Source organism: Nocardia noduli (assembly GCF_019038455.1).
In the GTDB taxonomy this organism is placed as follows: domain Bacteria; phylum Actinomycetota; class Actinomycetes; order Mycobacteriales; family Mycobacteriaceae; genus Nocardia; species Nocardia noduli.
Genome location: NZ_JAFMPL010000052.1, coordinates 1 through 50,046, shown reverse-complemented (window position 1 = coordinate 50,046; position 50,046 = coordinate 1). Strand labels below are relative to the sequence as shown.

Sequence of the window (50,046 nt, the reverse complement as noted above, 5' to 3'; positions counted from 1 at the left end):
TGCTCGAAGAGCACGGGAACCGAGGCGGCGGGCGCGGTCAGCGGCGACGGCCCCGTCGGCGCGGCGATCACGTTCGCGATCGGCGAATTGGCGGCATCGGGCTGAATGGTGGTCTGCAACGGGGTCGCTACCACCGGGGCGGCGACCGCGGCGGGTGCGGCGACAGCGAGCGGCGCGGGCGCGGGGGCCGACATCGCGACCGGCGCGGGTGCGACCGGAGCCGGGGCGGGCGCGACGGCCGCGGCGGGGGCCGCCGGGGCGGACAGCGGCGCCGGACCGGTCGAACCGGCGAGTCCATTGGTGCTGCCGCCGATTCCGTGCTGATCCTGCCCGGTCCGACTCGTGCCGGGCGTCGACTTGCTGTCGAGCCAATCGGACAGATTGTCGATCTGCTCACCGACATTGGTGCCCGCGGCGGTCTTGATCGACAGTTCGGCCGAGGCCTCGACCTTCATCTCGGTGGTCAGATACGCGCCGTTGGGTCCGATACCGAAATCGATCTCGAGTTCGGTGTACAGCGACATCCCCGCGTCGACACCCACGTAGACGCCGAAATCGCCGATGCCGTCGAACAGTTCGGCCGCGTCGACGGCGTCGACCGGTGTGGTGCTCGCCCACGGATTGAACGACGAATGGCCGAAACCGTACGGATTCGCGTTGTCGTCGACCGTATCGGTCAGTTCGCCGACCCGATCCGGCGCGGACGCGTGATGCCTGGCGAAGTCGAACAGATCCGAACCGGGGTTCAGGAATCCGCCGGTGTCGGGCAGGCCGAATCCCAGGCCGGGTCCGGCCGAGCCGCCCGCTCCGCCGCCGTCGCCCTGGCCCGCCATCCAGTCCGGCACCGTCGCTTCGGAGCCGTCGGACGACCAGGACCGCTGGTCGCTGTCGTACCCACTGGCATCGGCGTCGAGGAAACTCGGCGCGCCGGGAAAGTTGTCGGTCCCGTACCCGACGACCGTGTCCTCTTCCGGCGACCCGAACAGCGCCGCCTGCCTGTCACCACTCGCCGCACCGGGCGACGGTGCGGCGAGGACGGTTTCGTCGTGGGAGACGATCGATGGTCGGTGCGGGGCGACCGGCACCGAATTCGGTTCCGGGTCCGGGAAGGTCACCACCGGACTCGGCAGATCCGGTTCGGGGTCGTGGTTTCCGGACCAGCCGGTGCTCCAACTGTCCAGCCGCTGGCCACCGGGTGTTTCGGAGGTACCGCCACTGGAGGCGATCAGTGCGCCGCCCGTGACGTAGGCGCCTGCGCGCGCCACCCGGGCGGCGCCGGTCGCGACGCGATACGCGGTATCTCCGGACGGGTCGGCAGCCTCGGCTTCGTCGCCGTCGAAGGGCAGGTCACGCGTCATGCAAGCTCCACATCTCGGTTCCAGCATCCTCACCGTGCCGGACCGACCGAGTGAAGATCACCTTACGATATTTCCGGAATTCCCAGCTGTCACATTCTCGGGCAAACCTTGCCACGGCGGAAAGACGAACGGTAGCCCCATTTCCGTGGGCGTCACCATCCGGCCACCCCTGCGAATAGTGGCTCTCACCAGCCACTATTAGACGATCGGCCGGGGCCGCGCCGCCAGGGATCCTGCCCGGTGAGGCTGAGAGAATTCTGATGATCGGCCGAGAACCGGCTGAAGATCGTCATGTTCGAAGGTCGTTTCAGCCGGTCTCGCGACGCGGAGACGTGCTACTTCTTGTCTTTCGGCTTATCCGAATCGGAGGACAGCGCGGCGACGAACGCCTCCTGCGGAACCTCGACGCGACCGATGGTCTTCATCCGCTTCTTGCCCTCCTTCTGCTTCTCCAGCAGTTTGCGCTTACGGCTGATATCGCCGCCGTAGCACTTGGCGAGCACGTCCTTGCGAATGGCGCGGATATTCTCGCGGGCAATGATTTTCGAACCGATGGCCGCCTGGATCGGAACCTCGAACTGCTGGCGCGGGATGAGTTCGCGCAGTTTGGTGGTCATCTTGTGGCCGTAGGCCTGCGCGGCGTCGCGGTGCACGATCGCGCTGAACGCGTCGACGGCCTCACCCTGCAACAGGATGTCGACCTTGACCAGCTGCGATTCCTGTTCGCCCGACTCCTCGTAATCGAGGGAAGCGTAACCGCGGGTACGCGATTTGAGCAGGTCGAAGAAGTCGAAGATGATCTCCGCCATCGGCATCGTGTAGCGCATCTCGACGCGGGTCTCGGACAGGTAGTCCATACCGCCGAGTTCGCCGCGCCTGCCCTGACACAACTCCATGATCGAACCGATGAACTCGCTCGGCGAGATGACGGTGCATTTCACCACCGGCTCGAAGACCTTGCGGATCTTGCCCTCCGGCCAGTACGACGGATTGGTGACGACATGTTCGGCACCGTCCTCCATCTCCACCCGGTAGACCACGTTGGGCGCGGTGGAGATCAGGTCGAGGTCGAATTCGCGTTGCAACCGCTCGCGGGTGATCTCCATGTGCAGCAGTCCGAGGAAGCCACAGCGGAAACCGAAGCCGAGCGCCACCGACGTTTCCGGGGCGTAGGTCAGCGCGGCATCGTTGAGCTGCAACTTCTCCAGCGCGTCGCGCAGATCCGGGTAATCCGAACCGTCGACGGGGTAGAGCCCGGAGTAGACCATCGGCCGCGGTTCGCGGTACCCGGTGAGCGCCTCGGTCGCACCGCCGCGCGCGGCTGTCACGGTGTCACCGACCTTCGACTGGCGCACGTCCTTCACGCCGGTGATCAGGTAGCCGACCTCGCCGACACCCAGACCCTGGGTCGGCTTCGGCTCCGGCGACACGATGCCGATCTCGAGCAACTCGTGGGTCGCGCCGGTGGACATCATCTTGATCTTCTCGCGCGGGGTGAGCTTGCCGTCCACCACGCGGACGTAGGTGACGACGCCGCGATAGGTGTCGTAGACGGAGTCGAAGATCATCGCGCGCGCCGGTGCGTCGGCGTCGCCGACCGGCGCGGGCACCTGCGTGATCACATGATCCAGCAGAGCGGACACGCCGACACCGGTCTTGCCGGAGACCCGGAGGACCTCATCGGGCTCACAGCCGACCAACCGCGCCAGCTCGGCCGCGTAGCGGTCCGGGTCGGCGGCAGGCAGATCGATCTTGTTCAGCACCGGGATGATCGTCAGTTCCTTCTCCATGGCCAGATACAGATTGGCCAGGGTCTGCGCCTCGATCCCCTGCGCGGCGTCCACCAGCAGCACCGCGCCCTCACACGCCTCCAGCGCGCGCGACACCTCGTAGGTGAAGTCGACGTGCCCGGGGGTGTCGATCAGGTGCAGCACGTAGTCGGTGCCGTCCACCTGCCACGGCAGCCGCACGTTCTGCGCCTTGATGGTGATACCGCGCTCACGCTCGATATCCATCCGGTCCAGATACTGGGCGCGCATCGCGCGTTCCTCGACCACACCGGTGAGTTGCAGCATCCGGTCGGCCAACGTCGACTTGCCGTGATCGATATGCGCGATGATGCAGAAGTTCCGGATCCGCGACGGATCGGTGAACGTGGTGTCGGCGAAGCTGGCGGGCACTCCACTCCTCATGGGTATCGGCAAACTGCCGTCCATCGTCCCATGGGCACCCGGTCGCGCCCGTCGGCGGTATCGCCGTCGCGCAGGTCACCCTCGTCGCGGAGTGCGCCGCGAACCCGGGGCCTCGGCCCTCGGCCGGGCCGGAGTCCGTCCCGAATCCCGATCCCCACCAGGCGAATCACGTCTCGGATGAGAAGTCGTGACTACGCCGTTATCCTCCTTGGATGGCCCGTACCTGGAACACGATCGGCAAGCAGCTCGGCATCATCGCCAAGGAGCAGGGGCCGAAGATCGTCAAGCAGCAGGGACCCAAGCTCGTCGACAAGCTGGTCGGTAGCCTGACCTCCCGCCGCGGCCCGGCCGTCAAGGTGCGGCCCGCCGCGTCACGGCCCGTCCCCACCCGCGAACGGGCCAGGCAGATCGTCTACTGCCCGCAGATCGACGGCCGCGCGGATCCCGGTGAGATCGTCTGGACCTGGGTCCCCTACGAGGAGGATCCGAACAACGGCAAGGACCGCCCGGTCCTGGTCGTCGGACGTGATCGCCGGACCCTGCTCGGCCTCATGCTGTCCTCGAAGGAGGATCGCGCCCACGACCCGAACTGGGTCGGCATCGGCAGCGGTAGCTGGGATCACGAGGGCAGGCCGAGCTGGGTGCGCCTGGACCGGGTGCTCGACGTGCCGGAGGCGGGTATCCGCCGCGAAGGCGCGATCCTGGCGCGCAAGACCTTCGACGTCGTCGCGCACCGCCTGGTCGCCGAGTACCACTGGAGCTGACACCGGAGACGACAGGAGGCCACCCGCGCACGGATGGCCTCCTCGGACGTTCGGTTCAGCTGACGATGTCGCGGGTGCGGCCGAACAGCAGACCGTAGACGAGCGCGCCGAGGACGCCGCCGATCAGCGGGAAGATGATGAAGGCCCAGACCTGACCGGGCGCTCCCTCCTGGTAGAAGGCGACGCCGAGGCTGCGCGCTGGATTGACCGAGGTGCCGTCCACCGGAATCGAGATCAGGTGGATGACCCCGAGCGTGAAACCGATCGACAGACCGGCCAGCGGGACGTCGGAGATCTGATCGGTCGAGGCGAGCACCACGAAGACCAGCAGCGCGGTCAACATCACCTCGACGATGATCATCGAGGCCATGCCGTACCCGTTCTGCACGACCACCTCGCCGAGCGGTCCGCGTTGGGCCGACGGGCTGTGCGCGCCCCAGCCGTTGGCTCCGAGCCCGTCGACCTTGCGGTTGTAGGACGGCAGATTCTTGGCGAGGGCGAACAGCACCAGACCGGACAGGAAAGCGCCGACCAGCTGTGCCACCACGTAGCCCGCCGCCGTGACGACCGAGATCCGCCCGAGCAGCAGCTGGCCGAGCGTCACCGCCGGATTGACGTGGCAGCCCGAGATCGGGCCGATCGCGTACACCAGGAAAAGCAGTGTGAGACCGAAGGCGAGGGCGACGCCGAGCGCGCCGACCCGATCACCGGCGAGCACCGCCGTGCCGACGCCGCCCATCACCAGAACGAAGGTGCCGAACGCCTCGGCGCCCCATTTCCTGGCATCGGCAATGGGGCCGTCTTCCGCGATTTCCTCGACGAATTCCTGAGCCGTAGGAGACATACCCAGAGGCTATTGGTTTCCCGTGCGAACACGGGCGCACAACACGCTAGGCCAGACGGGTGATTTCGACGAGGACTTCGAGGTCGGTGGACCCCCCGCCGGAGAACACTCCTTTGAGCGGTGTGACGTCCGCGTAGTCGCGCCCGACACCCACCGACACGTGCTGTTCGTTGATGCCGATGTTGTTGGTCGGGTCGTAACCCCACCAGGCACCCGTCCACGCCTCGATCCAGGCGTGCGACTGCCCCGCCACCGTCTCGCCGATCTCGGCGGCCGGATTCGGATGGACATAGCCGGAGACATAGCGACTCGGAATTCCCATGCTGCGCAACAGCACCAGGGTCAGATGCGCGTAGTCCTGGCAGACGCCCTTGTGCTCGGCGAAGGCCTGCACCGCCGAGGTGTGGACCGAGGTGGTTCCGGAGATGTACTCCATGTTCTCGTGCACCCATTCGGCCGCGCGGATCACGGCCTTCGCGGGTGGCACGCCCTTGGCGAGTTGCCTGGCGACGCCGTCGAGTTTGCGATCACGCGGCACATATTCGGTGGGCGAGAGCATTTCGTCGAAACGGTCGACGAGTTGTTCGTCGTGTATTTCCTCCCAGGACAGTTCCTCGGCGGGCCCGGCGAACGGCTCGGTTTCCACGACCGAGGAACCGGTGACCTCCAATTCGATATGCGGGGCGTGCAGATCGAACGCCGTCACCGCGGTGCCCCAGTAATCGGTGTAGCGGTAGGAACGGGTCGACGGCACCGTCTCGACCCGATTCAGGATGACGTTCTGTCTGCTGTCCGCGCGCGGGGTGAGCCTGGCCTCGTTGAAAGACCGGGTGACCGGGGCGTCGTACACATATCCGGTGGTGTGAACCACACGCATCCGCCAACTCATAGCTCGCCTTCCACCTGCACTCGGCTGTCCTGGCTGCTGCGCAGGTCGGTCCACGCGACCCACGGGGCCGCGTGGAAATACTGCAACGCGATCGCCTCGCTCACCTCGCGGCAGGTCTTCTGCAACGACAGCAGGCGATTCTGCAGATCTTCCAACAGAACTCCCGGCGGCAGGAACTCGAGTTCGCTACGGGCCCGGCCCAGGAGTCGTTGCGCCTCGTGCCGAGCGCCCACCCGACTGCTCGGACGCTGATCCAATTCGGCGAGGCAATTCTCGGCGACCCGCACCGAATGGAAGACCGAGCGCGGGAAAAGCCGGTCGAGCAGGATGAATTCGGCGACCAGATTCGCGTCCAGCGCACCGCGGTGGGTGCGCAGATACGTGTCGTGCGCGCCCGCCGAACGCAGCACGGTCACCCAGGCGGGCGAGGAGGTCCGGTCACCCGCGCGCGAGAGCAGCAGGCGCACGGTCATATCCACGCGTTCGATGGAACGGCCGAGCAGCAGGAAGCGGTAGCCGTCGTCGCGGCTGAGCGTCGAATCGGAGAGTCCGGCGAACATGGCCGCGCGGTCCTTGATGTAGTGGAAGAACTCGTGCGGGCCGAGACTGCGCGCGGCCTTCTCGGTGACCGCGAGGCCGATATAGGTCGCGTTCAGGCATTCCCACATCTCGCTCGAGGTGACCTCGCGCGCGCCCCTGGCGTTCTCGCGGGCGTTGGCGATCGAGTCGATGATCGAACCGCCGTGCTCGTGACTGAAGGCGACCAGATCGGTGACCGACCACACATCGAGGACACCCTCGGGCGGTTCGATGCCGAGCACCCGCAACAGCACCCGGGAGGTGCGGTCGGGATCGACGGTGGCGTCCTCGAGCAGTTGGTGCACCGCGACGTCGAGGATGCGGGCGGTGTCGTCGGCGCGCTCGACGTAGCGGCCGATCCAGTACAGGGATTCGGCGTTGCGAGCCAGCATCAGCGCACCTCGTCGTTCGTCTCGTGCCGCTGTCCGCGCGACTGCCGCTGGGTCTGTGTCTGCGTCTGGCTCTGTGTCTGCGTGGCCGACAGCCGGTCGGCCTGCTGTTGCTGCTGCTGTTGCTGATTGGCCTGGTGCGCGGTGAGGTCACGGCCGAGTTCGAACGCGTCGGACTGCGGCGGATCGCTCACCAACTCCTCACCCGCGAGTTCCCGTTCCTCGGGCGAGGTGCGCCCGGTCAGTACCCAGGTGTCCTTGCTGCCGCCGCCCTGGCTGGAATTGACCACCAGCGAACCTTCCGGCAGCGCGACCCGGGTCAGGCCGCCGGGCAGCACCCAGATGTCCTCACCGTCGTTCACCGCGAACGGGCGCAGGTCCACGTGGCGGGGTACCAGCTCGTTGCCGATCTTCGTCGGCACCGTCGACAACTGCACCACCGGCTGCGCGATCCAACCGCGCGGATCGGCCCGCACCTTGCGGCGGACCGCGTCCAGTTCCCGCTGGGTCGCGTCGGGGCCGATGACGATGCCGTATCCGCCGGAACCCTCGACCGGTTTGACCACCAATTCCTCGACGCGATCGAGCACTTCGGCGCGTTCGTCGTCCAGCCAGCACCGGTAGGTGTCGACATTCGGCAGTACCGGTTTCTCGTTGAGGTAGTACTGGATGATCGTCGGAACGTAGGCGTAGATGAGTTTGTCGTCGCCGACGCCGTTGCCGACCGCGCTGGAGATCACCACGTTGCCCGCGCGGGCCGCGTTGAGCACGCCCGCGACGCCGAGTACCGAATCCGGCCGGAAATGCATCGGATCGAGATAGATGTCATCGATGCGGCGGTAGATCACGTCGACCTGGCGTTCGCCCTCGGTGGTGCGCATGTAGACGAAATTGTCCCGGCAGAACAGGTCGCGGCCCTCGACCAACTCCACACCCATCTGCCTGGCCAGCAGCGAGTGTTCGAAGTAGGCGGCGTTGTAGACGCCAGGGGTCAGCACGACCACGGTCGGATCGGCCTCGTTCGGGGCCGCCGACGCCCGCAGCGCCCGCAGCAGGTACGCGGGGTAGTCGCCGACCGCGCGCACCCGGTGCGAGAAGAACAGGTCGGGGAACACCCTCGCCATGGTGCGACGGTTCTCCATGACGTAGGAGACACCCGACGGCGAGCGCAGATTGTCCTCGAGGACACGGAAGTCGCCGCGTTCGTCGCGGATCAGGTCGATACCGGCCACGTGGATGCGCACCCCGTTGGGCGGCACGAGCCCGGCGGCTTCCCGGTGGAAGTGCTGGCACGAGGTGACGAGTCGTTTGGGGATCACGCCGTCACGCAGGATGTTCTGCTCGCCGTAGACGTCGGCGAGGAACAGTTCCAGTGCCACCACGCGCTGCTTGATGCCGCGCTCGAGCTTGTTCCATTCGGCCGCCGCGATCACCCTCGGCACCAGATCGAGCGGGAACGGGCGTTCCTGCCCGGACAGCGAGAAAGTGATGCCCTGATCGATGAACGCACGGTCCAACGCGTCCGAACGGCGCTCCAGATCGCCGACATCGAGCGGCGCGAGAGCTTGGAAAATGCCGCGGTAGGGCTGGCGGACGCGTCCGGAACCATCGAACATCTCGTCGAAAGCACCTGCGAAACGCCCCGGTTTATAGCCTTCGAACAGGCCTGACGTCTGGGGTCTACCGTTTCCGTTCACACTCCCATTGGACCCGTTCGGGTTCGGTGGGGCGGATCGGACCGAACGTGTTGGGGAAGCGGGAGTCATGCAAAAATCGTGCAACACCCAGCTGCAATGCTGTGTGTGACACAGGTAAATTTCTTGCATCACCTGTGCGGCGCACACTGAAAGTCCGGTTAACAGACCTGTTGGTCAGTAGCCGCGGGCATATCGCCGACACCGCCGCGACCTGGTCGGCGGACCGCCGATTTCTTCTGCCGGTCCCCGTGCTGGTACCCTCGATCTTCGGCGTTGCGTTACTCGATTACTCCGGGTGTGTCGCACGCGAAAGCTTAGTCGGAAACAATTCTGCCCAGCACACCACTCAGCGACAGGAACACGAGGAAACAGGCGTGGCCAACATCAAGTCCCAGATGAAGCGGATCCGTACCAACGAGGAGGCGCGCAAGCGCAACCAGTCGGTCAAGTCCGCGCTGCGCACCGCGATCCGTAGCTTCCGCGAAGCCGCCGATTCCGGCGACAAGGAAGCTGCCGCCGCGCGCCTGCAGTTCGCCAGCCGCAAGCTGGACAAGGCCGCCTCCAAGGGCGTCATCCACGCCAACCAGGCCGCCAACAAGAAGTCGGCCCTCGCGCTGGCCCTCAACAAGATCTGATCACCCCGGTATCGCTCGATACCGATCGCAGTGGCGTAGCCGCCGTGGCCTCGATGACCACGGCGGTTTTTGTCGTGCCTCGCACCATCTACCGGGACATATGCGCCCCACCCCGGACGAGTTCACCCGGTAGTAGCCAGGATGTCGGTGCGGACCGCTACGATTCCGCGCATGGTAACCGTGTACGCGAATCAGACTGTGGTCAGAGCCGAGGATCTGCCGGATGTCATCCGGGCCGCCGAGGTGTTGGGGTTCGGGCTGAAAATCGAGAATGTCTTGGTCCCGGACGAGGACGGCGGCTACTCGCTGGAGTGGATCGTCACCCGGGACGAGGATGTGCCCGCGTACGAGGAGTGGGAAGGCCGCTACGAGGACGTGGAAGACGACGAGGAGTTAGTGCTCACCGCCGCCGAATGAACCACGCCTACGGTGCCGGGTCGGTTCCGATCCGACCCAGCGCCACCCGGAATCCGGATCGGCCGCGCGGCAGACGATGATCCGCTGATCGGGGTCCTGTACGGCATCGAGACCGAGGGCCCCGCAATCGGGTGGGCCGCGCGATGTGCGGCACGACGAATTTCTGTCGGAGGCCGTGAAGATCGACGGCGCACGCCGACTACTCAGTTCACACAGGGCACGCTGTCGCCGCTGATCGTCGCGACGGGTTTACCGGCATTCGGTGTCGGAAGGGCGGATTCGGTGCTCGGTGTCGGCGTTGTGGCTACCGACGTGGTGGTCGTCAGCTCCGCGGGCAGGGTGAAATCCCCGCCGATGACGACTTCGAGTCGATCCGCCGACACGGCCGAGGACTCGGCGATCGCGAGCCCGCCGAGGGTATCGGCGAGTTGTCGCGCCTCCGCCTCGGCCGCGGCGCCGGAGTAGTAGACGGTCGTCGCCGAACCCGCCCCGGCACCCGCGTTGCCGACCGTGCCCGGTGGATAGCCGCGCGTCTCGAGCGCGGCGGACACCGTGGCCGCCATACCTTTCGAACCGCCCGCGTTGACGACGTCGACGGCGCGGGTCGGTCGGACCGGCGGGGTCGTCGGCTCCGGCTCACCGAAAGCGGCACGCACCTCGCGGCGGATGGCGGCCGCGTCGATGATGTTCACATCCTGGCCGTCGACCACGTCGTAGCGCAGCACCGGCAGGGTGCGGAATTCGACGGCGGGGCTCCGGGCCGAACCCACCGTCCGGAGGAAATCGCTGACATTCCAGCCGTCGGAGAGCACGACATTGCGATGCGCGACGTCCATCAGCGACGAGAATTTGCCCATGTCGGTGAAGGTGCCGGATTTGCGCAAGTCGAGAGCCACCGAGGTGAGGAAGGCCTGCTGTCGGTGGGTGCGATCCAGATCGCCGTTCTCCAGGCCGTGCCGCTGCCGGACGAAGGCCAACGACTGCGCGGGATCGAGGCGCTGGCGACCCGCGGGAAAGTCCGCGCCGGAATACGCGGCGTCGCGCACCGGCCGGTTCAGGCAGACCTCGACGCCGTCCAGCGCCTTCGCCAAGTCGTAGAACCCGGACAGGGTCACTTCGGCGAACCGGTCGATCGGCACCCCGGTCAGATTGCGGACCGCCTGGATGACCGAGGCGCGGCCCGCCTCCCGCCCGGCGCGCTCGAGTTTCACCCGGTCCGTTTCACCCGCCGCCGACAACTGCTCCTGCACCACGGCCTTCTTCAGCCCGTAGGTCTCCTTGATCTTGGCGTGCGTATAGCCGGGTATTCCGGTCACGGCGACGTAGTCGTCGCGGGGGATGGATACCGCGGTGATCTTCGACATGTCCGCCGGAATATGTACCAGGATCAGGGTATTGGCGTTGTAGCCGCCCTGGTCGCCGTCACCCGCGTGAAGTTGATCGAGGATCTCCTTCGGCAGATCCCTGCCGCTCTGGTCCTTCCTGCTGTCGAGCCCGATGAGCAGAATATTCATATCGCCGTCGAGCGAGCGTGGCGTGTCCTCGCCGAGCGCGTCCGACCGCAGGAACCCGTCGTCGAAACTGCTCTCGGTCGCCCATCCCACCGCCGTCCCCGCCAACACGACCGCCGACAACGTCCCCGCCACGAATCTGACGGCCGTCGTGGCGATCCGACGCGCGGACCATCGCCGCGACGGCCTCGGTTCACGCGCACGACGCACTCGACCGTGCCGCACGGCACGGTCGGAGGTATCGATTCCCGGAATCGGAGTGGTCGGCTCATCCATGGTCGTTTTCCAGTCTGGCACAACACATGTTGCCGATCATTTGCCATATAGCGCCCCGTTACGCCGCTAGCGATCACGACGCACGTGCGCGCGGCCGCCGACGATTACCCGAGGGCGGGTCTTTCGGGAATGTCCTCGCGGCATAGCGATTCGCGGCGATCTCGGAACGAGCCCGGATCAGCTCGCCCCGCGCAGTTCGAGAATTCTGGCCAGGGCCGACTCCACGGCATAGCTCGCGTCGGCGGCGCCGCCTTTGACGTCGGCGTTCAGTGTCGCGACCACTTGGAGGGCCGCGCCGATGGTGGCCGGTGTCCAGCCACGTGCCTGGGCTTGGGCCTTCTTCACCTTCCACGGGGGCATGCCGAGTTGCTGTGCGAGAGCGAACGGGTCGCCGCGGCCTGCCGATCCGACCCTCGCGATGGTGTGCACCGAATCGGCGAGCGCGTCCGCGAGCAGCACATGCGCGACACCTCGGTCGTTGGCCCACCGCAGGGCTTCCATCGCGGCGGACCGCTCCCCCGCGACAGCGAGTTCGGCGACGTCGAATCCGGAGACCTCGGCTTTGCCCGAGTAGTACCGCCGCACGGCCGCGATGTCGACCTTGCCCCCGGTATCGGAGGCCAGCTGGGAACAGGCGGCCGCCAGTTCACGCAGCTCCGAACCGACCGATTCCAGTATCACCTGCACCACTTCGCCGGACGCCCGCACGCCCGCCGCGCGGAATTCCGCACGCACGAACTCGGTGCGCTCGGCGGCTTTGGTGAGTTTCGCGCAGTCGTGGGTCACCGCGCCTGCCTTCTGTAACGCGGGCGCCATCGCCTTGGCGCGCCCGCCCCCGGAATGCACGACGACCAGCACCACACCGTCCGGCGGATCCGATGCCGCCGCGGTGATGACCGCGACCGCGTCCTTCCCCGCCTCGGCCGCCGATTCCAGCACGATCACGCGGTCCTCGGCGAACAGCGACGGGCTCAGCAGTTCGGCCAGCTCCGCGGAATTCGCGTCACCGGCGCGTAGCCGGTCGACCGGCACCGCGTCACCGTCCGGCGCCACCGCCCGGACCTGCGCGACAATTCCCGCGATCGCGCGTTCGATCAACAGTTCTTCATCACCGAGCACCAGTTGGACCGCCGAGGGACGTTCGCTCACGGCAGCGATCCTACGGTCTCGTGCCGACAATTCCCCGACCCGACTCGTTCCGTGTCCCTCCCGGCTCGAACTCGGCGGGTGACCACGGCCCACCGATTGCCGACACATAGCCGACCTGCGGCGCGGGCAACCCGTTCGGCGGAAGATCACCGCATTGTGGGCTTTACGGCGAGGGAATCGGGCATCGCCGCGCTCGCTGACGCCGGAATCGACTACTCGGCCGCAGGGCCGCCTCGGCGCTTTCGGTCGATTGTTCGGCGAGCCGACAGCATGACGAACACCCGGCCCGCCCGGTCGGCGGGAAGTCACGACCTGCGGGCCAGTGGCCGATCCGACGACAAGGATGTCGCCGTCGCGGTCGGTTCGGGACACGATGGCACCGAGGTTCCGGAGTTCGGCGAGGATCTCCGGGTGCGGATGGCCGAAGGTGTTTCCGGTTCCCGCCGAGACGACGGCCAGTCGCGGGCGGACCGCCGCGAGAAATGCCGCGGTGGTGGTGCGCGATCCGTGGTGCGGGACCTTGAGGATATCGGCCCGCAACGCGTCGGCGTCACGCCCGAGCAGCCGTTGCTGCGCCGTGTCCTCGATATCGCCGGTCAGCAGAATTCGGCCGACCGGCGTGGTCGCGGCGATGACGAGAGACCGGTTGTTGGCGTCGTCCGCGCCCAGTGCCCGCGGTCGCGCCGAGGCGGCCGGGGCCAGCACATCCAGGCGTAGGTCACCGAATTCCAGCAGGTGGCCCGCCGAGAGCTCGAGAACGGTGATCGACTCGCACGTCGCGATCGCACGCACGTCGGCCGCGTTCCCGACAACACCGCGCGTATCGGCGCCCGCTGCCGAGCCGTCGCCCGGCGACGCGGTGGACCGTGCGACGGAATCCGCTGCCTGCCCGTCCAATTCGTGCGGGGCCACCGCGATGGCCGCGATCGAGCGGCCGTGCAGGGCTCCGTTGAGGCCCGCGATGTGGTCGGCGTGCGGGTGGGTGAGGACGAGCAATACGATGTGCTCGATTCGTAGGCGGTCCAGGCACGCGTCCACCGCGCGCGGATCGGGGCCGACGTCGATCACTATCGCCGTATGGTCACCGAGAGATAGGACGAGCGCGTCCCCCTGTCCCACATCACAGGCTGCCAGGACCCAGTCACGCGGCGGCCAGCCCGGATGCCAGGTGCGGATCGGGACGAGAACCACCGCGCCGCCGAGAACAGCGGCGCCGATGAGTTTTCGTATTCTCGCCGAACGCAATCCGCATATCAGGGCGACGACGACCGCGGCGGTGAGGAAACCGCCGACGGAACCGCCCGGCACCTCGACGGTGGCCCCGGGAAACGCGGCCGCGTGTTCGGCGACCGTGAGCATCCACCACAGGGCGGGCCCGGCGACGCGCAGGACGATCTCGGCCACCGGCGGCCAGACCGACGCTGTCACGGCACCGAGCGCGCCGATCACCGTGACCGGCGCGACCGCCGGTGCCACAAGGATATTCGCGACGACCGCGACGAGACTCAGCTGTCCGGACAGCGCGACGGTGATCGGCATGGTGACCACGAAGGCTCCCGCCGAGACCGCGACGATCTCGGCGGGCAGCCGCCACCAGCCACGCGCGCACAGCCAATCCGCCCACCCCGGGGCCAACAGGATCAGCGCCCCCGTCGCGAGCACCGACAGTGCGAACCCGGCGCTCACCGCGAGTTCCGGCCACAGGGCCAGCAGCCCGATGACCGCCGCGCACAGGGCGGGCAGCGCTTGCTTCCTGCGCCCGGTGACCAAGGCCAGCACGGTGATCGCGCCCATCGCCCCGGCGCGCAGCACGCTCGGATCAGGGCGGGCGATCACGACGAACATCATCAGTGTCAGCGCCGCGAACGCCGCCGTCGTGCGTGGACCGGCGGTCAGCAGTCCGACTACGAAGAGGACCACCGTGAGCACGATCGTGAAATTCGCGCCGCTCACCACCGTCAGATGCTGCATACCCGCGAGCCGGAAATCCTCGCGCACCGATTCGTGCAGTGCCGACGTATCACCGACGACCAGCGCGGGCAATAGTCCCGCCGAGTCCGCGGGCAATGCCTCCCCGGCCGCGTCGACCAGATCCGCACGCGCGTGAACCGCCGCCCGCTGCCACCACGGCAGGGCGCCGACCGTGCGCGGCGCGCCTGTCGCGTGCAGGGTCACCACGGTCAGGTCATGGTGGCGCGGCTCCTCCACACGTGCCCGGAATTCGATCCGCTGCCCGGGCAGCACCCGCTTCCAATCGTCTCCCCCGCCCAGGATCACCACCGAACCACCCGCCCGATACGCCACTTCCCCTCTTCGGAATTCCTCCAGGTCCGCCCGCACCACCCAGCGCCGTTCACCACCGAACGAGCTGCCGCGCACCGCCTTCGGATCATCGGTCGGCGTCACCACCACCAGCACCGAACTGCCCACGGTCGCCCGCAACGGATGCACCTGCACCCGGTGCTCATGCCATGCTGCCGCCACCGCGAACCCAGTCCCGAGAACCACCGCCGCCAACAGCACCACCGCGATCGAGCGGCGCCGATCCACATCCGTCCACAGTGCCCGTCCCCTCGACCACAACGTCTCGTCCGTTCGCCCTCTCGACCGAGCGCCACTGTCGATCCGACCTACCGGGTGACCGCCACCTACCCCCGCGGTGCCGGGACGATCCGGACCCCGGGTCGCCGAACGTCCCTCTCCTGGCCCAGCGATTCCGGGCCGATCCGATGGATGCTCATCGACCACCTCGGGACCTGCTCTCCGGTCCACCGAGCGACCTCCGACGGCCTCGGGACGCATACCTCGTCCCATCCAGTACTCTCCGCTTACTCCAGCAGCATTGCCCGGCCGATCCCCCGAGCGAGCATCGACCACCTGGGGATCTGAACCCCGGCCCGCCGAACGATCACTGCCTGCCGCTCCGTCAGTTCCGGGCCGGTCCGCCGAGTGGTCCACTCCCGTCCGCGGTTCGATGACCCCTTCGTCGTAATGCCGAGCCGATCCAGCCAGGTGCCCACTCGCCGGTGGTTCGGACGGCGCGCGGCGATCCGCGACCGGAACCAGCTCACGGCCCGCTACCACCACGACGAGGAGGCCGATCGCGATGGTGACGGCCAGAACCCAGCCGCCGAGCAGTGCCGCGATGGTCGCTGCCCAGCAGCACACCGCGGCGGGGAGCAACCTGGCGTCCAGTGGGTCGGTCGGATCCGCATCTTCGTTGTCGGTGTTCGCGGCAGGCGATCCGAGGCCGCGGGTGCGGAGTCGGGCGGCAATCCAGGTACGCGTGCGGTGCCAGCGGGCTTTCGCCGTTGTCGCGCTGCGGTTTCGGGTGAGGTGGCCTCCTTCCTCGCCGCAGACTCCGATCGGGTCGGTCGGACTCATATCGTGACCAGGTCACGCAGGCGGGCGAGGCGGGTGGGGCCGATGCCGTCGATGTCGCCGAGTTGTTCGATATCGCTGAACCGGCCGTTGGTGGCGCGCCAGGCGATGATGGCGCGGGCGGTGACCGGGCCTACGCCTGGGAGTGCGTCGAGGTCCGTTTCGGTGGCGGTGTTGAGGTTCACACGGCCGGTGGTGCCCGTCGTGCCAGATTGGGGCTTCGGGACGTTCGTCGGCCGTCCACCGGCGTTGATGGTCGTGCTGCCCAGCTGGGGTTGCCCCGGGTCGGTCGACATCTGTCCGACCAGCACCTGGTCGCCGTCACCGAGGCGCTGGGCCAGGTTCAGCGTGGTCAGGTCCGCGCCCGGACGGGCGCCGCCCGCCGCGGCGATCGCGTCCGCGACACGTGAGCCCGCAGGCAGGCGGATCAGGCCCGTGGTCTGGACGAGGCCCACCACACTGACGACCAACTCGCCCGTCGCCGGATCGGAGCCGGGTGCGACAACGGCGTCCGACCCCGTCGCACTCGCGGGCGCGGTGGGGCTCGGCGGTGGCGTTCCGCCTGCCGCGACGGCGGTCGTGGTCGCGCGCAGCGCCGGAACCGGTGGCACGGCCTGTGCGACCGGACGGTCCCTGATCACCACGACCGTCGCGATCACCACGGCGAACAAGCCGACCAATGCCAGGGTCACCACACCGCGACGGCCCGGGTCCATCCTCGCGCCTCGAAAACGATCCGGCACCATCCGTTCCCACCGTCCCTTTCCCCGCTCGGGTTCGTCCAGCCAATGGGGTGCGCGCACCGATTCCAGACCTTCATCCGCCGCTGTGAGGTGGTCACCGACCGGGGCGAGCAGTCCCTGCTCCGTGGCGGAAACCCATGCGCTCGAGGATGTTTCCTCCGGTGCGGAATCGCCGAACACGCCGCTCGGGCCGCTCCCGGACCGCCGAGGCCCATCGACCGCGAAACCGGTTTCCGGCTCACCTGACCCCACACTCTCTCGTGGAACCCCTCCGCCTTCGGTGATATCGACACCTGAACCGACGGCAGCCCGTGCACCAACCGGTGCCCCGACCTGGCGAGCAATACACGCGACTTCGGCACCGGCACCGGCACCGGCACCGGCACCGAGTACAGCCTGTACACCACCCGATGTCCGAGTTCGGCGAGCACTAGCCCCAACTTCGGCGACATCGACACCGTCACGGTCGCCGAGAACAGCCGGTGCCCCACCCGAGGCCGTGGCTCGGCTAGCACTACCCGAAACTTCGGCAAGATCGAATACATCCCGGACGTGGTCGTGCCCATCAGGTCCGGTGATCGACAGCGGAACCTGCACGGCTTCGGCGATATCCGCCTCGCCGCGGACCGAGCCCCCCGGTGCGCCCATGTCCGCTTCGCCCGCCGGGTCGTCCTGAGCTGAGCATCGTGCCCGCCGGTTGTTCGATCCGTCGTCCCACGGCACGCCGACATCGGCGGTGGCGGCGGGCGGCGCTGCGGCATTCGCGCTGGATGAAGCGGGTAACCGGTCGAGATCCCAGTTGCCCGAACTCGATTCGGACCGGCCGGGGGCGAACGAGCGCCGAGGAGACACGTCCTCCGGAGAACTCCGATCGGGGAGTTCGGTCCACTTCGTGAATTCGCCTACGGCCGAATCACTCCGGGAAACCCCGGGGGGCGGTGAACCACCGCCCCCGAGCGCGGGGGTCGGTAGTCCGACAGCGGTGGTTCGGCCCGCTCCGACGCGGGCGGTGAGTGCGCCCAGTCGGCGGCGGATGCGCTCGCGCTCGTCATGTCGTGGCATAGGGCGAACGTAGGCGCGCGGCAATCCGGATCGTGGTCGCCGACCTGGGCTTCAGGAAAGTCTGTGGACAACTTTCGGGCTGTGGAGAACCCGGTCAGACGCGCCGCATCACCGAGACGACCTTGCCGAGGACGACCGCGCGGTCACCGTCGATGACCTCGTAGGCGGGGTTGCGCGGTTCGAGGTAGACGTGGCCGTTGCGCCGTCGATAGACCTTGACGGTGGCCTCGTCGTCGATCATGGCGGCGACGATCTCACCGGAATGCGCTTCGTGCTGTCTGCGCACGACCACGATGTCACCGTCACAGATCGCGGCGTCGACCATGGAATCGCCACGTACGCGCAACCCGAAAACCGTGCCGCGGCCGACGAGTTCGCGGGGCAGCGTCAGGCTGTCGTCCGAGTGTTGCTCCGCCAGGATCGGCGTGCCCGCCGCGATATCGCCGAGAACGGGCACGGCCACCGTCGACTCGTCGGATTCCACGCGCGGCTCCCGCAGGAACATGCGGACGTCGATCGGCCGCGACACGGTCGCACTGCGACGCAGAAAACCGCGCTCCTCCAGGCTTTTCAGATGTTTCGACACCGACGACGCGGAACGCAGCCCGACCGCGTCGCCGATCTCACGCGTGTTCGGCGCGTATCCGTACCGTCGCACCCAGTCGCGGATCGTCGCGAGGATGTGCTGCTGGCGCGGGGGGAGCGTCGAGGTGTCGAGATGCTCGAAGTCGTGGTCGTATCCGGTCACCCGCAAAGATTAGAGGGGCCCGGTCGCGCGGGCTTGCGCGCCACACCCGGAACGAACCCTCAGCGCAACCGCTTGGCGAAGCAGTTCGACCGCGGCAGCACCTCGTACGGCGGGAAGATGGGGATGCGCTGGTATCCGCTGCGCTCGTAGAAGCGCACGGCGGCGGGCTGGAGATGGCCGGTCTGCAGGATCAGTCGCGGCAGTTCGAGTTCGCGCGCGGCGTCCTCGGCCGCGGCGAGCAGCAGTGACGCCGCCCCCGATCCCCGGTGTTCGGGGCGGACGAACATCCGTTTGAGTTCGAGTTCGCCCGCGTTCCAGCGCACCGCCGCGTGCCCGGCCGGGCCGTCCGAGTAGACGACGAATGTCCGGTGCACCGTCGCCGGATCGACGGCGTTCGGCTTCGTCGGCAGGGTGCGCGCCAACGCGGCGTAGCGCGGGCCGACCTCGGCGGCCATCTCCTCGCGCAGGGTCATCGCGTCCGGGTGGTCCCACTCGACCGTGGACAGGGTCAGCGCGGGACGGATCGGCGGCGTCGCGGAACTCGTCATACGCGCGACGTTAAACCGTGCCGCCGCCCCGGACACCGGTTGCGCTCAGCGAGATTTCGGGCCCGCACTACGCGCATCCGCCCGGCACGACGACCACGCCGATCGCCCCCACGCCGAGATGCACCGCCAGGGCCGGTCCGAATTCGGCCACGATGAGTTCACCGATCCCCGGCGACAGGTCGCGCAACTGCCCGGAAATGGTCTCGGCCGCGTCGGGTGCGCCGAGGTGCTGTACCGCCACGGCCGCACCCTCGGCTCCGGCCGCCTCCACCGCGGCCGCGACGAGTCGCGCGTACGCCTTGGACCTGGTGCGCACCTTCTCGCGCAGTTCCAGACGTCCCTCCACGATCTGGAGCAGCGGCTTGGTCACCAGCTCACTGCCGAAGAAGGACGCCGCGGTACTGAGACGACCACCGCGACGCAATTGCTCGGTGCGGTTGACCAGCACGAAGGTCCGCGCCCGCGTCGCCGCGGCGACCGCGGCCTCGAAGACGGTGTCGAGGACCGAACCCGCGCGGGCGCGTCGGGCGGCGGCCAGCGTCGGCAATCCGGTGGCCAGCCCGGCTCCCAGGGAATCGACCAGCAGTACCTTGTCCGAGGCGTCCATATCGCGGACGGCCTGCCTGCCCGCCTCCCACGTCCCCGAGAGCTGACGGGAGATGTGCACGGCGACGACGCCGTCGCCGCCGCTGCGTTCCAACGCCCGCTCGTAGACCTCGCGCAACTCCCCCGGTGACGCGGCGGAGGTGGTGACGGAGTCGGCGGCGTAGTCGATATCGATCGGATCGATACCTTCACGCACGGTCCGGTCACCGACCAGGACGTGCAGCGGGACGACGGCGATGGCCAGCTCGTCGGTGAGTTCGGCAGGGAGACTGGCGGACGAATCGGTGACGACCACGACGGCCACGGACTACCGAACCTCCTGCAAGGTCTTCACCATCGCGTTGGCCACCGCGCTGTGCCCGGCCCAGCCCCAGTGGATGCCGTCCGGGTTCGCGTCACCGGAGAAGATGTTGTCGCGCACCGCTTCTCCGAGGTCGACCAACGGCACCGAGGTGCGTTCCGACCACGCCTGCAATGCCTTCACCGCGCGCGGGCGACCACGATGCACCCGCCCGTAGGCGTCACAATTGTGTACCGACGGAAGCACCGCCACGAACGGGAGTTCCGGTCGCAGCTGGGCCAGCGCCTCGCGTGATTGATCCAGGTAGTCGACGCTGATCCGGGGCGGCAGCGCCACCGGCCTGCCGAGTTTGGCCAGTTTCGGTTGCAGCCAGTTGTACGTGCCGCGCACGACCCGGCGCAGCCACGTGGGCCGCACGTAACGGATCAGTTCGCGCAGCGCGGTCGGCAGCGGAGAGGGCAGCGTGTCCATGCCGCCGACCGCGAAGACCACCGCGCCGGCTTTCGGCACGCTGGCCCAGATCCTCGGATCACCGATCAGTGCCCAGTACGCGTCACGGCAGGTCCAGCCGATCCGTCCGACCAGTTCGACATCCCAATCCAACTCGGCCGCCACCAGATTCGGCCAGATCTTCGGATGATCGGCGGGCAGTCCGCCTTTGGGGCCGAAGTAGGCCAGGGAGTCGGCGACGACCAGCAGCACCAGTCGGCGGGCGGGCTCATCGGCGGACGCGGTCTGTTCGTCCTCGGCCGGGACGGCGGTCGCGGAATCGGCCGGGCTCGCTGGGGCGACGGTATCGACGGACGGCTCCGCCGTACTTGCCGCGACATCGGCGGATACCGGGACGGATTGCCCCGGCGCGCCCGGATCGACCGTGGCCGTGGCATCGTCGGCCGTGGCCGTCGCGCTGCCTTCCGGAGGTGCGAGCGAGGCGTTCGCTTCGGCAGGTGCCGACGGCGCGGCAGTATCGGTCCCGCCCTTCGACGCATCCGACTCGGGGAACGACGACACGGCCGGGGCGATCGACTGCCCTGCCTCCGGTCCATCCACGGCGGAGGTCTCTACCGGTGCCGAATCCCCCTCGGACCCGAGATTCTCAGCAGCCGAGTCCTGCTCGGACACCGCGAGTTCCGCGTCCGCCGAGGCGACTTCGGGCGACGACACGGACTCGTCGGAGCTATCGGCCGTCGTATCGGACGCCCCCTCGGATCCCCGCGAGGACTCGTCGGCCGCTTCCGCATCGGAATCCGAACGTCCGGCATCCTCGGCCGCGACCGGCTTCGGCGCCACCGGACCACCGAACAGCGCGTCCGGAAGCTGCCGTTGCGCTTTGGCGGTGACCTGTTTGAACAGTTCGTCGGGGACCGACCTGATCGGCTCCTCGGAGCGTGACGAGGACGCCGACCGCTTCGGTTCCTCGGCCCGTGGCGTGGGCGCGGGGCCGAACAGGGCGTCGGGAAGTTGTCGTTCGGGCTTGGCCGTGGCCTGCCGGAACAGTTCGTCGGGCACCGACCGGATCGGCTCTTCAGAGGACATCGGGAGCTACCTTCGCCGCTGCGTTCCACACATCGAGACGCCACCCGGGCTGGTCGATACCTGGACCGTGGCTGCTCAATTGCACCCAGCTGGTGTTGGCGAGCCCTCCGAGGGCGGGCCAATTCTGCGGCGGCAGGTCGAGCAGCGCAGCCGTCAAGGCGGCGATCAGCCCACCGTGCGCAACCAGGATGATAGTCCGGCCCGGCCAATCCTGCCGCTCGGCGAACAATTCCCGCACCAGCGGCAACGCGCGCGCGCCGACTTCGAGTTTGCTCTCCCCGTTCGGCGGTCGATAGTGCGCGTCGAGCCGCCAGGCCACGCGCGCGCCGGGGTAGTCGGAATCGACCTCGAGGTGGGTCAGACCCTCCCAGTCACCGAGCGCCGTTTCGCGCAGCCTCGGGTCGAGCACGACCGGTATCTCGGCGTGCTCGGCCAGGGCGAGCGCGGTATCGTGCGCTCGCTTCAGATCCGAGGCGATCAGGGCGATGGCATTGCGCGAAACCAGCTCGCGCGCGGCCTCTTTCGCCTGCCGTCGGCCGAGTTCGGTGAGTTCGGTGTCGATCTGCCCCTGCATCCGGTCGACCGCGTTCCATTCGGTCTGCCCGTGGCGCAACAGGATGAGCGTGCGCACGCTCGCGTACTTACTCACCGCTGTTCCTCCGTGATGAACGAGCTGGTCGATCTGTCGGCTCGCACACTCACTCCGCGCTGTCCTCCGTCGATCCGTCGACATTCACAGCTCCGTCGACATTCGCGGCCGCGTCGCCGTCGACTCGCGGATCGCCGAGGCCGTCCACCGGGACCACGGGGCAGTCCTTCCAGAGGCGCTCGAGCGCGTAGAAGTTGCGTTCGTCGTGGTGCTGGATGTGCACGACGACGTCGACATAGTCGAGCAGCGCCCAGCGCCCCTCGCGGGTGCCCTCGCGGCGCACCGGCTTGTGCCCGGCCTCGCGCAACCGCTCCTCGACATTGTCGACGATGGCGTTGACCTGGCGTTCGTTCGGCGCGGACGCGATCACGAAACAATCGGTGATGACCAGTTGCTCGGAGACGTCGAGCACCACCACATCGGAGGCCAGCTTCTCGTCCGCCGCTCGCGCGGCGACCTGCGCGATCTCGACCGCCTCGACAGTTGCCGTCATACAGCTACACCTTCCGCTCTGCCGGCACGTACAGGTGCCGCTTCGATATGTACTGCACCACGCCGTCGGGGACGAGGTACCACACCGGCCGGTTCTCGGCGGCGCGGCGTCGGCATTCGCTCGACGAGATCGCCAACGCCGGGATCTCGATCATCGTCACCGCGTCGCCGGGAAGATCACGTAGATGTTCCCGCAGATGATCGGTGTTCAGCTCATACCCCGGTCGGCTCACCCCGACGAACTTGGCCAGTTCGAACAGTTCGGCCCAATCCTGCCACGTGAGGATGTTGGCCAGTGCGTCCGCTCCGGTGATGAAGTACAGCTCGGCGTCGGGATGCTGGGTGCGCATCTCCCGCAGGGTGTCGACGGTGTAGGTGACCTTGCCCCGGTCGACGTCGGCCCGGCTGACCGAGAAACGCGGGTTGGAGGCGGTCGCTATGACCGTCATCAGGTAGCGATCCTCGGCCGGGCTGACCTGTTTGTCCGCCTTCTGCCACGGTTGACCGGTGGGGACGAAGATCACCTCGTCCAGGTCGAACCGATTGGCGACCTCGCTGGCGGCGACCAGGTGACCGTGGTGGATCGGGTCGAAGGTGCCGCCCATGACGCCCAGCTTGCGGCCGGACCGCCCTGTCTCTTGCATGAGTGTCGAGCTTAACCGGTGCCCCGGTCGGCGGCCGGGGCGCCGCCGTCCGGCCCGGCTCAGCCGCCGACGATCTCGCGCATGCCGGGCTTCAGGGCGGAATCGAGCTTGGACCAGGGGACGGTGATGACGATATCGCCCGCGGCATGGCTGGAGATCTCGCCGAAATGGATTTCCATTCCGCCGGGGGTGGCCAGCCAGAGCCGGTAGTTGTACTCGTCGGCCTCGATACCGCTCTTGGAGTAGGAATCGCCCGCCCGGGTCTTGGGCACCTCGATCGCGGCCTGGTCGGCCAGCAGGCTCAGGCCGTGGTCCACATCGGCGAACAGATCGTCCAGGGTGATCTCGTCGCCGGTGCGGGCATCGATGACGTAGCTCTCGTAGGCGTTGTTCGGGTGGGCCGCACCTTCGCTGTAGGTGCTGATCACGAACAGCGAGCTGATGGCCCGGCTGCCGAGATAGGTGACCTGGCCGCTGCCGGGCTTCAGGGTGAAGGTTTGCTCGACCTGGTCGATCCACTGTCGCGCCAGCCCGCGCATCGCGGTGTTGAACGCGTCCCGCGCGACCTCGGTCCCACCCGAGACCTGCGGCACGTCGAGTTCGTATCCGGGGCCGGTGAGTCGCAGTGTGGTGGCGCAATAGCCGCCCGGCGCGGTGGCCGTCGGCACGCCTGCGGGCGGTGCCGCGGCGGCACCGGATTCCAGCCCGGCCGCGCACGCGGTCATCGTCGCGGTCAGTACGGCCGCGACAGCGAGCGCGGCAGCCAATTTCTTCATGTCCGGACTCCGGATTCTCGATGTGCCGAGTCGGTCTCGGCGACAGGTCGAGAATGCGGCGCACCGCCAACGACTCCCTTACGAAAACCCAACGGTGCTGGTCGATCAGTCGCGACCCGCTTCCATATCGGCGAGTTGACGGCGGGTGTTGGTGAGTTCGACCGCCACTTCGGGGGTCGGATCGAGTTCCTCGAGTTCGGCGAGGATCCCGTACATGGCGTTCAGGCCCGACCCGGAGTGCGTGGATTCGCCGCAGTGTCGCAGCCAGGCGGCCGCGCGCAGACAGCGGAAGCGGGGGCCGACGCGATCGAGCTCGCCCCAGAGTTCGGCGGCGTGCAGGTAGGCCGAATACGCCCGGTCGTCCTCGCCGCAGGTGTCCAGGGCCGAGGCCGCCGACCAGGCGAGTTCGGCACGGAATTCCGAACGCCCCGCGGCGTCGCGGACCAGGCGCGCGGCTTCGACGAATTGGTCCGCGGCCGCACGGTACCTGCCGAGCAGTTTCAGCGATTTGCCGTATTGCCCTCGCAGAACGGCCATTTCGATATCCGGATACGGCGCCGATCCCGCCGCGAGCGACCGCTCGAACTGTGCCGCGGCCTGTTCGTGCCTGCCCGCGCGGTGATAGGCGCGCGCGGCGACGAAACTCAGGTGCGACGCGTCGGCGGCGGAGATCCCCTCCCATCGCGCCGCCGCGCGCAACGCCACGTCGGCGAGTTCCCGTTCGCGTCCCGACTGCCCCGCGACCACCATCACCAGCTGTGATCCCAGCCTCGCCAGATGTTCGGCCGGGAGCGTCCCGTCGCCGATCAGCAACGCGCGGCGCAGATGCCGCTCCGCCGGACCCGGATCGTCGAGCAGATGCGTGGCGGCGAGATCGGCGAGCGCCAGTGCGTCACATGATTCCTCGGCCGTCCAAGCGCCCCGCACGTCGGCGGCGTCACCCGGGCCTTCCCCGTCGGCAGCGCTCTCATCGGCAGCGGATTCACCGTGAGTGTGGTCTCCGGCAGCATTGCCCCCGGCAGCCGTTGTCTGCGCCATGGGTGGATCGTGGTGAGACCACCCAACGGTTTCCTTAACGAATGCTTATAGACCGAGCGTCGGACGACCTCGGTGCGTGACGGCCGGGCAGCCGAGCGGGGAAACGGCGCGGACCTCGTACTGTTATCGCCGCTCACCGCGCGAACGCAACGATTCACGGACGTTTGGATTTGGGGAGTTTGCGCACGATCGCCTCGTAGGACTGGTCGACGAGTTCGCGGATCTCGTCGTCGGGCACCTTCCCGGCCAGGGCGATCCGATTCCAGCCGTACCGGCCGATATAGGCCGAGGCCGTGACGTCGTCGGGATACACGAAGACCAGTTCGTCGGCCTCGGCTCGCGACGCGCCGCATTTGAGGCCGACCGAGTCGGTGCCGAGAAAGGCGAAGATCTTGTCGCCGACCTTCGCGACGACATCGCCTTCCCACGGCTCGTCCTTCCGGGCGCCGGGTTTGCCCAGGCAGTACGTCAGCAGTTGTCTCTCGTTCACACCCGCCTCCTCTATACCGGCAGCAGCCGGGACACCACCTCTGTCAACTGTCTCGCCGAACGGCATTCGTGCATCTCGATGACCTGCCGGTACTTGTCGGCGGCCGAATCGCCCGAACCCCACTGGTTCACCGGTTCCGGATTGAGCCAGTGCGCGTGTTTGGCGACGTCGACCATGTCCTGTAGGACGAGCAGTTCCGGATCGCGGTAGTTGGTCCTGGCGTCGCCGAGGATCAGCAGCGCGGACCGACTGGTGACCGCCTCGGGGAATTCGGTGGCGAAACTGCGCAGCGCGCTGCCGTAATCGGAATGCCCGTCGTATCCGACGACCTCCGATTCGGTGAAGATCCTCGCCATCGCCTTGTCCAGCTGGGTGTGCGGATCGAAGAACCGGGTCACCTCATCGGTGTTGTCGACGAAGGCGAAGATGCGCACCCGCGAGAACTGTTCACGCAGCGCGCTCACCAGCAGCAGGGTGAAATTGCTGAATCCGGCGACCGATCCCGAGACATCGCACAGCAGAACCAGTTCCGGACGTCCCGGACGCGGTTTGCGGTTGACCAGGTCGATCGGCACCCCGCCGGTCGACATCGATTTGCGCAGCGTCTTGCGCAGGTCGATCTCACCGCGCCGGGAATGCCTGCGCCGCACCGCGAGCCGGGAGGCCAGGATGCGGGCGAGCCGCTGACTGCTGCGGCGCAGTTCGATCAGTTCCCGTTCCGAGGCGCGCAGGAAATCGACGTCCTCGGCCTGGCGCGCGACACCGTATCCGGCGACCCGCTCGCGACCGATCCGTTCCGCCACCCGTCTGCGGGTCTCCGCCTCGACCTTCGTGCGGAAACCCTCGATGCGGCCGCGCGCGACGCGACGGGCGACCTCGGTGTCGAATTCACTGAGATCGGAGCCCGCGGCCAGACCGGCCAGGATCTTGGCGAGCAGCGTCTGCGGCTGCACTTCCCGCAACGCCTGGTACGACGAGAAGGACGAGCCGCGCGAGGACTGGTACTGGCCGAGCTGGTCGACCAGCAGGGCGGCCATCTGATCGAGTTGCTGCTCCGCGTCGTCCATGGCGAGCAGTTCGGCGAGCATTTCGCGCAGTGCCGCGATATCGATGTCACCGCTGTTGGTGTGCGGCATCTCGATATCGTCGACGTCGGCGCTGCGCTCCCCGATCGCCACCGGGAACCACAGGTCGAACATGCCGTCGAAGGTCGCGCGGTGCGTGGTGCGACGCAGCAGCGCGCAGGCCAAACCCTCGCGCAGCACCTCACGGTCCATGAGGTCGAGGACGGTCAGCACCCGGCCCGCGTCCACCGTCTCCGACGGCCCGACCGGGATACCCCGGGTCCGCAGCGCCTCCACGAATCCGACGAGATGACCGGGCAGCCCGTGCGGCGGCGCCTCCGCCGTGAGCGCCTCCAGGCCGGAACGGTCGACCATCGCTCAGGCCAGCTTCAGCTCGGCCAGCGCGCGCTGGTGGTCGCTGCGGTGCTTGAGGACGACGCCGAGGGTGGCCCGCACCGTGGTGTCGTCGAGATCGTGCAGGCCGAGGGCGAGCAGCGTCCGGCCCCAGTCGATGGATTCGGCGACCGAGGGCAGTTTCTTGAGCTGCATACCGCGCAGCACGTGCACGATCCGCACCAGCTGCGCCGAGACGGCCGCCGACAGCTCGGGCACCCGGCTCGCCAGGATGCGGCGTTCCAGTTCCTCGTCGGGGAAATCCAGGTGCAGGTACAGGCAGCGGCGCTTGAGCGCTTCGGACAACTCGCGGGTCGCGTTGGAGGTGAGCACGACGAACGGTTTACGGCTCGCGACGATGGTGCCCAGCTCGGGGACGGTGACCGCGAAATCGCTGAGCACCTCCAGCAGCAGACCCTCGATCTCGACGTCGGCCTTGTCGGTCTCGTCGATGAGCAGCACGGTGGGATCGTCACGGCGGATCGCGGTCAGCAGCGGCCGCGAGAGCAGGAACTCCTCGGTGAACACATCGGCTTTGGTCTCCTCCCAGTCGTTCTCGCTGGAAGCCTGGATGCGCAGAATCTGCTTGGCGTGGTTCCACTCGTAGAGCGCGCGCGCCTCGTCGACACCCTCGTAGCACTGCAACCGCACCAGTTCCGCGTTCGCGGTCTGGGCCACCGCGCGCGCCAGTTCCGTCTTGCCGACCCCGGCCGGTCCCTCGATCAGCAGCGGTTTACCGAGCCGGTCGGCGAGGAACACCGAGGTGGCGGTGCCCTTGTCTGCCAGGTAGCCGGTGCTCGCCAGCCGCTCGATCACATCGTCGACCGAGCTGAAGATCGGCTCCTGGGTCACGCTCTCCTGCGAAGCCACGTGCTGTCCTTCCGTTCAAAGCAAGCGGGAGGACCGACCTCCCGGTTTTCGGAGGCCGGAAACACCCGGAACCTCCGCCTCATCCGGCGGTCGCCGGATGGATCCGCTCATACCGGCCGGATCTGGCCGTCGCCCCACACGATCCACTTGGTCGAGGTCAGTTCCGGTAGCGCCATGGGGCCGCGGGCGTGCAGCTTCTGGGTCGAGATGCCGATCTCGGCGCCGAAGCCGAACTGCTCACCGTCGGTGAAGGCGGTGGAGGCGTTCACCATGACCGCGGCCGCGTCGACCCGGTTGGTGAACTCGCGCGCCGCGGCGAGTTCGCCGGTCACGATGGCCTCGGTATGCCCGGTCCCCCACCTGTTGATGTGCTCGACGGCGGCGTCGAGATCAGCGACGACCCGCAGCGCGATATCGAGCGAGAGGTATTCCTCGCCCCAGTCCGCGTCGTCGGCGGGCACCAGTCCCGGCAGGTCACCGTGCACGGTGACGCCGTACCGTTCCAGCGCCTCGATCAGACGCGGCACCGCGACGGTGGCGATGGCGTCGTCGATCAGCACCGTCTCGGCGGCGTTGCAGACGCTGGGCCTGCGGGTCTTGGCGTTGATCAGGATCTGCTCGGCCATCTCGAGATCGGCCGCGGAGTGCACGTAGACGTGGCAGTTGCCGGTGCCGGTCTCGATGGTCGGCACCTGCGCGTCGCGCACGACGGCGTTGATCAGGCCCGCACCGCCTCGCGGGATGACTACGTCGACCAGGCCGCGGGCCTGGATCAGGTGCGTGACGCTGGAGCGATCGGCGCTCGGCAGCAGTTGCACCGCGTCGGCGGGGATGCCCTGCGCGGTCAGCGCCGCGCGCAGCACCTCGACCAGCGCGGCATTGGAATGCGCGGCCGAGGAGGAGCCGCGAAGCAGGGCCGCGTTCCCGGATTTGAGGGCGAGACCGAAGGCGTCGACCGTGACGTTCGGTCTGGCCTCGTAGACCATGCCGATCACCCCGAGCGGCACCCTGACCTGTTTGATCTCGAGTCCGTTCGGCAGCGTCGAACCGCGCACCACGGTCCCGATCGGATCGGGCAGCGAGGCGACCTGACGCAGACCGGAGGCGATGCCGTCGACGCGGGCGCTGGTGAGGCGGAGCCGGTCCAGCAGTGACTCTTCGGTGCCCGCGGCCTGGGCAACGACGATATCCTCGGCGTTGGCGGCCAGGACGGTATCGGCCTCGGCCAGCAGGGCGTCGGCTGCCGCGTGCAGCGCGTCGTTCTTCTGCGCGGTGGTGAGCTGGGCGAGCACCCTGGACGCGACGCGAGCCTTTCGCGCGGCATCGTGCACTACCTCGCGGGTATCGAGCTCGGTCGTCGTTCCTGCCGTCATGGGTTACAGCCTACTGTTGCGGCCCGTCATCGATTCCACCGCTGCACCATCGACCGGGGTCCGGTCCGGTTCGTGTTCGGCGCCACCGGACCGCCGTCCGCGACTAGCGTCGGCGTTCATGACCACCGCAGACCGCGTGCCCGCGATTGCCGTGCTCGGCAGTATCAATATGGATCTGGTGACCACGACCGGCCGCGTGCCGGAGCCGGGCGAGACCGTCCTCGGGACCGGATTCGCCATGGTGCCGGGCGGTAAGGGCGCCAACCAGGCCATCGCGGCGCGACGGGCCGGTGCGACGGTGGAATTCCTCGGCGCGGTGGGCGAGGACGTCTTCGCCGCCGAACTTCGCTCGACGCTGACCGATTCCGGTGTCGGTGTCGAGCGACTGCGGACCGTGCCGGGTCCGAGCGGGGTCGCCGCCATCGTGGTCGACGCGGACGGAGAGAACAGCATCATCGTGGTCGGCGGGGCGAACGCGGAGTTGACCACACTCGACGCCGACGACCTCGCGGCGATCGCGAACGCCGATATCCTGCTGTGCCAGTTGGAGATTCCGATATCGACCGTCGCCGCGGCGGCCGCGCACGCGCAGGCGCACCAGACCACCGTCGTGCTCAATCCGTCGCCGGTGGCCGAACTGCCCGCCGAACTGTGGGCCCATATCGATGTGGCCGTGGTCAATTCGGGTGAGGCCGCGCGTCTGGCGCCCGTATTGGGTTCGGTGCCGCATGTCGTCGTCACCCGCGGCGCGGACGGCGCCGAATACCGAGGACCCGACGGCGGCTCGCATTCGAGCGCGAGTCCGGTGGTCGATGTGGTCGATACCACGGGGGCGGGGGACAGTTTCACCGGCGCGCTCGCCGCCGCGTGGCATCGCGGACCGCGCGCGGCACTCGCCTTCGCGTGCGCGGCGGGTGCGCTGGCGACCACGCGACTCGGTGCCAGCGTCTCCATTCCCACCGCGGCCGCGATCGACGCCGCACTCGCCGGTCGACACCGATCGGGCGCGCGATAACCCTTTCGCGAATGCGGCACGCGGTGTCGAAATCGACGATATCCGCGATACTTCCGCGGAAGCGGCCGCACGAATCGGCCCGCGGTGGTTGAATCACACCGAATGTGTGCTCTCGGGTAGCTATATCCAGTGAAGGGAGTTCAGCGTGATTCCCACTGTCGCGGAGCAGGTGCAGTTTCGCGTCGATCGTTTCCAATACGGCCGGGTGGTCGGAGAATGGGGTGGTCGCCACATCGCACACGGCCGTCAGCCGGGGCCGGACGACATCCTGCTGAACAGAGCCGATTATCTCGCCATCGCCGACGACGTCCGAATCGCCGAGGCGATCCGCGAATCCACCGCGGCGCCACCGCGCGCGGACGCGCAACAGGCGCTGGAGGTGTCATTAGCTGAACATATGCGAGCACCCGCCGGTGTGCTGTGCCAATCAGGCTGGGAAGCGAATATCGGCCTGTTGCAGACAATCGCGACGCCGCGCACGCCGGTCTATATCGACAGCCTCGCGCATATGTCGCTGTGGCACGGCGCGAAAGCCGCAGGGGCGCCGCTGCATCCGTTCCGTCACAACTTCCCCGGCCATCTGCGCGAGGAGATCCGCACCTACGGACCCGGCATCATCGCGGTGGACGCGATGTACAGCACCACCGGCAGTCGCAGTCCGCTGGCCCAGCTGTGCGACGTCGCCGAGCAGACCGGAAGCCTGCTGGTCGTGGACGAATCCCGCACCCTCGGCACCGACGGGCCACTCGGCGCGGGCGCGGTGGTGGCGCTCGGTCTCGCCGAACGGGTGCCGTTCCGCACCGCGAGCCTGGCGGCCGCCTTCGCGGGCCGCGCCGGATTCGTCTGCGTGAACGGCCTGGACTTCGTCGACTATTTCAAGATGGAGTCCTATCCCGCGGTGTTCTCGGCCGGGCTGCTTCCGCACGAGATCGCCGGTCTGGCCGCGGCGCTGGAGGTGGTGCGCACCGACGACTGGCGTCGTGAGCGATTGCGCCAGATCTCCACGCGCGTACGTGACGCGTTGCACGCCTTCGGATTCGATGTCGGCGGTGTCGGTTCGCATATCGTCGCGCTGCCAGGCGGCCCGGATCTGCGCGCCATCGCGATTCGCGACTTCCTCGAGGAGCGTGGCGTATTCGGCGCGGTTCTCTGCCCGCCCGTCACCCCGCGCAATCGCACGCTGATCCGCTTGGCCATGCACGCCGATCTCACCGACGCCCAGGTCGACCGGATCATCCAGGTGTGCGGCGAGGCGCGCGACACCTTCGGCCCGCTGCCCGCCGCGCCCAAACACGCGCGGGTGACCGGACCGGTCCCGGTGCAGGTCACCGAAGCGACCCGCTGAGTGTTCGGATCGCTCGACTATCCGTGCCGCGCTGCGGAAATACCCGCCGACGCCGTCGGGGCCCCTTATCGTTGACGATCATGCCCACCATGCCGGAGCGCATACCCGCGGACGGTGATCCGACCGCGTCCGTCGAGAAGATCGATGCCGAAATGGTCGCCGTGTCCTTTGTCGACAACGCGGGCATCACCCGGGTCAAATCGGTGCCGATCGGGCGACTCGCCCGCGCCGCCCGATTCGGGATCGGGGTGTCTCCGTGCTTCGAGACCTTCGCCTTCGACGATCTGATGACGGTGGGCAGCTACCTCGGCGGTCCCGACGGCGATCTGCGCCTGATCCCGGATGTGGGAGCGCTCACCGAGATCGCCTGTCAACCGGGCTGGGCATGGGCGCCCGCCGAGAAATACACCCAGGACGGTACTCGTTTCGCCGCCTGTCAGCGCGGATTCGCGGCGCGTCAGGTCGAGGCGGCGCGGGCGGCGGGGCTGCGGCTGTCGATGGCGTTCGAGACCGAATGGGCGCTCGGCATGGCCGACGAGGCCGGTTTCGTCCCCGCGTTCGACGGCCCCGCCTACGGGATGGTCCGGCTCGGCCGGGTCGGCGAGTACGCGCGCACGCTGGTCGCGACGGTCGAGCGGCAGGGTATGTCGGTCGAGCAGTTCCATCCGGAATACGCTCTGGCGCAAGTCGAATTATCGATCGCGCCGAACGATCCGGTCGCCGCGGCCGACGACGCGGTACTGCTGCGCCACACCATCCGGCAGGTGAGCGCGGATTTCGGGTGGCGGGCGACATTGGCTCCCTCGATCGACCCCGACGGCGCGGGTTCCGGTGCGCACCTGCATTTCTCACTGCACTCCGAGGACGGCCCGTTGTTCGCGGGCGGGCCCGGCCCCTACGGTATGCACCCGACCGGCACTGCCTTCCTGGCCGGGGTTCTGCGGGAGTTGCCCGCCCTCGTCGCGATCGGCGCGGGCAATCCGGCGAGTTTCCTGCGGCTGCGTCCCTCGCGCTGGGCGGGGATCTGGCACTGCTGGGGTCGTGAGGCGCGCGAGGCGGCATTGCGTTTCGTCACCGGTGTGCGCGGCACCGAGGAATGGGCGGCCAACGCCGAGGTCAAATGTTTCGACGCGACCGGCAATCCGTATCTGATCGTCGGCTCGGTGATCGCGGCCGGACTCGCGGGCGTCGCCGAGGAATTGACACTGCCCGGCGAGGTCACCGGCGATCCCGCGACGTTCGGGCCCGAGAGCGAGGTCAGCCGGCTGCCCGTCGACTCGGCCGAGGCGGCGGGCAGACTCGCGGATTCGACGGTGCTCGCCGCCGCGATGGGGCCGGAACTGCACGACGCGTTGCTCACCGTGCGACGCGCGGAGGCCGAACGCTATCGCGGCGCCACCCCGCGTGAACTCGTCGAGTTGACCCGCTGGCGGTTCTGACATGATCACCGACACGATCGCGCTCACCGACCACCACTGCCACGGTGTCGTCGACGCCGACCTGGACCGTCCGCGTTTCGAGCGTCTGCTCGGCGAGGGCCCGCGCGGCACCTTCGATTCGGCGTTGGGCCTCGCGGTGCGCCGATTCTGCGCGCCGGTGCTCGATCTGCCCGCCCACGCCGAGCCCGACGAATATTTGAACCGCCGCGCCGAACTCGGCTGGCGCGAGGTGACGACACGGCTGCTGCGTGGCGCGGGGGTCACCCGATGGCTCGTGGACACCGGATGCTGCCCCGAACCCGACGGCGACCCGGGAGCGTCGTCGTTCACGGTGCCGGTGCATCCGGGCGCGCGGCACCGTATCGGGGTCGACAGCCCCGCCATCGATCCCGGGTCGCCGTTCGTCGCGCGCCGCGACGCCCAGCTGGCACGATTCCGTGAACTGTCCGGTGGCGCCGTCGACGAAGTGGTGCGGCTCGAGCAGGTCGCGGAATACGTCATCGCGCAGCGGCGACATTCGCCCACGCTGTTCGCCGAGGTCGAGAACGCGTTGCGTGAGCGCGCCGCGCACGCGGTCGCCTTCAAGACCGTCGCCGCCTATCGCTGCGGACTCGATTTCCCGCTGGTCGATTCGCCACCGGCCGCCCTCACCCCCGAACACCGCATCGCCGATCCTCATCTGATCGGATGGCTGATCGGCCTCGGGGTACGGCTCGGCGCGGAATTGGGGCTGCCGCTGCAATTCCACACCGGTTTCGGTGATCGCGATCTGCGACTCGACCACGCCGATCCGCTGCTGCTCACCGATTTCCTGCGCGCCACCTCCGAGGGCGGACCGACCGTCGTGCTGCTGCACTGCTGGCCGTTCCATCGTCAGGCGAGTTATCTCGCGCATGTCTTCGACCATGTCCGCATCGATCTGGGGCTGACGATTCCGTATATCGGCGCACGCGCGGGATCGGTGCTGGCCGAAACTCTCGAACTCGTGCCGTTCCGGTCCCTGTGCTATTCCTCGGACGGTTTCGGTCTGCCCGAACTGCACTATCTCGGCGCGATGTTGTGGCGGCGCGGAATCGGTCGGCTGGTCGACGAATGGATCGCCGACGACGCGATCACCGTCGCCGATGCCGAGACTCTCGTCTCGGCCGTCGCCTCGGAGAACGCGCGACGGATATATCCGTCCGCGGGCGGCACCGCGAATCGGCCCTGAATTCGTCTCGAAGATCCTTTTCCCGCAATACCGTTCACCACGGTCGGCATCCGGTCGCACCGGAAATTCGGATGCTTTTCCGGCGTCGGCTCTCTACCGTGGAAATCGTTGTTGAACGAGAGGACCGAGACGATGTTTCCCGTCGAGCTGCCCGGTGCACGGGCGCAGACGCTGATGTGGGCCCAGGAGCACGAGATCGATCAGGCCGCGCTGCGGCAACTGCGAAATATCGCGCAACTGCGCTGGGTCCACGGCGTGCGCGTGATGCCGGACGTGCACCTCGGCAAGGGAGCCACCGTCGGGTCTGTCATCGCCATGCGGGACGCGGTCTGCCCGGCGGCGGTCGGCGTCGATATCGGGTGCGGGATGGAGAGCGTGAAAACCGATCTCACCGCCGCCGATCTGCCCGACGATCTTGGTTCGCTGCGCAGCCGCATCGAGGCCGCGGTGCCGGTCGGTTTCCAGTCGCACCGCGATCCGGTCGACGTCACCAAGGCGGGCGCTCGATTCGCCGCGTCGCACGGCGAGCTCGCCCGCGGCAACAACGCCTGGCGGCGTTTCTGGGACGCGTTCGACACGCTCGATCCGGGGGTGAGCGCGCTGGAGAGCAGGGCGCGCAAGCAGCTGGGCTCACTCGGTGGCGGCAACCATTTCATCGAGGTGTGCCTGGACGAGACCGACGCGGTGTGGATCCTGTTGCACTCCGGGAGCCGCAATATCGGCAAGGAACTCGCCGAGCGGCATATGGCGGTGGCACGCGCACTCCCGCACAACACCGACCTGCCCGATCGCGACCTGGCGGTCTTCGTGTCCGGAACCCCGGAAATGGACGCCTACCGCCGCGATCTGACCTGGGCGCAGGAGTACGCGGCGCGCAACCGCGCGGTGATGCTCGCCCTGGTCTGCGGCGCGGTCAGCGACGAATTCAGCGGGCGGACAGTGCGTTTCGACGATCCCATCTCCTGCCACCACAACTATGTGGCAGAGGAGGAGATCGACGGCGTGCCGATGCTGGTGACGCGCAAGGGTGCGGTCAGGGCGGGCGCGGGCGATCTCGCGTTGATCCCGGGCTCCATGGGAACCCGCTCCTACGTCGTGCGCGGTAAGGGGAATCCGGCTTCCTACCGGTCCGCGTCGCACGGTGCGGGCCGCCGGATGAGCCGCAACGCCGCCAAGCGCCAGTACACCGTCGCGGACCTGATCGCCCAGACCGAGGGGGTCGAGTCGCGCAAGGACGCGGGCGTGGTCGATGAGATCCCGGCCGCGTACAAGGATATCGACGCCGTGATCGAGGCACAGCGCGATCTGGTCGACGTCGTCGCCACCCTGCGCCAGGTGGTCTGCGTCAAGGGCTGACCGCCATCGGCCCCCGCCGCGCGACGCCTGGTCGCGCGGCGGGGGTCCATCCGCCTGATCGTCGTCGTGGAAGCCGGGTCCTTCCTCTCGTACGGCCATCGGTCACACGGCCGCCGCATGGTCGTCGGAACCGGTCGGGTGCGGACACCGGCCGTTCGAGGCGAACCACGCCGCCCGGTACCCGTGTCGGTGGGGTGGGGCACGATGGAGGCCATGACTTCGGCGAGCGAGACCACCGTGATCGACACCGCCGCGCCCGACCTGCGGGAACGGGCGGAAGAACTGCTGCGCGAACTGGCCGGGCCGGACGCTCGGCTGCGTGAGGACCAGTGGACCGCGATCGAGGCGCTGGTGGTGCAGCGGCGGCGGGCACTGGTCGTGCAGCGGACCGGGTGGGGTAAATCGGCTGTGTACTTCATCGCGGCCAAGTTGCTGCGCGGTGCGGGTCGCGGACCGACGGTGATCGTCTCCCCGCTGCTGGCATTGATGCGCAACCAGGTGGCGGCGGCCGAACGGGCCGGGGTCGTCGCGGCGACGATCAATTCGGGCAATGTCACCGAATGGGACGATATTCACGCGCGGGTCGCGAGCGGCGAGATCGACGTACTGCTGGTCAGCCCGGAACGGCTCAACAACCCCGATTTCCGGGATCAGGTGCTGCCGAGGCTGGCCGCCGACGCCGGACTGGTCGTCATCGACGAGGCGCACTGTGTGTCGGACTGGGGCCACGATTTCCGTCCCGACTACCGCAGGATCCGCACCCTCATCGCCGACCTCGGCTCGGATGTGCCGGTGCTGGCAACCACCGCGACCGCCAACGACCGGGTCGTCACCGATGTCGCCACCCAGATCGGCGCCGAATTCGATCCGGCCTACGCCGGGTCCACCGGGCCGAGCGACCGGACGCTGGTCCTGCGCGGCACGCTCGACCGGGAATCACTGCACCTGTCGGTGGTCCGTTTCGGCGACGCGGTGGAGCGCACCGCCTGGCTCGCTGGTCACCTGCACACTCTCGACGGTTCCGGAATCGTCTACACCCTCACCGTCGCCGCAGCGCACGATCTGGCCGACGTGCTGAACGAGCACGGTCACACCGTCGCCGCCTACACGGGGCAGACCGATCCGGCCGAACGGGAGGCGCTGGAATCGGCCCTGCTGAACAACGAGGTCAAAGCGCTCATCGCGACCTCGGCGCTCGGCATGGGCTTCGACAAACCCGACCTGGGATTCGTGGTGCACGTCGGTGCGCCGTCCTCGCCGATCGCCTACTACCAGCAGGTGGGGCGCGCCGGACGCGGTACCGACCGGGCCGAGGTGGTGCTGCTGCCCGGCCCCGAGGACGCGCGGATCTGGAGTTATTTCGCCTCGGTCGCCTTCCCGCGCGAGCACATCGTGCGCTCGGTGCTCGACGCCCTCGAATTCGATCGCCCGCTGTCGACCGCCGCGCTGGAACCGCTGGTCGAATTGAACCGCTCCCGCCTGGAGATGGTGCTCAAGGTGCTCGACGTGGACGGCGCGGTGCGCCGGGTGCGCGGCGGCTGGATCTCGACCGGGCAGCAGTGGACCTACGACGCCGACCGCTACGAACGCCTGGCCGCCGCCCGCGAGGTCGAGCAGCAGGCGATGATCGATTATCAGGCCACCACCGGCTGCCGGATGAATTTCCTGCGCCGCCAACTCGACGATCCCGGGCTGCCCGCCCTCGACGCCGAGACGCCCGGCTGTGGCCGTTGCGACAACTGCACCGGCACCCACCCCGACGCCACGGTCGACGCCGCCTCGCTCGCCTCGACCCGGGCCCGGCTGGATCGTCCCGGCCTCGACCTCGCGCCGCGCAAGCAGTGGCCGACCGGTCTCGGCAAACTCGGTATCCCGCTGTCGGGCAAGATCACCGGTGGCGCCGACACCGGCCGCGCACTGGGCAGACTCACCGATCTCGGCTGGGGCCAGCGGCTGCGCGCCCTGCTCGACGCACCGGACGACCCGATACCCGATTCCGTCTTCGACGCCTGCGTCACGGTGCTGCGCGAATGGAAGTGGGCCGCCCGACCCATCGCGGTCATGGCCCTGGAGTCCTCCACCCATCCGGTGCTCACCGCGACGCTGGCCGCGCGCCTGGCCGAGGTCGGCCGCCTGCGTGACCTCGGCACCCTCCCGACCCGTCCCGGCCGCCCGCCGGTGTCGGCCGCCAATTCCGCCCACCGCGTCGCCGCGCTGCACGACTCGTGGGAGGTCCCCGACCTGTCCTCGATCGAGGGACCGATCCTGCTGGTCGACGCCCTCACCGACACCGGCTGGACCCTGACCCTCGCCGCGCACGCCCTGCGTGCCGCGGGCGCCGACGGCGTCCTCCCCTTCGCCCTCGCCACCGTGACATAGCCCCAGCGGCACAGCCCCCAGTGACACAGCCCCCAGTGACACAGCCCGCGGCGATATCCGGTTCGGCGGGGCCGGAACGACTATCGTCGGTCGGGTGGCAGGCAAGTCGGCGACGCCCGCGATCGAGCTGGATATCGGCGATCGGACGGTGCGGATCTCGAATCCGGATCGGGTGTATTTCCCCGAGAGCGGGGCGACCAAACTCGACCTGGTGCAGTACTACCTGAGCGTGGGTGACGGGATCGTCAACGCGCTGCGGGAGCGCCCGTGCATGCTGCACCGGTTCCCCAAGGGCCTGGCCGGCGCCAAGGTGCATCAGAAGCGGCTGCCCGCCGGTGCGCCGGAGTGGGTTCCGACCGTGCGCGTGTACTTTCCGCGCTACGGCAGGCACGCCGACGAACTGTGCGTCGGCGGACTGGCCGAGGTGATCTGGGCCGTGCAGATGTCGACGGTGGAGTTCCATCCCTGGAATTCACGGCGTGCCGACACCGAGCGGCCCGACGAGTGGCGTATCGACCTCGACCCGATGCCGGACTGTCCGTGGTCGCGGGTGCAACGGGTGGCCGGGGTCGTCCACGAGGTGCTCGACGATCTCGGCGCGGTCGGCTGGCCGAAGACCTCCGGCGGTAGAGGTCTGCACATCTACGTCCGGATCGCGCCGGAGTGGGGTTTCGCCGAAGTGCGAAGGGCCGCTCTGGCTTTCGCGCACGAGGTGGAGCGGCGCGCACCCGATGACGTCACCACGACCTGGTGGCGCAAGGATCGCGATCCGAAACTGCTGTTCGTCGACTACAACCAGAACGCGCGTGATCACACCATCGCCGCCGCCTATTCGGTGCGCGGCGTCCCCGAGGCGACGGTCTCGACCCCGGTGAACTGGGACGAGATCCCGAATATCGATCCGCGTGATTTCACGATGAAAACCGTTCCGGCGCGCTACGCGGAACTGGGTGATCCGCACGCGGGCATGGACGACGCGGTATTCGCGATCGACGCACTGCTGGCCTGGGCCGATCGTGATCGGCTCGAGGATCCGCCCGACGATCAGGGGTGATCGATCACCGGTTCGAGTGCCCCTCGCACGGCGGCGACGAACCCCGCGGACCAGCGACGCGACCGCGTTCGCACGCCGGGTTGGTGCTAGATTTTCGATGGCGGGCATCGGCCCGTCCAGGCCGGCCCGGGGGTGCGCTGACCGGCCGCGATCGGTGTTCCGCGAGGAGGTCCGCAGTATGAGCGAGCCAGTTGTCCCGGTGGCGATCGGCCCCGACCGACCCGCGCCGACCCTGGTGGAGAAGGCCGTGGTCGAGGGGGGTGCCGTCGTCTCCGATCTCGACGAGGCCAGGGGGCTGATCTGGGTGGGCAAACCGGCCGATTTCCCGCCGCTGCCCGAATCGGTCGAATGGGTGCAACTTCCGGCGGCCGGGGTCGAGGACTGGTTCACCGCCGGCGTCTTCGACCGCTACCCGAAGGTTCGATTCACCTCCGCCGCAGGCGCTTTCGCGGCGAGTGTGGCGGAGCACGCGTTGATGCTGCTGCTCGCCGGAGTGCGGTATCTGCCCGAGCATCTGCGGGCGGACAGCTGGCGGCAACAGGATTTCTTCCCGCATGTCGGATCGCTGCGCGGCAAGACCGTCACCATCGTCGGGGCGGGCGGTATCGGCCGCGCGCTCATCCCCATGCTGACACCGTTGGGCGCGCACGTGATCGCGGTGACCCGTTCCGGCCATCCGATCACCGGTCCCGATATCCCCGACTCCGTCGAGACGGTCTCCACGGATCAGCTCGGCAAGGTCTGGTCCCGCACCGATCACGTCGTGGTCGCCGCACCGGCCACACCCGAGACCAGGCATCTGATCGACGCCGACGCGCTGTCACGGCTCAAGCCGTCGTCCTGGGTGATCAATATCGCGCGCGGTCCGCTGATCGACACCGACGCGCTGGTGGCCGCGCTGTCCTCGGGCATCATCGGCGGCGCGGGTCTGGACGTCACCGACCCCGAACCGCTTCCCGACGGTCATCCGCTCTGGGCATTGCCGAATGTGATCATCACGCCCCATGATTCGAATCCGCCGCAGTTGCGTCTCGCCGCTTTCGCCGACCACGTCGCCGCGAATGTGAGCCGTTTCGTCGCGGGTCGGGAATTGCTGGCTCCGATCGATCCGAGGCGCGGCTACTAAACCTCTTTTCAATGTGCCATTGACAACTGGCACATTCATCGCTGATTCTTGAAGCATGACAAGGTCAACGAGGACCTCGGTCCCCGCCATCCCCGCGGCGCCCTCGCTGCGCGCCGTCGTCGCGGCCAGGGCGGCCGAGTACGGGCTGCGGCCGCTGAACTGCGCGATTCCGCTCAACACCCCCGGCATCTGGTTCGCCCGCACCCTGATCGCCACGATCATGGCCGCCGCGGGCCCGACCCTGCCGGGAACCACGGTCACCCGGGTCAGAACCGGAGCGGTGCGCGGCGAATGGGTGCGTGCGCCGGGCGTACCGTTCGGCACGAAAGTCGTCTACTACATCCACGGCAGCGGTTACGTGCTGTGCTCGGCCCGCACCCACCGCGGACTCGCCGCGCGGCTGTCGAAACGGATGGGCCTTCCGGTATTCCTCACCGACTACCGACTCGCGCCGGAACATCCCTTCCCCGCCGCCGCCGATGACGTCGAAGCGGGCTACCGATGGCTGCTCGACCGCGGCACCGACGCGAAAGATATTGTCATCGCCTGCGATTCGGCGGGCGGACATCTCGCGCTCGACCTGCTCATCGAGAACGGACGCCGTCGCGGCCCACAGCCCGCCGCCGTCACGATGTTCTCGCCGCTGCTCGATCTCACCCTCGGACTCGCGGCGGAACAGGAACGGCGGCAACGAGATCCGGTCATCTCCGCGACCGCGGCGGCGCGGCTGCCCCGTCGGTACACCGGGGGCCTGGCCGACGACGCGCCCCGGCTGCGGCTGACCATCCCCGACGGGATCGAACTGCCGCCGATCCTGGTCCAGGCGGGTGGCGCGGAAATGCTCAGCGCCGACGCCCGGGCGCTGCACGCAATGGTCCGCGCCGCGGGCGGGGTGTGCGAACTCGAGATCTGGCCCGGTCAGGTGCACGTCTTCCAGGCGCTGCCCCTGCTGACCCCGGAGGCGGACCAGGCCCTGGCCCGCGCCGCCGACTTCCTGCGCGCCGCCCTCGTCGCGCCGACCGTCTCGGAAAAGGTGAGCTGACGTGTTCGGAGTGGAGAAATTCCTGCCGCCAGGACTGCTGCCGTTCGGTATCGGCTCGGCACGGCGCAGCCATCGGGCCCGCGCCGTGGTGACCGGTGCGGGCAGTGGGATCGGACGCGCCTTCGCCCGGGAGATCGCGGCCCGCGGCGGCCAGGTGATCTGCGCGGATATCGATGAGGCGCGCGCCGACGCCACCGTCGCGCTCATCGAACGCGAGCATCCCGGCCGCGCCCACGCCCTGCGCTGCGATGTGGCACGCCGCGAGGACGTGCGGGGACTCGCGAATTTCGCCGAAGCCGTCTTCGACGGTCCGGTCACCCTCGTCGTCAACAACGCGGGTGTCGGCATCGGCGGAAAACCGGTGGGCGAGATCGGCTTCGCGGACTGGGAGTGGGCGCTCGGCATCAACCTGTGGGGTGTGGTGCACGGTTGCGAGGTCTTCGCACCGGTGCTGCGGGCCGCGGGAAAGGGCGGAATCATCAATGTCGCCTCGGCCGCGGGGTTCGCCGCCGCACCGTCGATGGCCGTCTACAACACCTCCAAGGCGGCGGTGATGTCGCTGTCGGAGACCATGGCCGCCGAACTCTCCGGAACCGGCGTCGCGGTGACGGTGCTGTGCCCGACCTTCGTCAAGACCAACGTCACCCGCGACGGCCGGATCACCGACGGATCCCAGCGACTGGCGGACGCGCTGATGCGCTGGACCGGTTTCACCCCGGAATACGTCGCGAGAACCACCCTCGACGCCAACGACCACGGCAGGCTCTACGTCCTGCCCCAACTGGACGCACACGTGGTGTGGCGACTCAAGCGCTACTTCCCCGCCCAGTACACCTACGCCCTCGGACTCCTCGAACGGTTACTGCCGCACGACGATTCCACCGAACACGACCGCGCGACGGTCACCGAGCAGACAGGAGCCCGACATGGCCATCGCGATGGACTTCGATGACATGCTGCGCAAGATCAAGGACCGGCAGTGGGCACTGGCCGATATCGAGTGGGACGCCCCCGGCGTCGAGACCATCTCGCCGGAGCTGCACGCCAAACTCAAGCCGTTCATGGCCGATCTCATGTGGATCGAGAATGTCGGCGCACGCGGATTCGCCGCCATGGCCAGGAAGGCCCCGACCGAGACCCTCCGCGAGATCTACCGCTATTTCCACGCCGAGGAGCAGAAACACGCCAATGCCGAACTGGCGCTGATGCGCCGGTGGGGCATGCTCGACGGTGACGAGATCCCGCAGCCGAACGTGAACGTCAAACTGGTCATCGACTTCCTCGACAGGTACTCCGACGACATGTCGCTGTCGTTCCTGGGCACGGTGATTCCGATGCTCGAGGTGACCCTGGACGGCGCGCTGGTCAAATTCATCATGGACGAGATCGAGGATCCGGTCTGCCAGGAGGTGTTCAAACGCATCAACGCCGACGAATCCCGGCATCTGGCTGTCGATTTCGCGGTGATGGATGTGCTCGGGCACGCGCAGATGCGCAAACTGCTTGTCGACCTCGTCGGCGGCTGGGTCAAGCCGACGTTCCTGATCGGTGTGCTCAGCTACGTACCGCTGCTGAACAAGATGCGCGACAACATCGTGGCGATGGGCGTCGACGAGGAGAAGCTCTACACCGCGCTCAAGCGTTACGGCAATTTCGGCGAGCGCAGCGAATTCGCCCGCAGGCTGCCCATGTATCAGATCGTGAAGATGCACGGCAGCTGGGTCATCGATCGCGACCACCCGTACCACCTGCTGGCCGACGCGCTGGTCAAGATCACCGCGCGGGTGCCGAAAGCGCTGCTGCGCAAGGACCCGACGTGGTCCAAGGAACTCACCTACGAGCCCGCGGCATGACGCGCCGCACACGGAAGGAGAGCACCGTGGCGAGCGCGGCGGTAGTTCCCGAAGCGGAAACACTCGATGTCGCCGTCATCGGCGGCGGATTCGCGGGGATCGGCACCGCGATCCGGTTGAAACAGCGCGGCATCGAGAATTTCGCGATCTTCGAACGCGGCACCGCGATCGGCGGCACCTGGCGCGACAACACCTATCCCGGAGCGGCCTGCGATATCCCCTCGCGGCTGTACTCCTACAGTTTCGCGCCGAATCCCGACTGGTCGCACACCTATTCGGGCAGCGAGGAGATCCTCGGCTATATCGAGTCGATGGCCGCGGAATTCGGGCTGCACCGTCATTTCCGGTTCGCGCACAATGTCACCGGGATCGTGTTCGACGAATCGGCCGGGCTGTGGGAGGTGAGCGTCGAAGGTGGCGTCGACCCGGTGCGGGCGCGGACCGTGGTCCTCGCGTCGGGGCCGCTCGCCAACGCGAGTCTGCCGCCGATCCGTGGGATCGAGACGTTCACCGGGCACATGATCCACAGCGCCCGCTGGGATCACGACTACGACTTCACCGGCAAACGCGTCGCGGTCGTCGGCACCGGCGCCAGTGCGGTGCAGATCATCCCGGAACTGGTGAAGAAGGCCGCGTCGGTCACGGTGTTCCAGCGGACGCCGGGGTGGGTGCTGCCTCGGGTCAACCGGCGGACCACTCCGCTCGCCAAACAGCTGTACCGGCATGTGCCGGGGGCCGAGACCCTGTCCAGGCAGCTGTGGTTCTACGGGCACGAATCGGTGGCGCTGGGCGTGGTGTGGAACACGCCGCTGACCCGGGTCGTCGAAATGGTCGGCAAGGCGCAATTGCGCAGGCAGGTGAAGGACCCGTGGCTGCGGCGTCAGCTCACCCCGGATTTCCGGGCGGGCTGTAAACGTCTGCTGATGACCGACGACTACTACCCCGCGCTGCAACGCGACAACTGCACACTGATCACCTGGCCCATCGCCCGCATCAGCGAACAGGGCATCCGCACCGCCGAGGGCATCGAACACCGGGCCGACTGCCTGGTCTTCGCCACCGGATTCGACGTGTCCAAGACCGGGACGCCGATTCCGGTGGTCGGGCGCGACGGGCGGGTACTGGCCGATGAATGGTCCGGTGGCGCCTACGCGTACAAGAGCGTCGCGGTCTCGGGCTACCCGAATCTGTATTTCACCTTCGGCCCGAATTCGGGCCCGGGCCACAATTCGGCGCTGGTGTACATGGAAGCCCAGATCGACTATCTGGTCGGCGCGATCGGCACCGTCCTCGATCGGAATCTCCGCCTGCTCGACGTGCGCCGCGAGCGTCAGGACCGCTACAACGCCGCGATCCAGCGCAGGCTCACCGGCACCACCTGGAATTCGGGCTGTCGCAGTTGGTATCTCACCGAGGACGGTTTCAACGCGACCATGTACCCGGGTTTCGCGACCCAGTACGTCGGCCAGTTGCGCGCGCTGAACCTGGACGACTACCACGTGGTGCCGTCCGAGACGAGTCCACGGCGACCGATCGCCGCGGTTTCCTGAGTCGCCGTCGTTTCGTGAACGACCACGATTCGCCGTATGCCGGAGGCCCGCGGCCGGGACGATAGACTCGGTCCTTCGAGGATCGAGTCACCCGGCCGCGGGACCGGAGCCGGACAGGTGCGAGGAGGTGAATGCGCCGGTGGAGTACCGGATCGACGATCTGGCTCGTGCCGCGGGTACCACCACGCGCAACGTGCGCGCCTACCAGGAGCGCGGGTTGTTGCCGCCCCCGGTGGGCAAGGACGGTCGCGCGAGCATCTACGGCGATGTCCATCTCGAACGGCTGCGCCTGATCGATGCCCTGTTGCAGCGCGGCTTCACCACCGCGCATATCGGCGACTTCATCACCAGCTGGGAGACCGGCAAGGATCTCAGCGAAATCCTCGGCCTCCAGCACGCCGTCACCGCGCCGTGGGCGCCGGAGGAGACCTTCGAGGTCTCCCGCGAACTGATCGGCACCATCCTCGGCACCGATTCCGACGAACTGGTCCAGCGTCTGTGCGAGATGAAACTGGTTCGGATCGACGGCGACACGGTCACCTTCACCGACACCCAACTGCTGGCCTCGTTCGCCGAACTGCACGAATACGGCCTGGAACTGCGCACCCTCATCGAGATCTACGCCAAGGTAGCCGACCGTATCGACGACATCACCGGCATCCTGATCACGGCCGCCAAGGAACACATCGTCGACGAGCACGGTCCCGGCTGGCTCCCCGAGACCAGCACCGAGATCGCCGACACCACGACGATGCTGGAGAAGATGCGCGAACTCGCCGTCGCCTCGGTCCACAGCACCCTGGCCCGATCACTCGACGTCACGTTGCGCCGCGAACTCGGCGACTACCTCGCCACCGCGGCCGAACGCGAACGCGCCAGGGCGAACGATTCGGTCCGCCCGGGCGAATAATCCGACGGCACAACGACTCCATTTCGTCTTGGAACGGAACTACAGCTACGTCGCGGCCCCGAGGCCCGCACCGGCTCCCTCGGCCGATTGTCGGATGACCTCTTGTGCCAACGCCCGGTACTGTTCGGCGCCTCGGGATGTGGGGGCCCACGCGGTGATGGGCTCGCCTGCGATGCTGGCGTCGGGGAAGCGAACGGTCCGCGAGATCATCGTGTCGTAGACCCGGTCACCGAAGACCTCGGCGATACGCGCCAGCACCTGACGTGTGTGCAGCAGGCGCGGATCGTACATCGTGATCACGATGCCGAGCAGGCTCAGTTGCGGGTTCAGCCGGTCGCGAACCTTGCCCATGGTGTCCGTGAGCAACGCGAGTCCGCGAAGCGCGAAGAACTCGCACTCCGTCGGGATGATCACACCGTCCGCGCAGGCAAGCGCGTTCACGGTGAGCAAACTCAATGCGGGCTGGCAATCGATGAGGATGTAGTCGTAGCGTTCCCGAAGCGGCCCGAGCACCCGCCCCAGCGTCTGCTCCCGCGCAACCTCGTTGACCAGCTGAATCTCCGCGGCGGATAGATCGATATTGCTCGGTAGTAGATCCACATTGTCGACGCAAGTCTTCATCAACACCTCGTCCACCAGTGTCGTCGGCCCGACGAGCAGGTCGTACACGGTCGAAGTCAAAGCATGGTGAACCACACCGAGACTGGCGGACAGCGCGCCTTGCGGATCCAGATCGACCAGCAATACCCGCCAGCCCTGTTCCGCCAGCGCGGCACCGAGATTGACGGTAGAGGTGGTCTTACCCACGCCGCCTTTCTGATTACACAGAGCAATGATCTGCGCTGCACCGGTTGGCAACTCGGCCATCTCCAAAGGTTTGTCCGCACTGACTACTGTCACGATCTGCCGACTCTCCTGTTCGTCTGTTCCACCGCCGCTGCGACTGCAAGGCAAAACACCAAACTACGGGGGAGATTGCTGAAAAGTCGCCAGAACAATCGAGTGTCGGCCGGAAAGATTGCCGACCAACGACGAATCCGTGGTGACCGCCAACCACTATGCCGCTTCCCGCGGATCATCTCCACGGCGAGGTCCAGTCGACCCCCGCCCGACAGTGAACTCCTCGAACTGTCCCCGCCACTACTCAACGGCTACGCCATCGAGCGCGGCCCCCGCCAATTCAGTTGTGTCCCACACGAACACAACCTGATCACGCTGTGGTCGCTCGCTCCACTTCCAGCGGCCCGACCAGCAGAATCATCCACCACGAAGTACGGCTGGAATATCAGCGTCAACGATGTCGCCGCCGCGATCCCGAACCGGCGCACGTGTTTGTTGCCCGCCACTCCGAGGCAGACTCCCGACAGGGCTACGAACACGACGATCCAGCTCGCCCGATAACAAGTGCTCGTTTCCGGCTCAGGATTCGAGCACACCGAAATGATCACTGTCGCGCCGATATTGTTTCCGATCAGCCGGAACACCTGGTTCGAGCCGATCGAGTCTCGATTCTCGCTTGAACTGTGAACAATCCATCGGTAAGCGGATCGGGCGGCTCGGTATCGTCACGTGGCGGACCGTGTATTGATTCTCCTGAATTCCGACAGTGCCGACGACTGCGGATCCGACGTGAATCCCGCAAGACCGGCGATGCCGACGTCAGCCGCCGCGCACCCCGGGCAGAACTGCTCGCCACCACATCCACTCGCCCGCGGGCCGACCGACCGAGCAGACAGCGACAACCGGACACGCGACGACAGCGCCCGTGGCCCCCGTAGGACAAAACCGGGACGGGCCGTCGTGTTCGTGCTTCGAACTGTCGATCAGCGGAGCACTCTCGACCCGGACTCGATCGTCGCCCGCCACCCGGCAGACGACGATCGAGTCCGGTGACAAGCTAGGCCGCCGACCTCCCTATTCCCGGATGGCCCAGCAACTCTGCCTGCAATGCCACGTGTTCGGCACACAGGTATCGGTATCCCGGCCGGATGAATGCCGGGTCCAATCGCTGCTTGAAGGTCAGATTCTCCTGTCGCCAGCAATCGCCGCACACCAACGTGTTCATGGGGCACCTCATTCCGCTCGCATGGCGCGATATCTCTACTTTCCCAATCTTCTGCTCCCCCATCCCGATAGCGGCCCAACCGTTATGTACTTCGTCGTGTGGTCGCGAGCCTGCCGGGGACCGGATCGGGGTGGGCGCGGCTCGCCGTCTCGGGTAAAAGCCCTGACCACAGGCCCGGGCGACGTACGCTGCCTGGTGACCGCTGTCTCCGTAGGACGGATGGAGTCACCATGATCCGAATCGGACAACCACCCATGCCGCTCGTGCGCGCCGTCGATTTCGTTCGCCACACGTTGACGGTTCTGCATCGCAAACTCGTGCCGGGCCCGATCGCGCTCATGGAGGTGATCGCGGCGGGCTGGCTCACCCAGGCCCTCTACGCGGCCGCGAATCTGGGGATCGCCGACGCGCTGGCCGAGGGACCGCGCACCGGCAGGCAATTGGCGCGCGCGGTGGGCGCGCAGGAGGACGCGCTGCACCGGCTGATGCGGTTGCTGATCAGCCACGGCATCTTCACCAGGGATGCGCGCGGCCGCTACGCGCTGACCGCGCTGGCCCGTCCACTGTGCGCCGACAGCGAGGTCTCGCTGCGGGACGCGGTGCTGTTCTTCGGTTCCGAGTTGCATCGCAGGCACTGGACCCACATCACCGAAGCGGTGCGCACCGGTGAAGCGGTCGGCGCGAAGATCGATGGCAAACCGTTCTTCGAATACGTCGCCGACGACCGCGAGACCGGCGAGATCTTCGATCGTGCGATGACCAGCATCAGCACCCTGACCATGGGACCGTTGCTCGCCTCCTACGATTTCGGCCGCTTCGGCACCGTGGTCGACGTCGGCGGCGGCGAGGGCCTGCTGCTCGGTGAGATCCTGCGTGGCGCACCGCGATCGCGCGGCATCCTGTTCGATCTGCCCGAGGTGGTCGCGAAGGCCCCCGCCACGCTCGCGGAATTGGGTGTGGCCGATCGGTGCGTCGTCGAGAGCGGCTCGTTCTTCGACCGGGTGCCCCCGGGCGGAGACGCCTACCTGCTCAAACACATCGTGCACGACTGGGACGAGGAGCAGATCGGCCAGATCCTGCGGGTACTGCGCACGGCCATGACCCGGGATTCCCGGCTGCTGCTCGTCGAACTCGTCCTGCCCGAGAACACCAGGCCGCACCCCGGCAAATACATCGACCTCGAGATGCTCATCAACACCGGCGGCCGCGAACGCACCGAATCCGAATACCGGGATCTGCTCGCCCAGGCGGGTTTCACACTCGAGCGCTGCGTCCCGACGATCTCCCCCGACAACATCCTCGAGGCCCGCCTGACCTAGTTTCCCGTCAGGAGGAGGGCCTGGGCGATCAGGGTGAGGTAGAGGGTGAGGATGAACAGGACGGCGGGGACGACGGGGTAGTCCGGGTCGTCCGAGCGGAGGAATTTCGCCGCGGCGACGGCGGGAATCAGTAGGAGCGCGGCGGGGATCCAGGCGAGCGCGGCTTCGGCCGGGGCGTGGTCCCAGGGGCGCACCAACGCGAGGTCGGTGGCCACCGCGACGACGGCGAACAGTACGGACGCGACGGTACTGCCCCGTGCGCCGAGAGGGTTGGAGTAGAGGAGTTCGCCGGGTCGCTCGGTGCGGGCGGTCTTGCGGGCGAATTCGAATTGCAGGAACGCGCCCGCGAAGATCACGGCGACGGCGGCGGATCGCCAGTGGGCCGCGACCTCGCCGGTGTCGATGGCCGACAGCACGATGTAGGCGGTGACGAGTAGTTGGACCGGGTAGGTGACGACGAGGTTCAGCAGGATATTCGTGCGCACCGGGTCCGAAAGGCGTTCCAGTGCCCACAGGAGCAGCCCGTAGGCCAGTACCGCGGCGATCATGAGCGCGGACAGCGCCGACAGCGCCGCACCGGCGGCGACGGATACGACGGCGATCACGGCCATCCCCGCCCGCAGTTCACCGGCGCTGACGGCCCCGGTGACCAACGGCCGGTCCGGATTGTGGACGCGGTCGTATTCGAGATCCTTCTGCTCGTCGACCATGCGCAGGTAGAGCAGGACGACGGCGACGATCGCGATACGCAGCACCGTCGCGCCGGTGGGATGCCAGGACCGCTCGGGTCGCGACACCAGCGCCGCGGTGCCTTCCAGCGCCAGCACCCACAGGATGCCGTACAGCAGGTAGTGCGGCTTGTACATCACCTTCGTGAACCGGGCCAGGCGCAGCACTGATTCCCAGGGTCCACGGGACGGGGCTGTTCCGGTCGCGGACGGTGTCACAGGGTCCATGTGTCCCAGCTGG

At 67.8% G+C, this 50,046-nt stretch carries 41 protein-coding genes and 2 pseudogenes; 17 read left to right on the top strand and 26 right to left on the bottom strand.

Annotation, left to right across the window (positions count from 1 at the left end):
- Both JZ792_RS24525 and lepA read right to left on the bottom strand, forming a co-directional pair.
- Positions 1-1,358 (bottom strand): annotated as a pseudogene (locus tag JZ792_RS24525) (hypothetical protein); the annotation flags it as partial.
- Between the two features lie 335 nt (positions 1,359-1,693).
- On the bottom strand, positions 1,694-3,574 hold the full coding sequence (lepA, locus tag JZ792_RS24520) for a translation elongation factor 4 (protein ID WP_308165434.1): 1,881 nt from the start codon (positions 3,572-3,574) through the stop codon (positions 1,694-1,696).
- A 188-nt stretch (positions 3,575-3,762) separates the two neighbouring features.
- Between lepA and JZ792_RS24515 the strand changes: the two genes are divergently transcribed.
- Positions 3,763-4,314 carry a type II toxin-antitoxin system PemK/MazF family toxin gene (locus JZ792_RS24515; protein WP_216913779.1) on the top strand — a complete coding sequence of 184 codons (552 nt, stop codon included), beginning with the start codon at positions 3,763-3,765 and terminating at the stop codon, positions 4,312-4,314.
- Between the two features lie 55 nt (positions 4,315-4,369).
- Here the strand turns inward: JZ792_RS24515 and JZ792_RS24510 are convergent, their stop codons facing one another.
- From JZ792_RS24510 to JZ792_RS24495, 4 genes are read right to left on the bottom strand one after another with little or no spacing between them, the layout of a single operon-like run.
- Positions 4,370-5,158, bottom strand: a complete 789-nt coding sequence (locus JZ792_RS24510; RefSeq protein ID WP_216913777.1) for an aquaporin — start codon at positions 5,156-5,158, stop codon at positions 4,370-4,372.
- Between the two features lie 46 nt (positions 5,159-5,204).
- Positions 5,205-6,047, bottom strand: a complete 843-nt coding sequence (locus tag JZ792_RS24505) for a transglutaminase family protein (RefSeq protein WP_216913775.1) — start codon at positions 6,045-6,047, stop codon at positions 5,205-5,207.
- Positions 6,044-7,018, bottom strand: a complete 975-nt coding sequence (locus tag JZ792_RS24500) for an alpha-E domain-containing protein (RefSeq protein WP_109523803.1) — start codon at positions 7,016-7,018, stop codon at positions 6,044-6,046. Before JZ792_RS24500 ends, JZ792_RS24505 begins: the two co-directional genes overlap by 4 nt.
- On the bottom strand, positions 7,018-8,631 hold the full coding sequence (locus JZ792_RS24495; protein WP_405180156.1) for a circularly permuted type 2 ATP-grasp protein: 1,614 nt from the start codon (positions 8,629-8,631) through the stop codon (positions 7,018-7,020). The genes JZ792_RS24500 and JZ792_RS24495 overlap by 1 nt, the downstream gene beginning before the upstream one ends.
- A gap of 455 nt (positions 8,632-9,086) precedes the next feature.
- Here JZ792_RS24495 and rpsT point away from each other — a divergent pair, with 455 nt between their 5' ends.
- Entirely contained in the window at positions 9,087-9,347 is a 261-nt protein-coding gene (gene rpsT, locus JZ792_RS24490) for a 30S ribosomal protein S20 (RefSeq protein WP_109523805.1), read from the top strand.
- Positions 9,348-9,518: 171 nt separating this feature from the next.
- Positions 9,519-9,764, top strand: coding sequence for a hypothetical protein (locus tag JZ792_RS24485; RefSeq protein WP_216913771.1), 246 nt, complete (start codon positions 9,519-9,521; stop codon positions 9,762-9,764).
- A gap of 203 nt (positions 9,765-9,967) precedes the next feature.
- On the opposite strand, the gene JZ792_RS24480 is transcribed toward JZ792_RS24485, so the two are convergent.
- The 17 genes and pseudogenes from JZ792_RS24480 to JZ792_RS24405 form a co-directional block, all read right to left on the bottom strand.
- A complete protein-coding gene (locus tag JZ792_RS24480) occupies positions 9,968-11,551 on the bottom strand; it encodes an LCP family protein (RefSeq protein WP_216913769.1) in 1,584 nt (527 codons plus the stop codon).
- Between the two features lie 177 nt (positions 11,552-11,728).
- Positions 11,729-12,700: a DNA polymerase III subunit delta gene (gene holA, locus JZ792_RS42190; protein WP_308165435.1), complete on the bottom strand. Its 972-nt coding sequence runs from the start codon at positions 12,698-12,700 to the stop codon at positions 11,729-11,731.
- Positions 12,701-13,150: 450 nt separating this feature from the next.
- Positions 13,151-15,502: pseudogene (locus JZ792_RS42185) on the bottom strand (ComEC/Rec2 family competence protein); the annotation flags it as partial.
- A gap of 578 nt (positions 15,503-16,080) precedes the next feature.
- Positions 16,081-16,797 (bottom strand): ComEA family DNA-binding protein, encoded by a 717-nt coding sequence (locus JZ792_RS24470; protein WP_254190278.1) that lies wholly within the window; start codon positions 16,795-16,797, stop codon positions 16,081-16,083.
- A 1,183-nt stretch (positions 16,798-17,980) separates the two neighbouring features.
- Positions 17,981-18,634, bottom strand: a complete 654-nt coding sequence (lexA, locus tag JZ792_RS24465) for a transcriptional repressor LexA (RefSeq protein WP_216913765.1) — start codon at positions 18,632-18,634, stop codon at positions 17,981-17,983.
- Between the two features lie 59 nt (positions 18,635-18,693).
- The gene (locus JZ792_RS24460; protein WP_216913763.1) at positions 18,694-19,182 is read right to left on the bottom strand and encodes a GNAT family N-acetyltransferase; all 489 of its coding nucleotides are present in this window, start codon (positions 19,180-19,182) and stop codon (positions 18,694-18,696) included.
- A gap of 67 nt (positions 19,183-19,249) precedes the next feature.
- Positions 19,250-20,092: a DegV family protein gene (locus JZ792_RS24455; protein WP_216913760.1), complete on the bottom strand. Its 843-nt coding sequence runs from the start codon at positions 20,090-20,092 to the stop codon at positions 19,250-19,252.
- A 3-nt stretch (positions 20,093-20,095) separates the two neighbouring features.
- Positions 20,096-20,794, bottom strand: a complete 699-nt coding sequence (octT, locus tag JZ792_RS43025; protein ID WP_216913798.1) for a diglucosylglycerate octanoyltransferase — start codon at positions 20,792-20,794, stop codon at positions 20,096-20,098.
- Positions 20,795-21,614: 820 nt separating this feature from the next.
- Positions 21,615-22,274, bottom strand: coding sequence for a histidine phosphatase family protein (locus JZ792_RS24445; RefSeq protein ID WP_216913758.1), 660 nt, complete (start codon positions 22,272-22,274; stop codon positions 21,615-21,617).
- Between the two features lie 49 nt (positions 22,275-22,323).
- Positions 22,324-22,767 (bottom strand): ribosome silencing factor, encoded by a 444-nt coding sequence (rsfS, locus tag JZ792_RS24440; protein ID WP_216913756.1) that lies wholly within the window; start codon positions 22,765-22,767, stop codon positions 22,324-22,326.
- Between the two features lie 4 nt (positions 22,768-22,771).
- Entirely contained in the window at positions 22,772-23,410 is a 639-nt protein-coding gene (gene nadD / locus JZ792_RS24435; RefSeq protein ID WP_254190275.1) for a nicotinate-nucleotide adenylyltransferase, read from the bottom strand.
- 59 nt (positions 23,411-23,469) lie between these two features.
- Positions 23,470-24,186, bottom strand: coding sequence for an RsiV family protein (locus JZ792_RS24430; protein WP_216913754.1), 717 nt, complete (start codon positions 24,184-24,186; stop codon positions 23,470-23,472).
- Positions 24,187-24,291: 105 nt separating this feature from the next.
- Entirely contained in the window at positions 24,292-25,224 is a 933-nt protein-coding gene (locus JZ792_RS24425; protein ID WP_216913752.1) for a hypothetical protein, read from the bottom strand.
- A gap of 154 nt (positions 25,225-25,378) precedes the next feature.
- Positions 25,379-25,714, bottom strand: a complete 336-nt coding sequence (locus tag JZ792_RS24420; protein ID WP_308165432.1) for an MmcQ/YjbR family DNA-binding protein — start codon at positions 25,712-25,714, stop codon at positions 25,379-25,381.
- 11 nt (positions 25,715-25,725) lie between these two features.
- On the bottom strand, positions 25,726-27,153 hold the full coding sequence (locus JZ792_RS24415; RefSeq protein ID WP_216913748.1) for a vWA domain-containing protein: 1,428 nt from the start codon (positions 27,151-27,153) through the stop codon (positions 25,726-25,728).
- Positions 27,154-27,156: 3 nt separating this feature from the next.
- Positions 27,157-28,041 (bottom strand): AAA family ATPase, encoded by an 885-nt coding sequence (locus JZ792_RS24410; RefSeq protein ID WP_232839544.1) that lies wholly within the window; start codon positions 28,039-28,041, stop codon positions 27,157-27,159.
- Positions 28,042-28,148: 107 nt separating this feature from the next.
- Positions 28,149-29,414, bottom strand: a complete 1,266-nt coding sequence (locus JZ792_RS24405) for a glutamate-5-semialdehyde dehydrogenase (RefSeq protein ID WP_216913746.1) — start codon at positions 29,412-29,414, stop codon at positions 28,149-28,151.
- Between the two features lie 118 nt (positions 29,415-29,532).
- Between JZ792_RS24405 and JZ792_RS24400 the strand changes: the two genes are divergently transcribed.
- From JZ792_RS24400 to JZ792_RS24340, 13 genes are all read left to right on the top strand, one after another.
- A complete protein-coding gene (locus tag JZ792_RS24400; protein WP_216913744.1) occupies positions 29,533-30,429 on the top strand; it encodes a ribokinase in 897 nt (298 codons plus the stop codon).
- Positions 30,430-30,574: 145 nt separating this feature from the next.
- Positions 30,575-31,774, top strand: coding sequence for an alpha-hydroxyketone-type quorum-sensing autoinducer synthase (cqsA, locus tag JZ792_RS24395; RefSeq protein WP_216913742.1), 1,200 nt, complete (start codon positions 30,575-30,577; stop codon positions 31,772-31,774).
- Positions 31,775-31,854: 80 nt separating this feature from the next.
- Positions 31,855-33,213, top strand: a complete 1,359-nt coding sequence (locus JZ792_RS24390) for a type I glutamate--ammonia ligase (protein WP_216913741.1) — start codon at positions 31,855-31,857, stop codon at positions 33,211-33,213.
- A gap of 1 nt (position 33,214) precedes the next feature.
- On the top strand, positions 33,215-34,423 hold the full coding sequence (locus JZ792_RS24385; RefSeq protein ID WP_216913739.1) for an amidohydrolase family protein: 1,209 nt from the start codon (positions 33,215-33,217) through the stop codon (positions 34,421-34,423).
- A gap of 132 nt (positions 34,424-34,555) precedes the next feature.
- Positions 34,556-35,779, top strand: coding sequence for an RtcB family protein (locus JZ792_RS24380; protein ID WP_109523982.1), 1,224 nt, complete (start codon positions 34,556-34,558; stop codon positions 35,777-35,779).
- 213 nt (positions 35,780-35,992) lie between these two features.
- Entirely contained in the window at positions 35,993-38,158 is a 2,166-nt protein-coding gene (locus JZ792_RS24375; protein WP_216913737.1) for a RecQ family ATP-dependent DNA helicase, read from the top strand.
- Between the two features lie 94 nt (positions 38,159-38,252).
- A complete protein-coding gene (ligD, locus tag JZ792_RS24370; protein WP_216913735.1) occupies positions 38,253-39,212 on the top strand; it encodes a non-homologous end-joining DNA ligase in 960 nt (319 codons plus the stop codon).
- A gap of 178 nt (positions 39,213-39,390) precedes the next feature.
- The gene (locus JZ792_RS24365; RefSeq protein WP_216913733.1) at positions 39,391-40,338 is read left to right on the top strand and encodes a D-isomer specific 2-hydroxyacid dehydrogenase family protein; all 948 of its coding nucleotides are present in this window, start codon (positions 39,391-39,393) and stop codon (positions 40,336-40,338) included.
- A 55-nt stretch (positions 40,339-40,393) separates the two neighbouring features.
- Positions 40,394-41,380 (top strand): alpha/beta hydrolase, encoded by a 987-nt coding sequence (locus tag JZ792_RS24360; RefSeq protein WP_216913731.1) that lies wholly within the window; start codon positions 40,394-40,396, stop codon positions 41,378-41,380.
- 10 nt (positions 41,381-41,390) lie between these two features.
- Positions 41,391-42,332, top strand: coding sequence for an SDR family NAD(P)-dependent oxidoreductase (locus tag JZ792_RS24355; protein WP_438804372.1), 942 nt, complete (start codon positions 41,391-41,393; stop codon positions 42,330-42,332).
- The gene (locus JZ792_RS24350; protein ID WP_216913792.1) at positions 42,313-43,233 is read left to right on the top strand and encodes a ferritin-like domain-containing protein; all 921 of its coding nucleotides are present in this window, start codon (positions 42,313-42,315) and stop codon (positions 43,231-43,233) included. Before JZ792_RS24355 ends, JZ792_RS24350 begins: the two co-directional genes overlap by 20 nt.
- 26 nt (positions 43,234-43,259) lie before the next feature.
- The gene (locus JZ792_RS24345) at positions 43,260-44,783 is read left to right on the top strand and encodes a flavin-containing monooxygenase (RefSeq protein WP_308165431.1); all 1,524 of its coding nucleotides are present in this window, start codon (positions 43,260-43,262) and stop codon (positions 44,781-44,783) included.
- A gap of 127 nt (positions 44,784-44,910) precedes the next feature.
- The gene (locus tag JZ792_RS24340) at positions 44,911-45,693 is read left to right on the top strand and encodes a MerR family transcriptional regulator (protein ID WP_232839546.1); all 783 of its coding nucleotides are present in this window, start codon (positions 44,911-44,913) and stop codon (positions 45,691-45,693) included.
- A gap of 45 nt (positions 45,694-45,738) precedes the next feature.
- Here JZ792_RS24340 and JZ792_RS24335 read toward each other — a convergent pair whose 3' ends face one another.
- Together JZ792_RS24335 and JZ792_RS24330 are read right to left on the bottom strand one after the other, a co-directional pair.
- Positions 45,739-46,596 (bottom strand): ParA family protein, encoded by an 858-nt coding sequence (locus tag JZ792_RS24335; RefSeq protein WP_438804371.1) that lies wholly within the window; start codon positions 46,594-46,596, stop codon positions 45,739-45,741.
- 994 nt (positions 46,597-47,590) lie between these two features.
- Positions 47,591-47,758, bottom strand: coding sequence for a hypothetical protein (locus tag JZ792_RS24330; RefSeq protein WP_157978344.1), 168 nt, complete (start codon positions 47,756-47,758; stop codon positions 47,591-47,593).
- A gap of 230 nt (positions 47,759-47,988) precedes the next feature.
- Between JZ792_RS24330 and JZ792_RS24325 the strand changes: the two genes are divergently transcribed.
- Entirely contained in the window at positions 47,989-49,077 is a 1,089-nt protein-coding gene (locus tag JZ792_RS24325; protein ID WP_216913727.1) for a methyltransferase, read from the top strand.
- Here the strand turns inward: JZ792_RS24325 and JZ792_RS24320 are convergent.
- On the bottom strand, positions 49,074-49,943 hold the full coding sequence (locus JZ792_RS24320) for a UbiA prenyltransferase family protein (RefSeq protein WP_254190279.1): 870 nt from the start codon (positions 49,941-49,943) through the stop codon (positions 49,074-49,076). The two genes, JZ792_RS24325 and JZ792_RS24320, sit on opposite strands and share 4 nt — an antisense overlap.
- Positions 49,944-50,046 lie beyond the last annotated feature (103 nt).

What these genes read in the sequence shown, in the direction of transcription:
- lepA (WP_308165434.1), bottom strand. Translation starts at nt 3,574, where the DNA reads ATGGACGGCAGTTTGCCGATACCCATGAGGAGTGGAGTGCCCGCCAGC.
- JZ792_RS24515 (WP_216913779.1), top strand. Translation starts at nt 3,763, where the DNA reads ATGGCCCGTACCTGGAACACGATCGGCAAGCAGCTCGGCATCATCGCC.
- JZ792_RS24510 (WP_216913777.1), bottom strand. Translation starts at nt 5,158, where the DNA reads ATGTCTCCTACGGCTCAGGAATTCGTCGAGGAAATCGCGGAAGACGGC.
- JZ792_RS24505 (WP_216913775.1), bottom strand. Translation starts at nt 6,047, where the DNA reads ATGAGTTGGCGGATGCGTGTGGTTCACACCACCGGATATGTGTACGAC.
- JZ792_RS24500 (WP_109523803.1), bottom strand. Translation starts at nt 7,018, where the DNA reads ATGCTGGCTCGCAACGCCGAATCCCTGTACTGGATCGGCCGCTACGTC.
- JZ792_RS24495 (WP_405180156.1), bottom strand. Translation starts at nt 8,631, where the DNA reads ATGTTCGATGGTTCCGGACGCGTCCGCCAGCCCTACCGCGGCATTTTC.
- JZ792_RS24485 (WP_216913771.1), top strand. Translation starts at nt 9,519, where the DNA reads ATGGTAACCGTGTACGCGAATCAGACTGTGGTCAGAGCCGAGGATCTG.
- JZ792_RS24480 (WP_216913769.1), bottom strand. Translation starts at nt 11,551, where the DNA reads ATGGATGAGCCGACCACTCCGATTCCGGGAATCGATACCTCCGACCGT.
- JZ792_RS24470 (WP_254190278.1), bottom strand. Translation starts at nt 16,797, where the DNA reads ATGGACCCGGGCCGTCGCGGTGTGGTGACCCTGGCATTGGTCGGCTTG.
- JZ792_RS24460 (WP_216913763.1), bottom strand. Translation starts at nt 19,182, where the DNA reads ATGACGAGTTCCGCGACGCCGCCGATCCGTCCCGCGCTGACCCTGTCC.
- rsfS (WP_216913756.1), bottom strand. Translation starts at nt 22,767, where the DNA reads ATGACGGCAACTGTCGAGGCGGTCGAGATCGCGCAGGTCGCCGCGCGA.
- nadD (WP_254190275.1), bottom strand. Translation starts at nt 23,410, where the DNA reads ATGCAAGAGACAGGGCGGTCCGGCCGCAAGCTGGGCGTCATGGGCGGC.
- JZ792_RS24430 (WP_216913754.1), bottom strand. Translation starts at nt 24,186, where the DNA reads ATGAAGAAATTGGCTGCCGCGCTCGCTGTCGCGGCCGTACTGACCGCG.
- JZ792_RS24425 (WP_216913752.1), bottom strand. Translation starts at nt 25,224, where the DNA reads ATGGCGCAGACAACGGCTGCCGGGGGCAATGCTGCCGGAGACCACACT.
- JZ792_RS24415 (WP_216913748.1), bottom strand. Translation starts at nt 27,153, where the DNA reads ATGGTCGACCGTTCCGGCCTGGAGGCGCTCACGGCGGAGGCGCCGCCG.
- JZ792_RS24405 (WP_216913746.1), bottom strand. Translation starts at nt 29,414, where the DNA reads ATGACGGCAGGAACGACGACCGAGCTCGATACCCGCGAGGTAGTGCAC.
- JZ792_RS24400 (WP_216913744.1), top strand. Translation starts at nt 29,533, where the DNA reads ATGACCACCGCAGACCGCGTGCCCGCGATTGCCGTGCTCGGCAGTATC.
- JZ792_RS24390 (WP_216913741.1), top strand. Translation starts at nt 31,855, where the DNA reads ATGCCCACCATGCCGGAGCGCATACCCGCGGACGGTGATCCGACCGCG.
- JZ792_RS24385 (WP_216913739.1), top strand. Translation starts at nt 33,215, where the DNA reads ATGATCACCGACACGATCGCGCTCACCGACCACCACTGCCACGGTGTC.
- JZ792_RS24380 (WP_109523982.1), top strand. Translation starts at nt 34,556, where the DNA reads ATGTTTCCCGTCGAGCTGCCCGGTGCACGGGCGCAGACGCTGATGTGG.
- JZ792_RS24375 (WP_216913737.1), top strand. Translation starts at nt 35,993, where the DNA reads ATGACTTCGGCGAGCGAGACCACCGTGATCGACACCGCCGCGCCCGAC.
- JZ792_RS24365 (WP_216913733.1), top strand. Translation starts at nt 39,391, where the DNA reads ATGAGCGAGCCAGTTGTCCCGGTGGCGATCGGCCCCGACCGACCCGCG.
- JZ792_RS24360 (WP_216913731.1), top strand. Translation starts at nt 40,394, where the DNA reads ATGACAAGGTCAACGAGGACCTCGGTCCCCGCCATCCCCGCGGCGCCC.
- JZ792_RS24330 (WP_157978344.1), bottom strand. Translation starts at nt 47,758, where the DNA reads ATGAACACGTTGGTGTGCGGCGATTGCTGGCGACAGGAGAATCTGACC.
- JZ792_RS24325 (WP_216913727.1), top strand. Translation starts at nt 47,989, where the DNA reads ATGATCCGAATCGGACAACCACCCATGCCGCTCGTGCGCGCCGTCGAT.
- JZ792_RS24320 (WP_254190279.1), bottom strand. Translation starts at nt 49,943, where the DNA reads ATGTACAAGCCGCACTACCTGCTGTACGGCATCCTGTGGGTGCTGGCG.